Here is a 55821-nt window from a genome sequence, read left to right as displayed (position 1 = left end):
CACCCGGCGGGAGCGGCTGATCGAGACCCTGCGCGTGCACGTCTCCACCCGGGCGCCCGCCGAGCAGGTCGGCGAGCTGCTCGGCGTGCACGCCCAGACCGTCCGCTACCGGCTGCGGAACCTCGACAACCACTTCGGCGACCGGCTCATGGACCCGGACCGGCGCTTCGCCCTGGAGGCGGCGCTGCGCTCGCTCCACCTCCACGGCCGCAAGCACACGGACTGAGCCGGCGCGCCGGGGCCTGTCGTCACGCTCCCGTCCGCCCTCCGGGCGACGACGGGAGTGTGACGACAGACCCTAGAACTCCCTGGGGACGAGCCGGCAGCGAGCCGGCCCGGCCGCCTGGAGGGTGATCGCGGGAGCCACCGGCACCTCCTCGTCCACCGCCTCGAAGCCGTGGCGCTGGAGGATCATCGCGAGCGCGGTCACCGACTCCAGCATGGAGAAGTGCTGGCCGATGCAGGCCCGGGGCCCGCCGCCGAAGGGGAACCAGGCGTAGCGGGGCCGGCCGGCCTCCGCCTCGGGCGTGAAGCGGTCCGGGTCGAAGCGCTCGGCGTCCTCCCAGTAGGCCGGGTGCCGGTGGGTCACCCACGGGGCCACGATGACGTCGGCGCCTGCCGGGACGGCGACCCCGCCGATCGTGGTGGCGGCGACGGCCCGGCGGCCGATGACCGGCGCGGCCGGGAAGAGCCGCATGGCCTCCTTCAGGACCCGCGTCACGTACGGCAGGGCGTCGAGGTCGGAGGCGCCGGGGGCGCGTCCCGCGAGGACCCGGTCGACCTCCTCGTGGGCGCGGCGCTGCGCCTCCGGGTGGCGGGCGAGGAGGTGGAGGGCGAAGCCGATCGAGGTGGCGGTGGTCTCGTGGCCCGCGAGCAGGAAGACGAGGACCTGCTCGCGCAGTTCGGTGGCGGAGAACACGCCGTCCTCGGCGCTCTCGGCCGCCATCAGCAGGCTGAGCAGGTCGTCGTCCGTGCCGGTCCGCCCGGCGGCCTTGCGCGCGGCGATGATCCGGTCGCACTCCTCGTAGAGCGCCCGGTGGAGGGCGGCGGCGCGGCGGTTGCCGGGGGTGGGCCACTCGCGGGGCAGGGTGACCGGGGAGTAGCCGCGGCGGAGCACGTACGAGCCGACGCCGGGGAAGCAGCGCTCGACGACCTCGACGGCGGAGTCCACGTCGGTGCCGAAGAGGATGCGGGCGACGGCGCGCAGGGCGAGCCGGGTCGACTCGTGGAGGACGTCGACGGTGGTGTGGCCGGCCTTCTCCCACTCGGTGGTGAGGGTGGCGACCTCGGCGGCGATGGCGTCGGCGTAGCCGTCGACGCGTCGCTTGGTGAAGAGCGGCTGGACGAGCCGGCGCTGGCGCAGGTAGTCGTCGTCCTGGCTGGTGAGCAGGCCGTTGCCGAAGGAGTCGCGGATCTCCTGGTAGAAGGCGTTGTCCTTGCGGAAGTTGGCGGACTCGCCGGCGAGGACCTGCTGGGCTCCCTCGGCGGAGAAGACGGCGTAGACGTGGGCGCGGACGCCGGGCGGTCCCGCGCTGATGCGGACGACGTCGCCGTGATCGCGGCGGGCCCGCAGGAAGGTGCCGAGCGAGTCGTTCTTCAGGTCGAACATCGAGCCGAGGACGGGCAGTCCGGTGAGGACGGGTGCTTCGGTGACGGCTTCGGTGGCCATGTGGTTTCCCCCTGGATCGCGACGGCACGGCGATTCTCCCGCAGGGAGGCGACCCGTGGGTAGCTTCCGTGTACGGGCCGTCCGGATCCGGCTGGTCCGGCTGGTCCGGCTGGTCCGGGGGATTGTCAGTGGCGTCTGGGAGGCTCGCCCCATGGAAGAGGACGAGAGGGGCGGGCGCCCCCGGATGACGCTCCAGCTGACGATCGACTGCGTGGATCCGGCGCGGCTGGTGCCGTTCTGGGCGGAGGCGCTGCGGTACGTGCCGGAGCCGCCGCCCGGCGGGCACGCGAGCTGGCGCGCGTACTGGGCGTCGACGGGGGTGCCGGAGGAGGAGCTGGGCGACGGGGCGGGGGATCTGCCCGAGTCGCTGGTGGACCCGGAGGGTGTCGGGCCGCGGGTGTGGTTCCAGCAGGTCCCGGAGCCGAAGACGGTGAAGAACCGCGTCCACCTGGACCTGAAGGTCGGGGGTGGACGCGGGGTGCCGCTCGCGGTGCGCCGGGCGCGGGTCGACGGGGAGGTGGCCCGGCTGACCGCGCTCGGCGCGACCGTGCTGCGCGCGATGGACGAGCCGCACGGCATGGACTACTACGCGATGGTGCTCCAGGACCCGGAGGGGAACGAGTTCTGCGTGGTCTGACGAAGGGGCCGGGTCAGTCGGCGTCGCGCGGGTCGAAGGAGCGCGTGTCGACGGTCAGCGGCTCGGGGAAGGCCCCCGCGACGGCGTCCCAGCGGATGAACTTGAAGTTCGTCCCCTCGCGGTCGCCGTCCGCGGGGGTGGCCTCGCCGTCATGGGTGACGAGCAGGCCCCGGGGGAAGGCGCTGCCGAGGGGCACGTTCACCACCGTGGCGCCGTCGGAGTGCTGGACCCCGTCGGTGGCCGGGCCGTCGGCGACGGCGAAGGAGCCGAGGTAGGCGTTGTCGTCCTCGCGGGCGTAGACGGCGAAGGTGTCGTCGCCCTGGCTGGAGGCGAGGACGTAGCCCTCGCCGTCGCCGCCGTGGTAGACGGTGACCCCCTCGGCGTCGGCGCTCAGGTGGTCGCCGCCGAAGCCGGGGTCGTGCGCGGTGTCGAGGACGCACTCCTCCGCGGCCTCGTCGTAGCTCCAGGGGGTGCCGTACTCGCGGACGCGGTCGAGGAGTTCGGGCCGCTCGAAGTCCTCGTCGTCGAGCTCGATCCGCCAGAGGCCGACGGCTTCCTGGGCGGCGTAGAGGACGTGCTCCTCCTGGTCGACGGCCATGCCCTCCACCTGCGGCAGCTCGCCGGGGTCGGCGCAGGGGCGCCAGGCGGTGCCGTCCGGGAGGGTGAAGGAGCGGGGCAGGTCGAGGGTGGACTCGGTGCGGTAGCCGACCCGGCCACCGCGGTCCTCCAGCTCCAGCAGGCGCAGTCGGCTGCGCTCGCGCTGGGAGACGACGACGTAGGCGTCGTCCCCGTCGCGGTAGGCGGCGAGGCCGTAGGAGGTGTTCTGGTCGTCGACCTCGGCCTCGCTCGCGGCGAAGACGGGGGTGACGCCGGCGGCGGTGACGTCCTTGAGCGGGGGCCGGCCGGCGGCGACGGCGGCCGGGTCGATCGCGTAGGCGCGGATCCGGTCGCGGCCCCGGTCGCTGACGACGGCGAGGTCGGTGCGGCGGCCGTTCAGCTCGAAGCCGTGGACGAGGTCGACGTTGTTGAAGCGGCCGGGGGCGGCGTCCTCGCCGGGGGCCTGCGGTGCGGCGATGTGCTGGAGGCGGCGGCCGTCGAGCCCGTGGACGTCGAGCCCGCCCTCCTTGAGCGTGCCGATGACGAGGCTGCGGCCGGGCCGGGTGGGGTCGACCCAGACGGCGGGGTCGTCCGCGTTCGCGTTCCCGCCCGCCTCGTCGTCGTACACGACGGGCGTCTCGACGCGGGCGGTGACGGTGACGGTGACGGGGTGGGGGGTGGCGGGGACCGCGGCCACGACGCCGAACGCGGCGGCCAGGGCGGTCAGGACGGAGGCGGTCACGGTACTCCTCGGTAGCGGTCTCGGACGGGCCGAGACGCTACGGAGGCGGAGTGGAGCGGCGTTTGCGGACCCGTGAACTCCGGGCGGCCGTCCCGCGCACACGGAACGGCCTCCCGGACACGGGGGCGATGCCGAGGGAGCGATCGGCGCGCGCTCCAGCTGCCGTCCACGGTGACGTGGACGGCCGTCCGGGCGTCCGGTCCGGCTGAGCCCTGGCCCCTCGCCGGGGGCTACTTGCCGAGGGCGCGGCCGATGACCATCCGCTGGATCTCGCTCGTCCCCTCGAAGATGGTGTAGATCGCGGCGTCGCGGTGCATCCGCTCGACGGGGTACTCGCGGGTGTAGCCGTTGCCGCCGAGGATCTGGATCGCCTGCCCGGTGACGGTCTTGGCGACCTCGCTCGCGTACAGCTTCGACATGGAGCCCTCGGCCTTGGTGAACGGCTTGCCGGCGGTGGCCATCCAGGAGGCGCGCCAGACCAGCAGCCGGGCGGCGTCGATCTCGGTGGCCATGTCGGCGAGCTGGAAGGCGACGCCCTGGTTCTCGATGATCGGGCGCCCGAACTGGACGCGGGTCTTCGCGTAGTCGAGGGCGACCTCGTAGGCGGCGCGGGCGGTGCCGACGGCCATGGCGCCGACCGCCGGGCGGGACGCCTCGAAGGTGGCCATGGCGGCGTTCTTCACCCGCTCGCCGCCCGCCTTCGCCTTCTCCCGGGCGCGGGCCAGGCGCTCGTCCAGCTTGTCCTTGCCGCCGAGCAGGCAGGAGCCGGGGACGCGCACGTCCTCCAGGACGACCTCGGCGGTGTGCGAGGCGCGGATGCCGTGCTTCTGGAACTTCTGGCCCTGGGAGAGGCCGGGGGTGTTCGGCGGGACGATGAAGGAGGCGTGGCCCTTGGAGCCGAGCCCGGGGTCGACGACGGCGACGACGACGTGGACGTTGGCGATGCCGCCGTTGGTCGCCCAGGTCTTGGTGCCGTTGAGCACCCACTCGTCCTTGGCCTCGTCGTAGACGGCCCGGGTGCGCATGGAGGCGACGTCGGAGCCGGCGTCGGGCTCGGAGGAGCAGAAGGCGGCGACCTTCACGTCGTTGGCGTCGCCGTACATCTGCGGCACCCAGGTGCCGATCTGCTCCTCGGTGCCGTTGGCGAGGACGCCGACGGCGGCGAGGCCGGTGCCGACGATGGAGAGCGCGATGCCGGCGTCGCCCCAGAAGAGCTCCTCCATGGTCATCGGGACGCCGAGGCCGGTCGGGTCGAAGAACTGCTGGGCGTAGAAGTCGAGGGAGTAGATTCCGAGCTTGGCCGCCTCCTGGATGATCGGCCAGGGGGTCTCCTCACGCTCGTCCCACTCGGCGGCGGCCGGCCGCATGACGTCCGCGGCGAAGCCGTGGAGCCAGTCACGGACTTCCTTCTGGTCGTCATTGAGCTCGAACGTGAACTCGGCCATGTTCCCTCCCAGCAGTACGTTACTTGCGGTAACACCAGTCTGTTACCGGCGGGTACGGCTGTCAACCTGCGGATCCTCCCCCGCGCACCGGATCGGGCGGTTCGGCACAGCATGCCGGTCGGGTGTTACGTTGCGACAGCCTCAGGTCATCGCACGGGCGGGGAGACACGCTTATGGACATCACACACCGGACCACCGACCAGCAGAAGCCCGCCGAGCAGCGGCGGCGCGAACTGCTGGAGGCGGCGGACCGGGTGGTGCTCCGCGACGGCCCCAAGGCATCCATGAACGCGATCGCGGCCGAGGCCGGCATCACCAAGCCGATCCTCTACCGCCACTTCGGCGACAAGGGCGGCCTCTACCGCGCCCTCGCCACCCGCCACACCGACGCCCTCCTCGCCTCGCTGCGGGCCGCCCTCGACGCCCCCTCCGACCGGCGCCGCCGGGTCGAGGCCACCCTCGACACCTACCTCGCCTCCATCGAGGCGATGCCGCAGGTCTACCGCTTCCTGATGCACCCGGCCGAGGAGTCCCACCAGGCCGAGCAGGGCTTCGACGTCGGCCGGCACTCCGCCCCGCTGCTCCGCCGCATGGGCGAGGAGCTCGGCCAGGTCATCGCCGAGCGCGTCGACCTCGGCCCGGCCGCCGAGGCGCAGGCCCGGATCTGGGGCCACGGCATCGTCGGCATGATGCACGCCGCCGGCGACTGGTGGCTCGGCGAGCGCCCCTGCTCCCGCGCCGAACTCGTCCGCTCGCTCGCCGACCTCCTCTGGGGCCGACTCGCCGAGGCCGACGACCGCGCCGACGGCCCCGGGTTCTGACCACCCCGGGCCGTCCGGGGATCTCGGCGGGATGCGGGGGCGTAGGGCGGCGGGGCCAGGGGGCGCGGGGGGTGCCGATGCCGGGCGGTCGGGCTCGGAGCCGTACCGGAGAAGGCTGTGTCAGGCGTCCAGGGCGGAGACGCCCCCGCCCCAGGGCTGCTTGCGGATCGCGCGGAGCAGACGTGATCTCCGCCACCCCGTGACGCGCTCGGCGTAGACGCGGCCCTCCAGGTGATCCATCTCGTGGAGGAGGCAGCGGGCGAAGAAGCCGGTGCCCTCGACGCGGACCGGGGTGCCGTCCGCGCGCACGCCCTCCACCACCGCGCGGTCGAAGCGGGCCACCGGTGCCTCCAGGCCCGGCAGCGAGAGGCAGCCCTCCGGGCCGCGGTACTCGTCGCCGTCCGCCTCCACCAGCCGCGGGTTCACCACGTGTCCGAGATGCCGCACGTCCTCGTCGTCCGGGCAGTCGTAGACGAAGACCCGCAGCCCCACGCCCACCTGGTTCGCGGCGAGACCCACGCCGTGCGCCGCGTACATGGTGGCGAACATCGACTCGACCAGACCGTCGAGTTCGGGGCCGAACTCGGTGACGGGGGCGCAGGGCGCGTGCAGCACGGGGTCGCCGAGCAGGGTCATCGTCCGGGCGATGCCGGAGCTGCCGGGGATGGGGCGGTTTCGCATGGCGGCAAGCCTACGGTCCGCCGTGACCTCCTCATTTCATACGGTCGGCCCGGTGCCGTGGTTCGGGCTCCTGGCCGGTTCTCGATAGGCTGAGCCCCGACCGACGCAAGGAGGATCAAGGACGATGTCAGGACACCCCGGTAATCCAGAGCCGCTGTCCCCGCGTGCCAAGCTGGCCGTGACCGCGGGCAAGGCAGCCGCCGCGGTGTCGCGGGCGGCGGGCCGCGGCAGCGGATCGGTGATCGGCGGCCGGGTGGCGCTCAAGCTCGACCCCGACCTGCTGGGACGGCTCGCGCAGCACCTGGACGTCGTCCTCGTGTCCGCCACCAACGGCAAGACCACCACGACCCGGCTGATCGCCGAGGCGCTCCGGGCCAGCGGCCCGGTGGTCTCCAACGCCCTCGGCGCCAACATGCCCGCGGGCATCACCTCCGCCCTCGCCGGCGGCGGCGAGGCCCGGTTCGGCGTGATCGAGGTCGACGAGAAGTACCTCGCCGGTGTCGCCCGCGACACCACCCCCAAGGCGATCGCGCTGCTCAACCTCTCCCGCGACCAGCTCGACCGCGCCGCCGAGACGCGGATGCTCGCGGAGAAGTGGCGCGAGGGACTGAACGGCTCCAAGGCCGTCGTCATCGCCAACGCCGACGACCCGCTGATCGTGTGGGCCGCCTCCTCCTCCCCCAACGTGGTGTGGGTCGCGGTCGGCCAGGAGTGGAAGGACGACGCCTGGTCGTGCCCCTCCTGCGGCGGTGTGCTCCAGCGCCCGGGCGACGACTGGTTCTGCGGCGAGTGCGGCTTCCGCCGTCCCGCCCCGAGCTGGGCGCTGAGCGGCGACCACGTGCTCGACCCGCACGGCTCGGCCTGGCCCATCCGGCTCCAGCTGCCCGGCCGCGCCAACAAGGCCAACGCCGCCACCTCGGCCGCCGTCGCCGCCGTCTTCGGCGTGCCGCCGCAGGTCGCCCTGGAGCGCATGTACCAGGTGCAGGCCGTGGCCGGACGCTACGACGTCGTCTCCTTCCAGAACCGCCAGCTGCGGCTCCTGCTCGCCAAGAACCCGGCGGGCTGGCTGGAGACCTTCTCCCTGATCGACCCGCCGCCGACGCCGGTCATCCTCTCGGTGAACGCGCGCGGCGCCGACGGCACCGACACCTCCTGGCTGTGGGACGTCGACTACGGCCGGCTCGCCGGCCACCCGATCATGGTGATCGGCGACCGGCGGCTCGACCTCGCGGTCCGCCTCGAGGTCGCGGGCGTCGACTTCCGCGTCTGCGAGACGCTCGACGAGGCCGTCGCCATGGCCCCGCCCGGGCAGATCGAACTGATCGCCAACTACACCGCCTTCCAGGATGTCCGCCGTCGTGTCGGCAACTGACCCCGCCCCGACTCGCAGAAGGAGTGGCAACATGAGTGACAGCAATCTGCGCGTGGTCTGGGTCTACCCCGACCTGCTCAGCACTTACGGCGACCAGGGCAACGTGCTGGTCGTCGAGCGCCGCGCCCGTCAGCGCGGCCTGGCCGTCGAACGCGTCGACGTCCGCAGCGACCAGCCCGTCCCCACCTCCGGGGACATCTACCTGATCGGCGGCGGCGAGGACCGGCCCCAGCGGCTCGCGGCGGAGCGACTGCGCCGCGACGGCGGCCTCTCCCGGGCGGCGTCCAACGGCGCGATCATCTTCTCGGTCTGCGCCGGCTACCAGATCCTGGGCCACGAGTTCATCAACGACCTGGGGGCGCGCGAGCCCGGCCTCGGCCTGCTCGACGTGACCACGGTCCGCGGCGAGGGCGCCCGCTGCGTCGGCGACGTGCTCGGCGACATCGACCCGCGCCTGGGCCTCCCCCAGCTGACGGGCTTCGAGAACCACCAGGGCGTCACCCACCTCGGCCCGACGGCCCGCCCGTTCGCGCGGACCGTCTTCGGCAACGGCAACGGCACCGGCGACGGCACCGAGGGCGCGTACAACGACACCGTCTTCGGCACCTACATGCACGGTCCCGTGATGGCCCGCAACCCGCAGATCGCGGACCTGCTGCTGAAGCTGGCCCTCGATGTCAACGCGCTGCCGCCGACCGACGACCGGTGGTACGAGGCGCTGCGCGCCGAGCGCATCGCGTCCGCCACGCAGCCCGCCTGACGGACGGTCGCAGGCCCCGCTCGGGCGCACTTCTGAGCGGGGTAGCGCACATTGGATTCGTAAGCAAATACGGTGTCCAATCTGCGGACATCGGGTTCGGCCCCGCCACCCGGCAACGATAGGGTGGCGGGGATCCAGCCGGACGACGTGGTCCGGGAGTCGGCCCACGTTGCAAAGGTTTTTGGGCTATGCGCATTGGTGTGCTCACCTCCGGCGGAGACTGCCCCGGTCTGAATGCCGTCATCCGTTCCGTCGTGCACCGGGCCGTCGTGGACCACGGGGACGAGGTCATCGGCTTCCACGACGGGTGGAAGGGCCTCCTGGAGTGCGACTACCGGAAGCTCGACCTCGACGCGGTGGGCGGCATCCTCGCCCGCGGCGGCACCATCCTCGGCTCCTCCCGCGTCCAGCCCGCGCACCTCGTCGACGGCGTCGAGCGGGCCCGCGGCCACGTCGCCGACCTGGGCCTCGACGCGATCATCCCGATCGGCGGCGAGGGCACCCTCAAGGCGGCGAACCTCCTCTCCGAGGCCGGCCTCCCCATCGTCGGCGTCCCGAAGACGATCGACAACGACATCGCCTCGACCGACGTCACCTTCGGCTTCGACACCGCCGTCACCGTGGCGACCGAGGCCCTCGACCGGCTGAAGACCACCGCCGAGTCGCACCAGCGCGTCCTCGTCGTCGAGGTCATGGGCCGCCACACCGGCTGGATAGCCCTCCACTCGGGCATGGCCGCCGGCGCCCACGCCGTCGTCGTCCCGGAGCGCCCCTTCGACATCGACGAGCTGACCGCCCGGGTCGGCGCCCGCTTCGAGGACGGCAAGCGCTTCGCCATCGTCGTCGTCGCCGAGGGCGCCAAGCCCCGCGAGGGCTCCTCCATGGACTTCAAGACCGCGGGCACCGACATCTACGGCCACGAGCGGTTCACCGGCGTCGCCAACCAGCTCTCCGTCGAGCTGGAGGGCCGGCTCGGCAAGGAGGCCCGCCCGGTCATCCTCGGCCACGTCCAGCGCGGCGGCACCCCCACCGCGTACGACCGCGTCCTCGCCACCCGCTTCGGCTGGCACGCCGTCGAGGCCGCCCACCGCGGCGAGTTCGGCATGCTGACCTCGCTGCGCGGCACCGACATCGTCATGGTGCCCCTGGCGCAGGCCGTGGAGACGCTGAAGACGGTCCCCGAGGACCGCTACGCCGAGGCCGAGTGCGTGCTCTGAGCACCCCTGCGCAAACCCTCCCGGACGACACCCGCCCCCGGTCGCGAGAGCGATCGGGGGCGGTTCTAGTCTGGTGCGGACAACAAGCGCGAAACGGGCTCGGCGCGCAATGGGCTCCAGGAGTAAAGCGATGGATCACAGCGGGCACGGCATGACCACGGATCTGCCGCCGTTCACGCTGGGGCGGGGCCTGGAGTTCTCTCCCGACCTGTTCTTCCTGATCGGGTGTCTCGCGGCGCTCGGTCTGTACGGGTGGGGGGTCGCCCGGCTGCGCAAGCGCGGAGACGCCTGGCCGGTCGCCCGGACCGTGCTCTTCACCGCCGGCGTGCTGACCATCGCGCTCGTGATGTGCACCAAGCTGAACGACTACGGCATGGTCATGTTCAGCGTGCACATGGTGCAGCACATGGTGATCTCCATGGTCTCGCCGATCCTGCTGCTGCTCGGCGCGCCCGTCACGCTGGCGCTGCGCGCGCTGCCCGTCGCCGGGCGCGGCTCGCTCGGCCCGCGCGAGCTGCTGCTGAAGCTGCTGCACAGCCGGTACATGCGGGTCATCACCCACCCCGTGTTCACCATCAGCATGTTCATCGCGAGCCTCTACGGCCTCTACTTCACCTCGCTCTTCGACACCCTGATGGCGTCGAAGCCGGGGCACATCGGCATGATGGTCCACTTCCTCGCCGTGGGCCTGATCTTCTTCTGGCCGATCATGGGCGTGGACCCGGGCCCGCACCGGCCGGGGTACGTGATGCGGATGCTGGAGCTCTTCGCGGGCATGCCGTTCCACGCCTTCTTCGGCATCGCGATGATGATGGCGAGCCAGCCCCTGGTGAAGGCGTACGAGAACCCGCCCGCCTCGCTCGGCATCGACGCCCTCGCCGACCAGAACGCCGCCGGCGGCATCGCCTGGGCCTTCAGCGAGATCCCCTCGGTGCTGGTGCTGATCGCGCTGGTCTACCAGTGGTACCACTCCGAGCAGCGGCAGGCGGTCCGCAAGGACCGGCAGGCCGACCGGGACGGCGACAAGGAGCTGGAGGAGTACAACGCGTACCTGGCCTCCCTCCAGGCGCGCCGCTGAGCCGCGCACGACGGAACGACGAGGCCCCCGGGACCGCACGGTCCCGGGGGCCTCGCGCTGTCCGGCGCACGCCGGGTGTGTCCGGGGAGTAGCGCGCGCCCCCTGTGGGGCGTCACGATGGCAGGGAGGCATTCCGGCCGCGGTCGGGAGGAGGGCGGGCAGATGTCCGGTTCCACGAAGGCGATGGCTTACGTCACCTGCGCCGTACTGGTGCTGATCACCGCGTACACGGTGGCGCTCGGCAGCAGCGGCTGGCTCTGGTTCGGCTGGATCGTGCTCGGCATCGCGACGATCGGGATGGCCGCGGCGGACAGCGCCGACACGACGGCCGTACCGCGGCGCCCCCGCGCGGGCGGGCGGGGCCCGACACCGCGCTGAGCGGAGGGCGTCAAACGGTCGGTCTCTCGGCGGGGTGCGGTCGGGCCCTCACGGGGGTGCGTCGGCCCTCTAGGGGTGCGTCGGGCCCTCACGGGGGTGCCGTCGACCCCCTGACCCGGGTGCGTCGGCCCCCTAGGGGGTGCGTCGGCCCTCGCTGGGGTGCCAGGGCGATCCGGTCGGTGCCGGCTCAGCGGGGGCGCCAGGGGCTATCCGGTCGGTACCGCCTCAACGGGGTGCCAGGACGATCCAGACCTGTCCGGGGGCGAAGGCGAGCGGGCGTCCGTCGGGGGTGGTGAAGGAGGTGCCGCCGGCCGGGTCGGGGCGGGACCAGCGGGCCTCGTACGCCCGCCCGTCGCGCAGCACCGTGGCCGTGCCGGAGCCGGTGGTCTCGGTGTACGGGGAGACGGCACCGGTGACGTCGCGGAAGCCGGAGGAGCGGATGGTCACGCGCTGGACGACGACGGTGGCGGGGGTCAGCGGGCCGCTGTCGGTGCTGGTGGCGGCGCGGCCGTCGATGGCGACGCGCCAGCCGCGGTCGGCGGCGGACCAGGTGAAGGTGTACCGCGCGGCCGGGAAGCGGGCGGTCTCCGAAGCGGTCGGGGTGCCGCCGGCGGGCGCGGCGCCGAAGCGCAGTCCGATCGGGCGTGCGTCGGAGGCGTCGGGCGCGGCCGCCAGGGCGCGCTCGGGCCGCAGGTAGAGGTTGTACGGGGCGGGGCGGTCCGAGGAGCGCCGGAAGGCCCGGGGCGCGTCCGCCGGGGAGACGAGGTCGAGCGGCGCGGCCTCCAGCAGCGGGTTGAGCTTCGTCTGGGCGCCGGAGTAGGCGAGGGCGGGCCGGCCGAATTGTCGCAACAGGGAGATGTCGGACTCGCGGGCGCTGCGGACGGGGCCGACGCTGTCGGGGATGCGGGAGGAGTAGACGGCGAGGAGGCGGGTGACGCCGCCCTCGACCTGTTCGACGTAGACGAGGTCGGCGGCGCCGAGGCCGGTGTGGGGGCGGGCCGCGGCGGCGTTGTCTATCTTCACGGCGAGCACGGGTCCGGCGCGGGCGGGCAGCCCGGTGAAGGGCGAGACCGCACGGGGGGCGGTCGTGGCGGGCGGAGGCGTGGAGGGCGCGGGGGTGGAGGGCCCGGGCGTGGTGGGCGCGGGCGTCGGTGTCGGTGTAGGTGCGGGCTCCGGCGGGTCCGAGTCGGAGCAGCCGTACAGACCGGCCGCGGTCACCGCGCACAGCAGCGCGGTGAGCACGCGCCCGGGACGCCGGGGTCCGCGCGCGCCTGGCATGTCGCCTCCCGCCGAGTCGGGACACTCCTCCCAGTGGACCACGGGCGCCCGGGGCGTTACAACGGGTCGAGACGGACGACGAACGGGGGTCCCGGTGTTCTACCGGCTGCTGAAGTACGTACTGCTCGGGCCGCTGCTGAAACTGCTGTTCCGGCCGCGGGTGGAGGGGATCGGGCACGTCCCGGAGGAGGGCGCGGCGATCATCGCGGGCAATCACCTCTCCTTCTCCGACCACTTCCTGATGCCGGTGGTGCTCGACCGGCGGATCACCTTTCTGGCCAAACAGGAGTACTTCACCGGGCCGGGGCTCAGGGGGCGGCTCACGGCCGCGTTCTTCCGGGCGGCCGGGCAGATCCCGGTGGACCGCTCGGGCAAGGAGGCCGGGCAGGCGGCGATCCGCGAGGGGCTGGGGGTGCTGGCCAAGGACGAGCTGCTCGGGATCTACCCGGAGGGCACCCGCTCGCACGACGGGCGCCTGTACAAGGGCAAGGTCGGGGTGGCGGTGATGGCGCTGACGGCCGGGGTGAAGGTGGTGCCGTGCGCGATGGTCGGCACCTTCGAGATCCAGCCGCCGGGGCGGGTGGTGCCGCGGATCCGGCGGGTCACCATCCGGTTCGGTGAGCCGCTGGACTTCTCGCGCTTCGCGGGCTCGACGGACGAGCGGGCGGTGGTCCGGGCGGTCACCGACGAGATCATGTACGCGATCATGCGGCTGTCGGGGCAGGAGTACGTGGACGAGTACGCGGCCACGGTGAAGGCGGCCGACTCCTGAGCGAACTCCCCGGGTCCGGGCCGAGGAGCGTGCCGGCGATCGTCGCACGAACGCTCCCCGGCACGGGCCGAGGGGCGGTCGTTGTGCGAACGCCCCGGCACGGGCGGGAAGGCGGTCGTCGCGCGAACGCCCCCGGCACGGGCGGAAGGGCGGTCGTTGTGCGAACGCCCCTCCACCGTCAGCCGGTGGTCACGGCTGCGGAGCGGCGTGCGGGGCGCACGTCTGGTCCGTGGCGTCCAGCGTGCCGGCCAGGAGGTACGCCTCGACCTTGGAGTTGAGGCACGGGTTGACCAGGCCGGTGACGCCGTGCGAGCCGGCGTCCCGCTCGGTGATGAGGCGCGAGCCCTTGAACCGCTTGTGCAGTTCCACAGCGCCCTCGTACGGGGTGGCGGCGTCGCGCTCGGCCTGGGCGATGAGCACGGGCGGCAGGCCCTTGTGGGTCTTCACCTGCACCGGCTGCCGGTGCGGGGCCTTCCAGGTGGCGCAGGGGAGGTTCATCCAGGCGTTCGCCCACGTCATGAACGGGTACTTCTCGTGGAGCCGGGAGTTGTCGCGGTCCCACTTCTTCCAGCTGGTCGGCCACGGGGCATCCGCACATTCGACCGCGGTGTAGACGGCGTTGCCGTTCTCGGCGGCGATGTTGCCGGCGGTGTCGGTGAGGTCGGCCGCGGCGTTGTCGATGAGCGGCTGCGGGTCGCCGGCGGCGTACGCGCTCCACGCCTCGGCGACGGGCGCCCACATGGAGTCGTAGTAGGGCGCGCCCTGGAAGAAGCTGATGAGCTCGGCCGGTCCGACCTTGCCGCCGAGCGGTGCCTTCTTCGCGGCGGCGCGCAGGGTGTCCCACTGCTGCCGGACCTCGGCGAGGGTGTCGCCGAGGTGGTAGACGGCGTCGTTCCGGGCGACCCAGGTCATCCAGTCGGTGAGCCGGCCCTCGAAGGCGATGTCCTGGCCGAGGTTGGCCTCGTACCAGATGGACCGGGTCGACGGGTCGACGACGCTGTCCAGGACCATGCGGCGGACGTGCGTCGGGAAGAGGGTGCCGTAGACGGCGCCGAGGTACGTGCCGTACGAGACACCGACGAAGTTGAGCTTCCGCTCGCCGAGGGCGGCGCGGATGACGTCGAGGTCGCGCGCGGTGTTGGGCGTCGTCATGTGCGGGAGCATGCCGCCGCTCTTCTCGGCGCAGCCCTCGGCGTACTCGGCGGCGAGCTTGCGCTGCGCCCGCTTGTCGGCCTCGCTGTCGGGGACCGGGTCGAGCTTGGGGCCCTTCACGAACTCGGTCGGGTCGACGCAGGAGATGGGCGCGGAGTTGCCGACGCCGCGCGGGTCGAAGCCGACGAAGTCGTAGGCCTTGGCGGTGTTCGCCCAGATCTTGTTGCCGGTGGTGACGCGGCGCGGGAAGCGCAGGCCGGAACCGCCGGGGCCGCCGGGGTTGTAGAGGAGCGCGCCCTGGCGTTCGGCCGGCGTGCCGGTGGCGGCGATCCGGTCGACGGCGAGCTTGATCTTCTTCCCGTAAGGCTTCGCGTAGTCGACCGGCACGGTGACCCAGCCGCACTGGATCGGCTTCTCCAGGCCCCAGTCGGCGGGACAGTCCTTCCAGTCGATACCGGCGCGTGCGGCCTGGGCGGCGGCTACGGCGACGCCGGTCGCCTCGGTCACGCGCCCGTGGCGCGCTCCGCTGTCGGCGCTCGCGGCCGGGGCCGCGAGTGCGCCCGCGACGAGCGTGCCGGCGATGAGTGTGCCGGCGGAGCCGAGCGCTGCGGTGCGTCGTCTCACAGGTCCTCCCCCTGTAGGTGGTCGTCTGTTCGAGTGATCCTTTCGTCAGGGAGGCGACGACGTCAGTGCGAACACACGTTTCTTTGCCGAACCCATAACCGGAGCACGACGTCCGCTGAGCGGTGCACCGGGAGTGCGCTGAGTACCGTCAGCCGGCGGTGAGTTCCTCCAGGGCCTCGTCGAGAATCCGCCGCAGGGCGAGCGCGTCGGGGGCGACCGCGGTGACGAGGGCGGCCGGGCCGGCCAGCGGGGTGAGCGCCGCGAGCTCGCCCAGCGGGCGCGCCGCCACCGGCGTCTTCTCGTACGCCGGGTCGACGACGAGGAGTTGGCCGGTCGCCCGGTGACCCGCGAGGACGGCGCCGCCGTCCCAGCCTCCGGGCGCCCCGGGGCCGTACGCGATCTCCTGGTCGAGCAGCGGCCGTCCCCCGCGGCGGACGACGAGCCGGGAGGACAGGGTGCCGGGCGGCTCGCCGTGCCGACCGAGGATCTGCTCCTCACGCAGGACGAGCCGGGCGGTGGGGGCGAGGTCCACGCCGGTGCGCACGCGGAGGTCTGAGCCGTGGGCGCTGACGAGTTGTTCGGGCAGCCAGTGCAGTACGGCGTCCGAGCCGGCCCGGAGCCGGACTTCGTACACCGCGGGCTCCGCCGTGCGGCCGGGCAGGGCCAGCGTGGCGGCCGCCGAGTCGACGCGCAGCCTGGCCCCGTCGCGTACCTCGGCCTCGATCGCGAGCCGGTCGCCGCCGAGCGGCGCGCTCATCGCGCCCACCACCGTCACCCGCGACCAGCCGGGCACGGCGGCGCGGGTACGGCGGAGGGCGAGCGGCCCGTCGCTCACCAGAACCGGAAGCGTGCCGTCGGCCTCGGCGGCGATCCGTGCGATGGCGCGCAGACTCATGCGGTGGGCGCCTGCACAGCCGTCCAGTCCGCGAGCCGCGCGCGCACCCAGTCGGCGACCGGGGTGACGCCCTCCGCCGAACGGAGCGAGGTGAACGCCACGGGCAGGTCGCCGCGCTGGTCGGCCGCGTCGCGGGCCATCCGGCCGAGGTCGGAGCCGACGTACGGGGCGAGGTCGGTCTTGTTGACGACGAGGAGGTCGGCGGTGCTGACACCGGGGCCGCCCTTGCGCGGGATGTCGTCGCCGCCGGCGACGTCGATGACGAAGATCTGCGCGTCGACGAGGCCCTTGGAGAAGGTGGCGGTGAGGTTGTCGCCGCCGGACTCGACGAGGATGAGGTCGAGCGGACCGACGCTGTCCTCCAGTTCCTCGACTGCTTCGAGGTTGGCGGAGATGTCGTCGCGGATGGCGGTGTGCGGGCAGGCTCCGGTCTCCACGGCCTGGATGCGCTCCGGCGGCAGCACGGCCTCGCGGAGCAGGAACTCGGCGTCCTCGCGGGTGTAGATGTCGTTGGTGACGACGGCGAGCGAGAGCGTGTCCCGCAGGGTGCGGCAGAGCGCGGCGACCGTGGCGGTCTTGCCGGAACCGACCGGGCCGCCGAGTCCGACGCGCAGCGCGCGCCGGGTGCCGTCGGGCCGGTGGGCGTCGGCGGAGACGGCGCCGTGGTGGGTGTGGCCGTGGTCGAGGTGCATGGAAGGACTGCTCCTTGTGTCTGACGGGCGGTGGGCGGGTCGCCGGGGGCCGGATGGGGTGAGGGAGTGCCGGAAGGGGTGCGGGAGTGTCGGAAGGGGTGAGCGGGTGTCGGAGGGGGTGAGGGGGTGAGGGGGTGTCGGGTCTAGGAGGCGAAGAGGCGGACAGGCCAGGCCGCGTGCTGCTCGGCGGTGATGTCGAGGAGCGGCGCGGAAGCGGCGGGCAGCGCGTCGACGCCCTCGCGCGCGGCGGCCGTGGCCCGGTCGGCGACCGCGTCCATCACGGGGGCGAGTCGGGCGAGAACGCCGGTCGCCTGGTACGGGTCGAGGCCCAGCAGGCGTACCACCGCCGTCGCCGGACCACCTACCGTCTCGTACGCGGCGCAGTGCGCGGCGTCCTCGGGGCCGAGGTCCGCGGCCCGCGCCGTGGCGCCGAGGACGACGGGCTGGTGCGCGCCGCGCGGGAACGCGGCGGCGAGCGCGTCGAGCTCAGGACTCGGCCAGGTGGCGCGGGCCGCCCGCATCAGCTGCCGGCCGAGCCGCCGCGCCGCGGCGCGCAGCGCGGGCGAGGCGGTACGGGCGTCGGCGGCCTCGTCGAGCTCGTACGGGTCGAGCCCGAGGGCCGCGGCGGCGGCGAGGCCCGCCGCCGTGAGGCCCACGGTGTGCAGACGCCCAAGACAGAAGGCTTCCAGCCCTGCGGCGTCACGGATGCGCCCGGCCTTGACGGCGGCCTCCGCTCCGCCGGAGTGGGCGTGCCCGCCGGCGGGGAAGCGCCCGTCGGCGAGCACCAGGAGCACGGAACGGGAGCCGCCCATCAGAAGAGGAAGTACCGCTGGGCCATCGGAAGCTCCGCGGCGGGGGCTGGTTCGACCGCTTCGCCGTCGATGGTGACGGTGAAGGTGTCGGCGTCGACCTCGACGCGCGGCAAGGCGTCGTTCTCCCGCATGTCGGCCTTGGTGACGCGGCGGGTGGAGCGGATCGGGACGAACTCCTTGCCCAGACCGAGCCGCTGGGGCAGGTCGTCCTCGATCGCCGCCTGTGCGGTGAAGTTGACGGAACCGGCGGCTGCCGCCCTGCCGAGGGCGCCGAACATGGGGCGCGGCAGCACCGGCTGAGGCGTGGGGATGGAGGCGTTGGCATCGCCCATCTGGGCGTACGCGATCTGGCCGCCCTTGAGGACCACGAGCGGTTTGACGCCGAAGAAGGCCGGCTCCCACAGGACGAGGTCGGCGAGCTTGCCGGGCTCGACGGAGCCGACGAGGTGGTCCATGCCCTGTGCGACGGCCGGGTTGATCGTGTACTTGGCGACGTAGCGGCGCACCCGGTGGTTGTCGGCACGCCCGTCCCCCGGCAGCGTGCCGCGCCGCTTCTTCATGACGTGGGCGGTCTGCCAGGTCCGCAGGATCACCTCACCGATCCGCCCCATGGCCTGGGAGTCGGAGGAGATGATCGAGATGGCCCCGAGGTCGTGGAGGACGTCCTCGGCGGCGATGGTGGAGGGCCGGATCCGTGATTCGGCGAAGGCGAGGTCCTCGGGGACGGCCGGGTTGAGGTGGTGGCAGACCATCAGCATGTCGAGGTGTTCCTCGATGGTGTTGACGGTGTGGGGCCGGGTCGGGTTGGTCGAGCTGGGCAGCACGTACGGCTCGGAGACCACGGTGATGATGTCGGGCGCGTGCCCGCCGCCGGCACCCTCCGTGTGGTACGCGTGGATGGTGCGGCCCGAGATGGCCGCGAGGGTGTCGCCGACGAAGCCGGCCTCGTTGAGGGTGTCGGTGTGGATGGCGAGCTGGGCGCCGGTCTCCTCGCAGACCCCGAGGCAGGCGTCGATGACGGCGGGGGTGGCCCCCCAGTCCTCGTGGATCTTGAAGCCGAGGGCACCGCCGCGCAGTTGGGAGTACATGGCCTCGCGGGACATGGTTGTGCCTTTGCCCAGGAGACCGATGTTGACGGGGAAGGTGTCGAGCGCCTCGAACATCCGGGCCGTGTGCCAGGGCCCCGGGGTGACGGTGGTGGCCTTCGTGCCCTCCGCGGGACCGGTGCCGCCGCCGACCAGGGTGGTGATGCCGGTGGCGAGCGCCTGCTCGACGACGGTCGGCGAGATGAAGTGGACGTGGGTGTCGACGCCTCCGGCGGTGACGATCCGTCCGTTGCCGACGATGATCTCGGTCTCGGGGCCGATGACGAGCGCGGGATGCACGCCGTCCATGGTGTCGGGGTTGCCGGCCTTGCCGAGGGCGGTGATCCGACCGTCGCGGATGCCGATGTCGGCTTTGACGATCCCCCAGTGGTCGATCACGACGGCGCCGGTGATCACCGTGTCGGGGGCGCCTTCGGCGCGGGTGGTGCGGGCCTGGCCCATCGACTCGCGGATGACCTTGCCGCCGCCGAAGACGGCCTCCTCTCCGGCCCGGCCCGGGCCGCCCGAGCGGTCCTCCTCGATCTCGACGAGCAGGTCGGTGTCGGCGAGCCGGACGCGGTCGCCCGTGGTGGGGCCGAAGAGATCGGCGTACACGGCGCGGTGGAGGTCAGGCACGGGGGACTCCGGCGGGGGACTCGGCGGGACCGGCGGGGGTTTCGGTGGGACCGGCGGGGGTTTCGGCGAGACCGGCGGGGGCTTTGGCGGGACCGGCGGGGGTGTCGAGCGGGGTGACGCCTGACAGGGGGGCGAGACGCTGCACGGCGCCGGGCGGGGTGGCGTCCAGCGAGCCGGCGGAGGCTTCGGCGAGGCCGAGGGGATCGGCCGGCTCGTCGACAGGCTCGGCCGGTGCGTCGAGGGGGCCGGACGGTGCGTCGAGGGGGCCGGCGGTCTCGCCGCGCAGGCCGGGGACGATGCGGTGGCCGGCGATCGGCACGAGCTCGACCTCGACGGGGATGCCGGGCTCGAAGCGCACGGCGGTGCCGGCGGCGATGTGCAGCCGCCGGCCCCGAGCCGCCTGCCGGTCGAAGTCGAGACCGGGGTTGACCTCGGCGAAGTGGTAGTGGGAGCCGACCTGCACGGGCCGGTCGGCGGCGTTCAGGACGGTGAGGCGGGTGACGGGGCGGCCCTCGTTGAGGGACACGGGCCCGTCCGCGTACAGGATCTCTCCGGGGATCATCGGCGCCGGCCCCCGTCAGACGATCGGGTCGTGGACGGTGACGAGCTTGGTGCCGTCCGGGAAGGTGGCCTCGACCTGGACGTCGTGGATCATCTCGGGGATGCCGTCCATGACGTCGGCGCGGGTGAGCACCTTGCGCCCGGAGGCCATGAGTTCGGCGACGGTACGCCCGTCCCTCGCGCCCTCCAGGATGTGCGCCGTGATGAGCGCGACCGCCTCGGGGTGGTTGAGCTTCACCCCGCGCGCGCGACGCTTCTCCGCCACGTCGGCGGCGACATGGATGAGCAGGCGTTCCTGCTCGTGCGGGCTCAGTTGCACTCTTCCACCTCACAGTCGTCCACCGGGCCGCACCCGGACAGCTGCGGACCCTACCGACCGTCAACACTCTGTTGAACAGCGGAGATGCGGTGGACGGCCGGACATTGCACGTTAGGGCGGAAGTTTTTCCGGCGCGTTAACTCCTGCTTTGCGATTCCATGATCATTGGACCGGCGGAGCGGCGGTCGATCCGCCCATCGACATGAGCCCGCGCAGCCCCTCCCCCAGGTTGTCGATCTCCACGTCGCCGAAGAGTGCCTGCTGGGCGATGAAGCCCTGGACGGTGGCGATGAGGGTGCGGGCCATGTGCTCGGAGGAGACGTCGGCGGGGACGAGGCCGTTCGCGCGGTAGGCGTCGACCAGCCCGGCCCAGATCTCCCGCATACCGTCGAAGCCCTGGGCCAAGGCTTTCGCCAGGGCCTCGTCGCGCAGGGTCTCGGCCCACACCTGGATGATCAGCCGCGCGAACGCCCGCCGCTCACCGCCCGCGATCCGCCCCTCCAGGACGATCGTCAGCACCCGCGCGATCAGCACGTCCGGCGTCGGCGGCGGGCCGGCCTCGGTGGCCTCCGCGAACGCGCCGCGAATGCGCACGAAGGTCTCCTCGGCGATGGCCGCGATCAACTCGTCCTTGCTGCGGAAGTAGCGATAGACCGCACCGGCGGAGAGCCCCGCCTCGGCGAGCACGTCCTGCATGGAGGTGGCGTGGAAGCCGTTGCGGGCGAAGCAGCGGGCGGCGCCGTCGAGGATCTGGCGGCGGCGGGCGTCGAGGTGTTCCTGGGAGACACGGGCCATACCTCCGAAAGTAAAACGAATATTCATTCTTGACAAGCTCCACACCCCGGCGGACAGTGGGAGTCAAAGTTAAAACGAACGATCCTTCTCTTTACTGTGCCCGCCCTCCGGCCGCACCGCACACCCCCGAGCACCCCCGCACCCCACCGTCCGAAGCACCGCACGACGGCGCCTCCGAGCTCCGACTCTCCGACCCCTGAACCCCCGAACCTCTGATCCTCTGAACCTCCGAATCGAGGCCCGCCATGTCCGTCGCCACCGCCCCTGCCGCGGGGCGCAAGACCCTCGCGGTACTGCTGCTCGTCCCGGCCCTCGCCGCCCTCGCCCTCTTGACCTTCGCCTGGCCCGCCGCCCGCATGGCACCGCGCGACCTACCCATCGGCGTGGCGGGCCCGGCCGCGGCGGTCGACGGGGTCGCCCGCGAGCTCGGCCGACGCGAGGGGGCCTTCGAGATCCACCGGTACGAGGACGCCGCCGCCGCGCGCTCCGCCATAGAGAACCGGGAGGTGTACGGAGCGGTGGTCGTCACCCCGTCCGGCCCGGAACTGCTGACCGCCTCGGCCGGCGGCCCCGTCGTGGCCGGCCTGCTGCGCGAGGCCGTCACCGGACCGGCGGCCGCCGAGGGCCGGACCGTACCGGTGACCGATGTCGTCGCCCTGCCCGCCGGGGACCCGCGCGGCGCCGTCCTGGGCGCGAGTCTGCTCCCGCTCGCCCTCGCGGGCGCCGCCACCGGCGCGGCCACAGTGCTCCTCGGGTTGCGCGGTGCCCGCGCGGCCGCCACCCTCGTCGGCGCCGCCGTACTCGCGGGACTCACCGCCGCGGCGCTCGCGCACGGCTGGCTCGGCGCGCTGGCCGGGAACGTCTGGGCGGAGGCGGGAGTGCTGGCCCTGACGGTACTGGCGATCGGTGCGACCTTCGCGGGACTGGCCACTCTGCTGGGCAAGCCCGGCTTCGGGCTCGCCGCGGTGCTCACCGTCCTCGCGGGGAACGCGTTCTCCGGCATGGCCGGCGCGCCGGAGCTCCTGCCGTCCGGGATCGGCCTGATCGGCCAGTGGCTCCCGCCGGGCGCGGGCGGCACGGCCCTGCGCTCCGTCTCCTCCTTCGACGGAGCCGGGGCCGGCGGTCCGCTGCTCGCCCTCTCCCTCTGGGCGGTCGGGGGCCTGACGGCACTGGCCCTGGTCGGCCGACGGCGGAACGAGCCGACCCCCGCACCGGCCACGACCGGGGACCGGCCCTCTACCCGGACCTCGGCCTCCACCTCGCCCCAGACTCCGGCGGCGACGGGCTGACCCGCCCGAACACCCACAGCCGCGTGCCCCCGACGAGACGGACGGGGGCACGCGGCTTTCTCGTGGAGCCGGGCCGGGGAGCCGGGCCGGAGAGCCGGGCGGCGGGACGAAGACGGGGCCGAAGGCGGGGGTGGACTTCAGACAGTGGGGAGCGGGAGGAGGGTCCGCCGGTCAGCTCGTACCGGGCTCGCGATGGTGGGCGGCGATACCGAAGCGGTGCTGTTCACCCGTGGCGGAACCGAGACCGCCGACGACACCCGTGTCGGACAGCGAACGGAGCACCGACTCGACGGGCGTCTCCTGCGTCTCGGCCTCCAATTTCTCGAGTCGTTCCAGGTCGGCGGCGGACACCAGGCCGACGAGCGGCTTCCCGTGGCGGGTCACGACCACGCGCTCACCGCCGTACACCACGCGGTTGATGAGGTCGGCGAGCTCCGCCCTCGCTTGCGTCACCGGGATCTCGTAGGTCATGCTCCCCATCTTACGGCCTGTACGTCCTGTACATTTTTTACAGAAGGAGGGACTCCCCATGTATGCACGCCACGTCCTGCCGGAGTTCTCGGAGCGGACCCCGTACGGCACCCGCACGCTCGATCCGTACGCGAAGCTCCTGGAGAACCGGGTGATCTTCCTCGGCACACCGGTGGACGACGTCGCCGCGACCGACGTCATCGCCCAGCTCCTGCACCTCGACCACGCCGATCCCGGGCAGGACATCGCGCTGTACCTGAACTCCCCCGGCGGCTCGATGACCGCGATGACCGCGATCCACGACACGATGCGGAGCCTGGCGAGCGACGTGGAGACGACCTGCCTCGGCCAGGCGGGCTCGACGGCGGCGGTACTGCTCGCCGCGGGGGCGCCCGGCAAGCGGATGATCCTGCCGGGCGCCCGCGTCACCCTGCGGCAGCCGGTGCTGGACGAGCCGTTCACCGGTCAGCCCTCCGACCTGGACCTCCAGGCGCGCGAACTGGACCGGCTGCGCCACGTGATGACGCGTCTGCTGTCCGCCTACACCACCCACGACGAGGAGCGGATCACCGCCGACACCGACCGCCCGACCGTCCTCGACGCGCCGGCTGCGCTCGCCTACGGCCTGGTCGACCACATCGTGAGCGACCGCCGGGCCACCTTCGACCCGACCGCCCGGTGAGGTCGCGATGGTCCCGGAGCTTCCACCGCTGCCCGCCCTGACGCGCGCCGAGGGTCAGTTCATCGACGCGTACCTCGAAGTCGTCGACCTCCTGGGAAAGATCAATCCATCCAGAACGTCGCATACGTATGGGGCACTGCGCGCGGCACAAGCGCTGGCCGACCGGGCGGAGGCGCTGCGCGACGCCCTGACACTCATGCATATGCGGGGCGAGAGCGAGATACACGCCGAGACATTGGCCTGCGCGCTGCGGGTGTTGGACGGCGAGCGGCGGGCCGCTCGCGTCACCGTGCCCGGATCGCGGGCGAGTTGACATTCCCCCGTGTCGTGTCGAGCCCCGGACGGCCGACACGGGACGCAGAAACCGTCCCCCGTTCGGCGTAGTCGCAGAACGGGCAGGCGGAGCGGGAAAGTTGCGCAACAGGTGTACGCATTTGGCGGAATGGGGCATTCCGACGCTGGTAAGGGGCTCGTCGGTCAAACCTACGACGATCACGAAACCCTCTTGTCCACCCGTATGGATCAGTCGTGAGGAGCCTCACATATCGCCGTTTCCGCTCGGTTTTCGACCTACCTGTGGGTCAAGATCCTCGACGACGACAAGCCCCCGCCACCCAGGCGGGGCGGTCCGGGCGGACGCCGAGTCCTGCCGCTGTCCCGGACGTCTGGTCGACAGGATTGGATCGGCAGGAGTGGAGGACCCGAGCAGTACGGGTCGACCGCGCTGAATCCCCAGCGCGGACGTCCCTTGGGGTGAAGCCGCAGCCGCGGCCGGGCATCTTCGCCTGCCCGAACCCGACAGGTCATCCTTCACAGGCGGCTGACGAAGGGTTGCGCATGACTGCGCAGATGCATGTCCCGTCCCTGCTGTCCCGGGCGGGAGCCGTCTCGGCTCTCACCCTCGCCGCCGTCGGCGGCACGCTCCTCGCCCCCGGAGCGGCACCCGAGGCCCAGGCAGCGACCTCCCACGCGACGAAGGCACTGGGCGTCGCCGCCGCCAAGAAGGGCGCGCCCTACCGGTACGGCTCGGCGGGACCCACCCGCTTCGACTGCTCCGGACTCACGCTCTACGCGTACAAGAAGGCGGGCAAGTCGCTGCCCCGCACCGCGCAGCAGCAGTACAACAAGACCCGGCACATCTCCGCCTCCAGCAGGCAGAAGGGCGACCTGGTCTTCTTCCACTCGGGCGGCAGGGTCTACCACGTCGGGATCTACGCCGGCAGCGGCAAGATCTGGCACTCGCCCAAGACCGGCTCCTGGGTGAAGCTCGACAAGATCTGGTCCTCGAAGGTCTACTACGGGCGCGTGCGCTGACCCACCGGCGCCCGCGGTCGTCCCCGGGGTGCGGTGGCGCCGCCGCACCCCACACCGCGGGCACCGGAGCACGTCCACGCTCTCCCAGAGCGACCCTGTGCATCGGCACAGGCTCTTGCTCCGATCCTTCGACGACGTCGGATCAGAGTCCCGCCGACAAGGCCGTCACCCGGCCGGCATTGCCGCCGGCCCGCCGACGAAGCCATCGAAGCCGTCGCGCTCCGACCCGCCGGCGGTCGCGTCCTGACGGACGCCGGCGTCCGCGACGACGTCCCCTCCGGTCTCACGCCCTGCCGAGGCCGGAGCGTCCCGCCGTTCATCAGGCCGGAACGGCGGCCGCGGCCCATGGCAGGGTGACCCACACGGTCTTCCCGCCCTCGGCGGTCGGCGTGACCGAGAGACGGCCGCCGGCCTCCGCCGCGAGCACCCGGATGATCACCATCCCGCGTCCGTTGTCCTGCTGGACGGCGGCGGGGAGGCGGCGCGGGAACCGGGGGTGGCTGTCGGTCACGCCGATCCGCAGCACCTCCTCGCGGTCGAGCCGCAGCTCGACGGTGAAGGTGGGCGATTGCCCAAAGGTGTGCTGCACCGCGTTGGTCGCGAGCTCCGAGACCATCAGCCGAATGGAGTCCGCCGCTTCCTCGCGGTCGTCCAGACCCCAGCGGCCGAGCACCTCCGCCACGAATCTCCGCGCCGTGGCGACCGCGGCGGGATCGCTCGGCAGGGTGACGGATGCTTCCTGGTGATCTGCCATGGCGAGTCGTCCCTTCCCGCCGGGGCCGTCGCCCCGGATCGCGCTCCGCGCCAGACTGTCACCGATCCCGGGCCCTGGTGGGGCGTTCTCCCGAGATATGCCCCGTTCTGTCGCCCGAAGCGGTGAACTCTCGGCCACGGGGACGCTTTTGGGCGGTGACCGCGCGACAGGACGTACGGAGGACCGCCCGGGGCGGTGTCAGCGCGCCCCGGCCGGTGCGGTCCGCACGATGGTCCCGACCGCTCGCGCGAGCTGCGCGTCCGTGAGGTCGGCGCGGGCCGTCAGGCGCAGCCGCGAGATCCCGTCCGGCACCGACGGCGGCCGGAAACACCCCACGGCCAGGCCCCGTTCGCGGCAGTCGGCTGCCCATCGCAGCGCCTCCTCCGGCCCCGGCGCGCGGACCGACACGACAGCCGCGTCCGGCCGGGCCGAGGTGAACCCCGCCTCGGTGAGCGTCCGGTGCAGGGTGGTCGCCACCGCACGCGCCCGCTCGGCGAGTCCCGGATCTGCGGCGATCAGCCGGAGACTCGCGAGCGCCGCGCCCGTGGCGGCCGGGGCGAGCCCGGTGTCGAAGATGAAGGTCCGTGCCGCGTTGACCAGGTGCTCGATCACCCGGGCGGGGCCGAGGACCGCGCCGCCCTGGCTGCCCAGCGACTTGGAGAGCGTGAGGGTGGCGACCACGTCCTCGTCGCCCGCGAGCCCGGCGCCGTGCAGCGCGCCCCGTCCGCCCGCGCCGAGCACGCCGAAACCGTGCGCGTCGTCCACGACCAGCCCGGCGCCGTGCTCCCGGCAGGCGGCTGCGAGCTCCTCCAGCGGCGCCCGGTCGCCGTCGACCGAGAAGACGGAGTCGCTGACGGCGAGCGCGCGCCGTCCCGGATGCGCCTCCAGCGTCTTGCGTACGGATTCGGGGTCGGCGTGCGGCACCACGACGGCCTCCGCGCGCGCGAGCCGGCAGCCGTCCACGATCGAGGCGTGGTTGGCTGCGTCGGAGACGATCAGCGCGCCCGGGCCGCCGAGCGCGGTGAGCGCGGCGAGGTTGGCGGTGTAGCCGGAGGAGAAGACGAGGGCGGCCTCGAAGCCGCAGAACGCGGCCAGTTCCTCCTCCAGCCGGGTGTGCAGCAGCGTCGTGCCGGTGACGAGACGCGAACCGGTCGCGCCGGCGCCCCAGCGTCGGGCGGCCTCGGCGGCCGCGCCGGTGACCTCCGGATGCCGGGTGAGACCGAGGTAGTCGTTGCCCGCCAGGTCGAGCAGGTCCGACTCGGCGGGGCGCGGCCGCAGCGTCCGCACCAGCCCGGCCTCGGCCCGGCGGCGGGCCTCCGCCGCGGTCCAGTCGAAGGCGGAGCGGTGCGGAAGACGGGTCGGCTCGGTCGGCTGGGCCTGGGACATACGGGCGTTCCTTCTGTCGGCACCTGTGTCGGCCTGTCGGCATCTGCGTCGGCCTGTCGGCATCTGCGTCGGCATCTACGTCGGCACCCGAGTCGGCGCCGGTCACGGCGCGTCTGTCGGCGTTTCGTGCCGGCACCTTTTGTAGGCAGCGCACAGACCCTAACGGCAGCGGGCCGAGGTCGGGATGTGGTCATACACACACCTCGATCGGAGTCGTTTGTTCAGATCCTCCTTGGCCGGGGGGTGTGCCGTAGGCAAGGATCAGCGCTTATGGACCTGCTGAACACGCTGGTGGAGAAGGGGCTGCGGCGCGAGTCGCCGACCCGTGAAGAAGCGCTCGCCGTCCTGGCGACCTCCGACGACGACCTGCTCGATGTGGTGGCGGCGGCCGGCAAGGTGCGCCGTCAGTGGTTCGGGCGGCGGGTGAAGCTGAACTACCTGGTCAACCTGAAGTCGGGGCTGTGCCCCGAGGACTGCTCGTACTGTTCGCAGCGGCTCGGTTCGAAGGCCGACATCCTCAAGTACACCTGGCTGAAGCCGGACGAGGCGTCCGAGGCGGCCGCGGCCGGTATCGCCGGTGGCGCCAAGCGGGTCTGCCTGGTGGCGAGCGGCCGCGGTCCGACGGACCGGGACGTCGAGCGGGTCGGCAGGACCATCGAGGCGATCAAGGAGCAGAACGAGGGCGTCGAGGTGTGCGCCTGCCTCGGTCTGCTCTCCGACGGCCAGGCCGAGCGGCTGAAGACGGCCGGCGCCGACGCGTACAACCACAACCTCAACACCTCCGAGGGCACCTACGGCGAGATCACCACCACCCACACCTACGCGGACCGGGTGGACACCGTGCAGAAGGCGCACGCGGCGGGCCTCTCGGCCTGCTCGGGCCTGATCGCCGGCATGGGTGAGACCGACGGGGACCTGGTGGACGTGGTCTTCGCGCTGCGCGAGCTGGACTCGGACTCGGTGCCGGTCAACTTCCTCATCCCCTTCGAGGGGACGCCGCTGGCGAAGGAGTGGAACCTCAGCCCCCAGCGCTGCCTGCGGATCCTCGCCATGGTCCGCTTCGTCTGCCCCGACGTGGAGGTGCGGATCGCGGGCGGCCGCGAGGTCCACCTGCGGTCGATGCAGCCGCTGGCGCTGAACATCGCCAACTCGATCTTCCTCGGCGACTACCTCACCAGCGAGGGCCAGGCCGGCCAGGCCGACCTCGACATGATCGCGGACGCCGGCTTCGAGGTGGAGGGCGCGGGGACGACCACGCTGCCCGCCCACCGCGCCGACGCGCTCGCGGCGGCCGGTGCGCCGGCGTCGGCGGGCGGCTGCGGCTCGCACGCGTCGGCCGGCGGCTGCGGTTCCGGGTCCGCGGGCGGCTGCGGTTCGCACGCGGAGGCGGGCGCGGACGCGACGGCCGGTGCGAGTGGCGGTTGCGGTCCGTGCGGCGGTGGCCACGCGGCACCCCCGGCCGAGGCTCCGGTCACGGTGCCCGCCGGTGCCTCGGAGGCCAGGACCGATCTGGTGGCGGTGCGCCGTCGCGGGGCCGGTACGGACCTCGCGCCGAACGCGTAACGGGTGACGATGCGCAACGACGAACTCCTCGCCCTCGACCGGGCGCACGTGTGGCATCCGTACGGCCCCATGCCGGGTCGTACGGATCCCCTGGTGGTGTCATCCGCGTCCGGTGTGCGTCTGCACCTCGCCGAGCCGGCCGAGGGACGGACCGAGCTGATCGACGGCATGTCCTCGTGGTGGTCGGCTGTGCACGGCTACAACCACCCGGTGCTGAACGAGGCCGCGCGCGGTCAGCTCGACAAGATGAGCCACGTGATGTTCGGCGGCCTCACGCACGAGCCGGCGGTACGTCTCGCCGCCCGGCTCGTCGAGATCACGCCGGAGCCGCTGCGTCACGTCTTCCTCAGCGACTCCGGCTCCGTCGCGGTCGAGGTCGCGGTCAAGATGTGCCTCCAGTACTGGCGTTCGCTCGGCCGACCCGCCAAGCGGCGGCTGCTGACCTGGCGCGGCGGCTACCACGGCGACACCTGGCAGCCGATGTCGGTGTGCGATCCCGAGGGCGGCATGCACCAGCTGTGGTCCGGCGTGCTCCAGCAGCAGGTCTTCGTCGACGCGCCGCCGACCGCGTACGAGGAGTCGTACGCCCGACTGCTCCGCGACACGATCGCGCGGCACGCGGACGAGCTGGCCGCGGTGATCGTGGAGCCGGTGGTGCAGGGCGCGGGCGGCATGCGCTTCCACGACCCCGCCTACCTGCGGGTGCTGCGCGAGGCGTGCGACGCGCACGACGTGCTGCTCGTCTTCGACGAGATCGCCACGGGCTTCGGCCGCACGGGCACGCTCTTCGCCGCGGACCAGGCCAGGGTCTCCCCCGATGTGATGTGTCTGGGGAAGGCGTTGACGGGTGGCTATCTGTCGATGGCGGCGACCTTGTGCACCGGCACAGTGGCCGACGGCATCTCCCAGGGCGAGGTGCCGGTGCTCGCGCACGGGCCGACGTTCATGGGCAACCCGCTGGCCTCGGCCGTCGCCTGCGCCTCGATCGACCTGCTGCTCTCCCGGGACTGGGCGCGGGAGGTCAAGCGGATCGAGAGCGGTTTGTGCGACGGCCTCGCCGGCACCGAGGACGTCCCGGGCGTCCGCGACGTGCGGGTGCTCGGCGCGATCGGCGTCGTCCAGCTCGACCACGAGGTCGACATGGCGGCGGCGACCCGGGCGGCCGTCCGGGAGGGTGTCTGGCTGCGCCCGTTCCGGGACCTCATCTACACGATGCCGCCGTACGTGACGGACGACGCCGACCTGGCGCGGATCTGCACGGCGGTGCGCGCCGCGGCGACCGCGGGCTGATTCCGCCCCTGCGGCGGCGTCCGGTCGGTCTCGTCCGGACGCCGCCGCTCGGGCGCAGAGAAAGGAACACCATGAACATCGTCGTCGTCAGCGGGACGGGGACGGAGATCGGCAAGACCGTCGTCACGGCGGCGGTCGCGGCCGCGGCGGTGGCCGCCGGACGGACGGTCGCGATCCTCAAGCCCGCCCAGACCGGGCTGGCGCCCGAGGAGCGCGGCGACGCCGACGAGGTGGTACGGCTCTCGGGCGCGAAGGCCTCCGCCGAGCTCGCCCGCTACCCCGAGCCGCTCGCCCCGGCCACCGCCGCCCGGCGCGCCGGCATGGCCCCGGTCGGGCCCGCTCAGGTCGCGGAGGCGGCTCAGGCTCTCGCCGAGGAGCACGACCTGGTGCTCGTCGAGGGCGCGGGCGGGCTGCTCGTCCGCTTCGACGAGGACGGCGGCACGCTCGCCGACGCCGCCAGGCTGCTCGGCGCGCCCGTCCTCGTGGTCGCGCCGGCCGGACTGGGGACGCTGAACTCGACCGCTCTGACGGCGGAGGCGCTGCGGGCGCGCGGGATCGAACAGCTCGGCGTGGTCGTCGGCAGCTGGCCGGCGGCGCCGGACCTCGCGGCGCTGTGCAATCTGGCCGATCTGCCGGAGTCGACCGGCGCACCCCTGCTCGGGGCCGTGCCTGAGGGCTCCGGCGCGCTGGATCCGGTGGCCTTCCGCGCGGCGGCGGGCGGCTGGCTCGCCCCCGCCCTCGGCGGCACGTGGGACGCGGAAGCGTTCGCGCGCGCAGCCGGAGCCTGAGCCGCCGACCGCCGCAGACCGCTGCCGCCGGCCGTCAGGCACCGGCCGTCAGGCGTCAGGCGTCAGGCGTCAGGCGTCAGGCGTCAGGCCGGAGTGTCACGTTCCGAAGTCCCGAATCCTCCCGCGCATCCCCTCCCTCCGTAGAGTGAGGGGATGCGCGCACAGGTGCAGGAACTCGTCTTCGACTGCGGTGACCCGGCCGCGCTGGTCCGTTTCTGGGCGGGGCTCCTCGGCGGGGAGCCCGTCGACCGGAGCGCCGACTGGTCGTACGTGGACCCGCCGGGGTTCGTCCGCGTCGCGTTCCAGCGCGTTCCTGAGGGCAAGGCGGCGAAGAACCGGCTCCACCTCGACCTGGAGGTTCCCGACCCGGGGGCGGCGGCCGACGTGTGGTCGCCGCGCGGCGCAGTCCGCGTCGGCGGGCTCGTCACCGACGCACAGGGGTCCTTCCAGGTGATGCGGGATCCGGAGGGCAACGAGTTCTGCTTCGTCACCGGGTGACGGCCGTGTCCGTGACTGCCGCGTCCGCGGCGACGTGTCCGTGGCGGCGTGTTCGTGACGGCGTGTTTCGTGACGGCCGCGTCCGTGACGGCGCCTGCCACGGTTGCCCACGGTGCGGAACGTGCTGGCGACGCACGTACACGCGTGATGGGATCGATCCATGATCGAGACACCGATACGGATCCGTACCGCCGCGCCCTCCGACGCGGAGCGCGTGCTCGCCTTCTGGCGGGAGTCCGCCGAGGGCACGTCCATCTCCGACGACGCCGATGGGGTGCGACGGCTCCTCGCCCGCGACCCCGAGGCCCTGATTCTCGCCGTGGACGGCGACCGGATCGTCGGCTCCGTGATCGCCGGCTGGGACGGCTGGCGCGCCTCGCTCTACCGGCTCGCGGTGCTCCCGTCGTACCGCAGGCGCGGGCTTTCCAAGGCCCTGCTGAAGGCCTCGGAGGATCGTTTCGCCGCCCTCGGCGGGCGCCGCGTGGACGCGATGGTCCTGGAAGCGAACGAGCGGGCGCATCATGCTTGGGGCGCGGCGGGGTATGAGCGCCAGGACCAGTGGCGTCGCTGGGTGAAGCCCTTCGCGGGGTGATCAGCGAGCCGTTTTGCCGATCCTTTACCATGGGATCTCCTTCAGACCACCTCTTTTGCCAAGACGACCGAAAGGTGTGAACGTCCGCCCATGGGCGAGCCTCCCAGTAGCACTGGTGCCTCTCTCACCGAAAGCACCGGTTCCGATTCCGGCGACCGACATCGCGCGCTCCGCATCCCACTGACTGATCATGGGACGGAGGTGAACCGATGACCGAAGTGCTTCTGCTCCTGGTGGCCCTCCTGCTCTCGCTCGCGTGCGGCGCGTTCGTGGCGGCGGAGTTCTCGTTGACCACCGTCGAACGGGGCGAGCTCGAAGCGGCCGTCGAGCGCGGAGAGCGCGGCGCGGCCGGCGCCCTCAAGGCGGTCAAGTCGCTCACCTTCCAGCTCTCCGGAGCGCAGCTCGGCATCACCGTCACCAACCTGGTCGTCGGCATGCTCTCCGAGCCCTCCATCTCCAAGCTGATCCAGGGACCGGTCGAGGCACTCGGCCTCTCTCCGACGGTGGCCTCATCGGTCGCTCTCGTCCTGGGCACCGCCGTGTCCACCGTGGTCCTCATGGTGGTCGGCGAGCTGGTCCCCAAGAACTGGGCGATTTCCTCGCCCCTCGCCGTCGCGAAGGTCGTGGCGACGCCCCAGCGCGTGTTCACGGCCGCGTTCAAGCCGCTGATCAGTCACCTCAACAACACCGCCAACCGGATCCTGCGCCGCCTGGGCATGGAGCCCGCGGAGGAGCTGGCGTCCGCGCGTTCGCCTCAGGAGCTGGTGGCGCTCGCACGCCACTCCGCGAAGGAGGGCGCCCTGGAGGCGGACACGGCGGAACTGTTCGTTCGCACACTCAACCTCGCGGAGCTCACCGCCGAGAACGTGATGACGCCGCGCGTCCAGGTGACCGCCCTGGAGGTGCAGGCCACCGCCGAGGACGTCGCGAACGCCACGCGCGCCACCGGCCTCTCGCGCTTCCCCGTCTACCGGGGCAACCTCGACACGGTCGTGGGCATCGCGCACATCAAGGACGTGCTCGCCATACCCGCCGAGGCGCGGCGGCTGCGCCGCGTCGGCGACATCGCGCGCGAGCCGCTGCTCGTGCCCGAGACGCTGACGGTGGACAAGCTGCTCGACCGGCTCTCCGGCAAGCAGACGATGGCCGTCGTCATCGACGAGTACGGCGGCACCGCCGGCGTCGCGACCCTGGAGGACATCGTCGAGGAGGTCGTCGGCGAGGTACGCGACGAGCACGACCCGCACGAGACCCCCGACCTGGCGCACGCGGGCGAGGACGAGGACGGCCGCGTGCTGTGGTCGGCCGACGGAGCCGCTCGTACCGACCAGTTGGAACGCATCGGTCTGAAGGTGCCGGACGGGCCGTACGAGACCCTCGCGGGTGTGCTCGCGACGGATCTCGGCCGGATCCCGGCCGTCGGCGACAGCGTGGAACTGGGCGGCTGGCGCCTCGACGTCGTCGACGCCTCCGGGCGCCGCGCCGCGCGCGTGCTGATGCACGCGCCGCTCCCCCAGGACGAGGACGAGACCGGGGAGGCGCACCGATGATCGCGATCCAGTTGCTGATCGGCCTGCTGACGCTGGTCGTGAACGCCTTCTTCGTAGGCGCGGAGTTCGCGCTGATCTCGGTCCGGCGCAGCCAGATCGAGCCGCTCGCCGAGGCCGGCGACCGGCGGGCCCGCAGCGTCGTGTGGGGCCTGGAGCACGTCTCCGCGCTCCTCGCGGCGGCGCAGCTCGGCATCACGCTGTGCACCCTGGTGCTCGGCATCGTGGCCGAGCCCGCCATCGCGCACCTGCTGGAGCCGGTCTTCGACGCCGTCGGCGTGCCGCACGGCCTGGTCCATCCGATCTCGTTCGTGATCGCGCTGACCGTGGCCACCTATCTGCACATGCTGCTCGGCGAGATGGTCCCGAAGAACATCGCGCTCGCCGAGCCGACGAAGAGCGCGCTGGCCCTCGGCCCGCCGCTGGTGGCCCTGGCCCGCGCGCTGCGGCCGGTCATCTTTACCATCAACGCCTTCGCCAACGCGCTGCTGAAGCTGCTGCGGGTGGAGACGAAGGACGAGGTGTCGGCGACGTTCTCGGACGACGAGCTGGCGCGCATGGTCACCGACGCGAGCGACGCCGGTCTCCTGGACGACCGCGCGACCGAGCGTCTGCACGACGCCCTGGAGCTTGGCCGCCGCCCGGTGCGGGATGTGGTCATGCCGGTGGAGAAGGTGATGTTCGCGCAGGTGGGCACCACTCCGGAGGAGCTGGAGGCGCTGTCCGCGGTGTCGGGCTTCTCCCGCTTCCCCGTGGTGGACTCCGACCGCCGGATCCTGGGCTACCTCCATGTGAAGGACGCCCTGGACGTCACCCCGCGCGACCTTCCGTTCCCGGTGTCGGCGCTGCGGCCGATCGCCCGGGTGCGGGCGGCGACGCCGATGGACGACGTGCTGACGGCGATGCGCCGCAGCCGTACGCATCTGGCCGCCGTGCTCGACGAGGACGGCAAACCGGCCGGCCTGGTGACGATGGAGGACGTCCTCCGCGAGCTGGTGGGGCGCCCGGCGGCGCCGTGACGGCGCGGTGGGCGAACGCACAAGGAAGGGCCCCGGGATCTCGGATCCCGGGGCCCTTCCCGCTGTCGTGGGCGCGGGACGGCGTGGCCGCGTTTCTGCGACGGGTGACGCCGTGCGTCCGGGCGTGGCCGCGTTTCGGCGACGGGTGACGCCGTGCGTCCGGTTGACGCGCGCGGCGCCGCCTCGGCCCGGTGTCGCCTGGCCGTTCCGTGCGCGGTGTCAGAGCGCGCCGGCCGCGAGCCAGTCGTCGAGGAGGTCGCGATCGCCGGTGAGGGTGAAGCGGGGGTCGTCGGCGGCGTACCGGCGGTGCATCAGGAGGAGGAGTTCGCCCGCGTCCGCCGTCACGCTCGCGGTCGGTTCGGCGCCGCCGCTCCCCCGGCTCCAGCCGAAGCCTCCTCCGCCGAGGACGAGCGTCCAGACGGCGCCGCTGTCGCGCGCGGCCAGGCGCAGGACCGCGCCGTCGCGGTCGAGGTGGGCGAGCGGTTCGGCGATCCACGGCACGTAGGGGGCCGTGGTGAGGAAGTGGTCGAGCGCGTCGGCGGCCGTACGGGGGTCGAGCGGCCGGGCCGCACCGGTGAGCGCGATCTCGGCGTCGGCGAGGTGGACGGCCGTCTCGGCGAGGACGTGGCGCGGATAGTGGCGTACGGACGGGTCGGCGCCCGGCGACCACACCGGCGCGTCCGGGTCGGCGGCGCGCGCCGCGGCGGCGAACCCCTCCGCGCGGGCGGTGAACCAGCCGGGGTACGCGGACGGGTCGGCCGGCGGGTCGAGGGCCAGGTCGCCGGCGCGGACGCGGGTGGCGGGGCGCGCGGTCACGAGGTGCGAGGCCCAACCGTGGACGGTACCCAGGTGGCGGGTGAGGTCGGCGAGCGTCCAGCCGGGGCAGGTCGGCACGGGCGTCGTGGGATCGGCGTCCCTGACAGTCTCCGCGTAGCGGCGCGCCCGCTCGGCGACGGCCTCGACGGCGGCGAGGTGGGCGTCCTCGGTGAGCCCGAGGCCGGCGGGGACCTTGAGCAGCTCGTCGCGCCGGGGGCCCGGCGGCTGCCGCAGCGCGGCGGCCCGGAGGAGGCCCTCGAGCCTGCTCCGGTCGGCCGGGCCGAGTCCGCCGAGCGTGCGGGCGGTGCCCTCCAGCCACGTCACGGACGTGCCGGGGGCGAGGGTGTCCTCGTCGCTGGTCTCGACCGCGGTCACCAGCCCGGCCAGCGCCTCGGCCAAGGCGTTCAGGAGCGCGTCGCTCATCGGGTTTCCCCTCCCGGGTTCTCCACGGCACTCACGCATACCGCACGGTATGATCGGCTCCGCCATGGAGATCAATGCCACGTACAACAGTCTCGTCGCCGTCGGGGACAGCTTCACCGAGGGTATGTCGGACCTGAGGCCCGACGGGTCCTACCGCGGTTGGGCGGACGTCCTCGCGGGCCGGTTCGCGGCCCGCGCGCCGGGCTTCCGTTACGCGAACCTCGCCGTCCGGGGGAAGCTCATCGGACAGATCGTCGAGGAGCAAGTGCCCCTGGCCGCCGAGATGAAGGCCGATGTGGTCACCCTCGTCGGCGGCCTCAACGACACACTCCGGCCCAAGGTCGACATGGTCCGCGTGAAGGACCTCCTGACCCAGGCCGTGGAACACCTCACACCTTCCTGCGGGCAGCTCGTCCTGATGCGGAGCCCCGGCCGGAACGGTCCGGTGCTGGATCGTTTCCGCCCCCGGATGGAGGAGCTCTTCGCCCACGTCGACGAGCTCGCCGCCCGGCACGGCGCCCTCGTCGTCGACCTGTACGGCGCACCCGTCCTGGCCGACCCCCGCATCTGGGACGTGGACCGGCTGCACCTCACAGCCGACGGCCACCGACGGGTGGCCGAGGCCGTGTGGCAGACCCTGGGTCTCACCGCCGAGGACGACTGGCGGACTCCGCTCCCCGCCTCGGTACGGCCCGGCTGGGTGGCGCGCCGCACCGAGGACGCCCGGTTCGCCAGGCAGCACCTCGGCCCGTGGATCGGTCGCCGGCTCACCGGGCGCTCGTCCGGCGACGGGCGCCCGCCGAAGCGCCCCGAGCTGCTGCCGTACGAGACCCGGTCCGAGGGCTGAGATCGGCGCCACCGCAGGACGCGTGAGCTGCGTCTCGTAGCAAGCTCCAGCCAGGACCACGGCGCTGGCCTGCAGAAATCACCAGTAAACTCTGGACCCGTGACTGCTGCGACTGTGAAGCCCCGTATCCCCAACGTCCTGGCCGGCCGCTACGCCTCCGCGGAGCTCGCCGTCCTCTGGTCCCCCGAGCAGAAGGTGAAGCTGGAGCGGCAGCTGTGGCTCGCCGTGCTGCGTGCCCAGAAGGACCTCGGGATCGAGGTTCCGGACGCGGCTATCGCCGACTACGAGCGCGTCCTCGACCAGGTCGACCTCGGCTCCATCGCCGAGCGCGAGAAGGTCACCCGGCACGACGTGAAGGCCCGCATCGAGGAGTTCAACGCCCTCGCCGGCCACGAGCACGTGCACAAGGGCATGACCTCGCGCGACCTCACGGAGAACGTCGAGCAGCTCCAGATCCGCCTCTCCCTGGAGCTGGTCCGGGACCGTACGGTCGCCGTCCTGGCGCGCCTCGGCAAGCTGTCCGCCGAGTACGGCGAGCTGGTCATGGCTGGGCGCTCGCACAACGTCGCCGCCCAGGCCACCACCCTCGGCAAGCGCTTCGCGACCACCGCGGACGAGCTGCTCGTGGCGTACACCCGCCTGGAGGAGCTCCTCGGCCGCTACCCGCTGCGCGGCATCAAGGGTCCCGTCGGCACCGCCCAGGACATGCTCGACCTGCTCGGTGGCGACGCCGCCAAGCTCGCGGAGCTGGAGCAGCGGATCGCCGGCCACCTCGGCTTCGCGCACGCCTTCACCTCGGTCGGCCAGGTCTACCCGCGCTCGCTCGACTACGACGTGGTCACCGCGCTGGTGCAGCTCGCCGCCGGCCCGTCCTCGATCGCCAAGACGATCCGCCTGATGGCCGGCCACGAGCTCGTCACCGAGGGCTTCAAGCCCGGTCAGGTCGGCTCCTCCGCGATGCCGCACAAGATGAACACCCGCTCCTGCGAGCGCGTCAACGGCCTCATGGTCATCCTCCGCGGCTACGCGTCGATGACCGGCGAGCTGGCCGGCGACCAGTGGAACGAGGGCGACGTGTCCTGCTCCGTGGTCCGCCGCGTGGCCCTGCCGGACGCGTTCTTCGCGCTCGACGGCCTGCTGGAGACCTTCCTCACCGTGCTCGACGAGTTCGGCGCCTTCCCGGCCGTCGTCGCCCGCGAGCTCGACCGCTACCTCCCCTTCCTCGCGACCACCAAGGTCCTCATGGCCTCGGTCCGCGCCGGCGTGGGCCGCGAGCTCGCCCACGAGGCGATCAAGGAGAACGCGGTCGCCTCCGCCCTCGCCATGCGTGAGCAGGGCGTCGAGCGCAACGAGCTGCTCGACAAGCTCGCCGCCGACGACCGCATCCCGCTCGACCGCGCGCAGCTCGACGAGCTGATGGCGGACAAGCTCTCCTTCACCGGCGCCGCCGCCGATCAGGTCGCCACCGTGGTGTCCCGGATCGAGGAGCTCGTCAAGCAGCACCCGGAGGCCGCCGCCTACGCCCCCGGGGCGATCCTCTGACCCGGACCCGCCGGTTCACCCGTGAGGAACTGGAGGCCGCCCGCGACCGCGTCGTCCCCGACGTGGCCGAGGGCGGCCTCGCCGTTCTGTTCTGCGGCATCAACCCGGGCCTGATGACCGCCGCGACCGGCCACCACTTCGCCCGTCCCGGCAACCGCTTCTGGCCGGTGCTCCACCTCTCCGGCTTCACCCCGCGCCTGCTGCGCCCCGACGAGCAGGACGAGCTGCTCTCGTACGGCCTCGGCATCACGAACGTCGCCGCCCGGCCGACCGCGCGCGCCGACGAGCTGAGCCGCGAGGAGTACGTCGAGGGCGGCCGCATCCTCACCGCGAAGGTCCTGCGCCTGAAGCCTCGCTGGCTCGCGGTCGTCGGCGTGACCGCGTACCGCACGGCCTTCGCCGAACCGAAGGCCGCGATCGGCCCGCAGGAACGGACGATCGGCACGACCCGGATCTGGGCGCTGCCCAACCCGAGCGGGCTCAACGCCCACTGGACCGCGGAGACGATGGCGCAGGAGTACGCCCGCCTGCGGGAGGCCGCCGAACTGCCGTCCGCGCAGCCGCTGCGTGACCCGAAGCCGGGTGAGTGACCCGAGCCGGGTACGTAACCGAGCCGAGGCTCCGGCCGTCGGCCCCAGGCCTCAGGTCTCAGGTACGGCTACGGCTACGGCTACGGCACGGCTACGGCTACGGCGGATCCACGTCCGTGACGACGGCGAGGAGCTGGAACGGCAGCTCCTCGCCCCACTGCGAGACGCCAAGTGCTATCCATCTGGCGTCCACACGCCAGAGCATGAGGTCCTGCACGTGCGCGGACAGGTCGGACCAGGGTTCCGGCAGGCGCTCCCCCGCAGCGCAGCGATCCCGCAGCGACCACAGGCTCATCCGGTCCGGTTCGCCCCAGCGTGCGGCGAGCACGGCGGCCAGCCCGTCCCGCTCGGCTTCGTACTGCTCCCCGACGACCTCCCGGAGGCTCCCGTCCTCCCAGAACTCCTCGCTGGTGGCGAGCGCGGCGACATGGAAACCGGGCCCGCTGTCGACGTGGCCGGAACGCTCCGGCACGGCCGGGAACGCCCTCGACCGTAGTAAGTCGAGGTCCGACAGAAGGCGTGTCGTGGTCATGTGCCCAGTAAACCGTCCGGCACTGACAGTTGGCGCCGCGTCAGTCCGGCTCGACCGGAGCAGGCCTCTCGGCCGGCCACCGGTCCCGGAGTCGGGGAGAGTGACGGGAAGGGCCTCCGCGGGTCTCGGGGCGGACACGGCGCGGACACGTCCCGGGGGCGGCCCTCGCCGCTTCCGGAACCATTGAGTACCATCCGCCTGAGACGGGCACGAGCTGGGAGGACACACGGTGGGGCGGCTGACCGGCGGGGATCCGTCTCTACTGCGGCGGATCAATTCCGCGGTGGTACTCCATGCGCTGCGTGGCTCAGACGCGCGGACGCTCACCGATCTGACCCGGATCACGGGCCTGTCCCGGCCGACCGTCGAGGGCGTCGTCGAAGGACTCATCGAAGGCGGTCTCGTCGTCGAGACCGCACCCGAGGAGGGTGAGGCCCGGCGCCAGGGCCGTCCCGCCCGACGCTTCCGCTTCCGCGCCGAGGCCGGCCATCTGCTCGGGATCGAGATCGGGCCGCACCGCGTCGCGGCCCTCCTCTCCGGCCTCGACGGCCGGATCATCAGCGCCGGCGCGCGCGAGGTGTCGGAGACGGCACCCGAGGACGAGCGCCTCGACAAGGTGCGTACGGTCGTCGCCGACGTCCTGCGGCGGGCCGGCGTGCCCCGGTCGAACCTGCGGGCCGTCGGTGTCGGCACCCCCGGCATCGTGGAGGCCGACGGCACGGTACGACTCGGCACCGCGCTGCCCGGCTGGACGGGCCTGGCGCTCGGCGAGCGGCTGCGCCGCTCCTTCCGCTGCCCGGTGATCGTGGAGAACGACGCGAACGCGGCCGCTGTCGCCGAGCACTGGAAGGGTGCCGCGACCGACTCCGACGACATCGTGTTCGTCCTCGCCGGTCTGAGCCCCGGGGCGGGTTCGCTGATCGGCGGCCGGCTGCACCGCGGTTACGGCGGCGCGGCGGGCGAGATCGGCGCGCTGCATCTGCTGGGGCGCGGAGTGACCCCGGAGCACCTTCTGTCGACGACCGACGAACCGCTGCATCCGCTCGACGAGCAGGCGGTGGCGGAGGTCTTCGCGTTGGCGAGGAAGGGTGACGCGCGGGCAGAGGCGGCGGTGGAGCGGTTCATCCAGCGCCTGGTGCACGACGTCGGCGCGCTCGTCCTGGCGCTCGATCCCGAACTGGTGGTGGTCGGCGGCTGGGCGGCCGGCCTGGACGGGGTGCTGCAGCCGCTCCGCGAGGAGCTGGCGCGGTTCTGCCTCCGCCCCCCGCGCGTGGTGCTCTCGCTTCTCGGCGAGGCCGCCGTCGGCACGGGTGCGCTGCGGCTCGCCCTCGACCACGTCGAGGAGCAGCTGTTCGCGGTCGAGGGCAGCGTGACGGCCCGACGCTAGAGCGCCCCGCGCCGACCCCCGAGGCGCTGGACCTCCCGGCGCCGGTCTCCCAGGCGCTGGACCGCGCGGGGGCGCTGGACCGCCAGGCGCCGGACCGTCCGGGCGCGAGCCGGCGTGCGGCGACCGTCGGTGTCGGAATCGGGTGATGGGTGAAAGGACGAGGACCCGACCTGGGTAGGTCGGGTCCTCGCGTTCGTCGAGCCTCACCGCGACGGGCTCCGAGAGCCGGTCGCGGCGAGTGGGTGGTGCGGTGGCGTCAGGACGCCATGGCCAGGTCGACGGAGTCGCCGAAGGTGAGGCGGCAGGTGTCGGCGCGGTACGTGGCGACGGAGACGGCCGCGGTACGGCCGCCGGAGAGGTAGCGGGTCGTCACGACCAGGACCGGCGAACCCGGCAGGCGGTCCAGTTCCTTGGCGTCCTCCGCGCGCGCGGAGCCCAGTTCCACCGAACGGTCCTGGCCGTCGAGGGCCAGCTGCTGGAGCTCGCGCAGCACGGCACGCGCACGCGTGGGCCCGGCGGGGGCGTCGATCGCGGCGAGTCCGGCGACCGAACCCGCGGGCACGTACAGCAGCTCCGCGGCGACGGCCTGGCCCTGGCTGAGCCGCACTCGGCGGACCAGGTGCACGTCCTCGCCGACCGGGGTGTCCAGCAGGCGCGTGACGGCGGCGGGCGCCGTGCCGAAGAGGGAGTCCTGGGCCTGCCAGGCGTCGTCACCGACACCGGGCCAGGCCTGCTGCGTGGTCGAGACGTCGACGCCGACGCGCGGGGGCGCGACCGTCGTCCCGACGCCGCGCCGGCGCTGGAGGCGTCCTTCCAGCTCCAGCTGCTCCAAGGCCTGGCGGAGCGTGGCCCGCGCGACGCCGAAGCGGGCCGCGAGCTCGCGCTCGTTGGGCAGGATCTCACCGACCGCGAAGTCGGAGTCGAGAGCTTCGCCGATCACCGTCTTGAGGTGCTGGTACTTCGGTTCCTGGACCGATTCCAGCTGCGTGGTCCCCACCCTGTCCTCCGCAATTCGCCGTGTCCCGCGGCGTTTCCGCGCCCTTGTTTATTAAAGGTTCCTGCACTAACTCTGCGACCATAAGGCGAGCCGTCACCTTGGTCAAGACCAATCCTCCGTCGAACGTCCGGAAATGTGACCCTCTGACCTTGATCGTTCACAGGACGTTCGCACCTTCGTGAGAAGCGCGCAGCCCGAAGCCCCGCCCACCGGTCCGGTGGGCGGGGCTTCGGGGGTGGGGGCGGGGCCCCGGCGATGGAGGGGCGAGATGCGGCGAGGGTGGGGTGAGGTCGCGGCCGGGGAGGAGCGCGGTCGCTGCGAGGAAAGGGTGCGGCCCTCGGGGCGGGATCCGGCGGCATCACTTTCCGCAGGACTCTTGAAGTCGCTCCTACTGGCGAGTAATTCTTGCTGACGGAACGTCTAAGAGGATGTACGAGGGAGCCTCCATGCCGGCACGTATCGCGTTCGAGTTCGAGACCCCGCTGGGTCGTCGCGCCACATCCCTGACCTACGAGCGCCGCGGCTCGGGCGCGCCACTGCTCCTCCTCCACGGCATCGGCCACCACTGGCGGGCGTGGGAGCCGGTCCTCGACGTCCTGGCCTCGGAGCGCGACGTGATCGCCGTCGATCTGCCGGGCTTCGGCGCGTCCGACGGGCTCCCGCAGGGCTGCGCCTACGACCTGACGACCGTCACACCCGTGCTGGCCGCGTTCTGCGCGGCCCTCGGCGTCGAGCGGCCGCACGTGGCCGGCAACTCGCTCGGCGGGCTGCTCGCCCTCCAGCTCGGCCGCGAGAAGGCGGTCCGCTCGGTCACGGCCCTCTCCCCCGCAGGATTCTGGACCGAGAGCGAGCGCCGGTACGCCTTCGGGACCCTGCGGGCCATGCGCGGCGCGGCCCTGTCGCTGCCCGTCCCCCTGATCGACCGCCTCGCCCGTACACCGGCCGGACGCACCGCCCTCACCAGCACCATCTACGCCCGCCCCGGCCGCCGCTCACCCGAGGCGGTCGTCGCGGAGACGCTCGCCCTGCGCGAGGCCACCGGCTTCCACCAGACCCTCGCCGCGGGCCGGACCGTCCTCTTCCGCGACGACATCCCGTCCCTGCCCGTCACCGTCGCCTGGGGCACCCGGGACCGGCTGCTGCTGCGCCGCCAGGGCGTCCGCGCCAAGCGGACCATCCCCGGCGCGCGCCTCGTGCGGCTCCCCGGCTGCGGTCACGTCCCCATGAACGACGATCCCGCGCTCGTCGCCCGCGTCATCCTCGACGGCAGCTCCGCCGAGTGAACCGGCCGTCCTCCTCCGTCGGGTGAGCAGCCCGGTGCCGAGCGCGGCCCCCGCCCCGACCAGCACCCCGCCCACGGCCTGCGGGAGACCGAAGGTCGCCTCCCCGACGGCGGCGGCGCTGAGCGCGGCCGCCACGGGGATCGCGCCGGTATAGAGCGTGGCGCGCTCCATACCGATGCGCTGAACCGCCATGTAGAAGAGGACGAAACCGACGACGGTCGCGAGCACCGTCTGCCACAGCAACGCGCCGGCCTCCACCCCGGTCGGCATGCGCACGAACGCGGAACCGTCCACGAGGAGCCCGATCAGCGTCGCCTCCACCGCGCCCACACCACAGACGGCGACGGTGAGCAGCCGGGGGCCGAGGGGCCGCAGCACGGGCACCGCGAGCACGGTGAAGCCGACCTCTCCGGCGAGCGCCGCGACCGACCAGCCGAGCCCGGCGAGGTCGGTGCGCCCCCACCCCTGCACGGTGAAGGCACCGGCGGCGACGAGCAGGGCCCCGTACAGCACGGGCCGCGCGGGCCTGCGCCCTTCGAGCAGGGGGACGAGGACGGCGACGACGATCGGGGCGCAGCCGACGACGACTCCGGGGACGGCGGGTTCGGCGGTGCGCTCGGCGGCGAGGACGGCGAGGTTGAAGCCGACCATGCCGACGCCGGCCAGGACGGCGATGCGCACCCAGGAGCCGACTCCGAGGAGCCGGAGTGGGGCGAGTCCGCCACGGCCGAGGAGCGGGAGCAGGAGCAGACAGGCGGCGCCGTAGCGGAGTGCCTGCCCACCCGCGTACGGGTAGTCGCCGAGCAGGCCGTTGGCGGTGAAGGAGGCGCCGACGAGGGCGTAGGCGAGGGTCACGAGCAGGACACCGCGCAGGGCGTTCGCGTTCATGGTCCTGACGCTAGGGAGCGGGGCGGTCCGGGTTAAGGTCCACTTCCATGACGCCATCGGGGACCACTTCCGGTTCGGCACCTCAGCGGTCGTGCCGGGACAGCGGCGCGCAGCCGGCCTGGGAGCTGTTGCTTCCCGCCGCATCGGAACCGGCCCGCCGACGGGGCCGCGCCTTGCAGGAGGCGATGCGCGAGGCCGTCCGGACGGGGCGGCTCGCGTCCGGCACCCGGCTGCCGTCGAGCCGGGCGCTCGCCGCGGACCTGCGGGTCTCCCGTGGCTTGGTCACGGAGGCGTACGAGCAGCTGACGGCGGAGGGCTACCTCCGCAGCGACCGCGGCTCGGGGACGTGGGTGAGCGACGCGGTCCGCACGGCACCGGCGGCGTCGCCCGGTGCGCGGGCTCCGGAAGCATGGGAGCGGTCCGGCACAGGTGCGACCGTCGACTTCCGGCCCGGCGTTCCCGACCTGTCGCTCTTCCCGCGCGCGGCCTGGGCGGCGGCGCAGCGCGCGGTGCTCGCCGAGCTGCCGCACCAAGCGCTCGGGTATCCGGACCCGCGCGGACTGCCGGTACTGCGCTCCGCGCTCGCGGCGATGCTGAGCCGGCGCAGGGGCGTGGTGGTCGACCCCGACCGGCTGGTGGTGTGCTCGGGCGTGGCGCAGGCGGCGACGCTGATCGGGTTCGTGCTCCGGGAGCGGGGACACGGGACGGTGGGAGTGGAGGATCCCGGCAGTCCCGAGCACGCCCGGCTGTTCGCGTCGACCGGTCTGGAGACGGTGTGGCTGCCGCTCGACGAGGAGGGCCTGCGCCCCGAGCCGCTCGCGGCGGCGGGGGTGCGAGCCGTGGTGGTGACGCCGTCGCATCAGTTCCCGTCCGGGATCGCGTGGTCGGCGGAACGACGCGGCATGCTCCTGGACTGGGCACGGTCGGTGGACGGGTACGTCCTGGAGGACGACTACGACGGCGACTTCCGGTACGACCGGGCGCCGGTGGGCGCGCTCCAGGGACTCGACCCCGAACGGGTCGTGTACACGGGTTCGGTGAGCAAGTCGCTCGCGCCGGGGTTGCGGCTGGGCTGGATGGTCGTACCGGAAGGCCTGGTGGATGAGGTCGTCGAGCGGAAGCGGACGATGGACCTGGGGCATCCGGCACTGGACCAGGCGGCGTTGGCGCACATAGTGACGGGTGGGGGTTACGACCGGCAATTGCGTCGTTGCCAGCGTGTCTACCGGGAGCGGCGGGACGCCTTGCTGGACTCGTTGCGGGAGCACTTTCCCGGGACGTCGGTGACGGGCATCGCCGCCGGGCTGCATGTCATCGCGCGCGTCCCTGCGCGATACGGGCCGACGGAGCACTTCCTGGCGGAGGCGGCGCGCGCCGGTGTGGCCCTGCGCGCGCTGGAGGAGTACGGAACGGCCCGGCCCGCCGACGGTGCCGTACGGCTCGTGATCGGGTACGCGCATCTGACGCCCAAGGCGATCGCGGCGGGGGTGCGCCGGACGGCGGAGGCTCTGGGCAGAAGCCAGGCGGCCGGGGTGCTCTGTTCACGCGGGGTTCGCGCGGTCGCCTCTCCGGGCGCATAGGCAGGGTCCGGCGCGAACTGTTGCGCCGACAGTCAAATTTGGCGTCGCCTGCCTGGCGACGCGTCGGACCCGACTCGCTCCCGGAGGCCACATGTCCGCGCACCAGCCCGGTTCCCGCCCCGTCGTCCCGCCCATGGCGGCTTCGTCCTCCACGCCCGCTCGGCGCAGTGTGCTGCGCGGCTCGCTCGCCGCGTCCGCGGGACTGGCCCTGGGCGGCGCCGGCGTCGCGGCGCCGGCCTTCGCCCTGGCCGGTCGCCCTGAGGCCCGGTGGGGCGTACAGACCGGAGATGTCACAGCACACTCAGGGCTGGTGTGGGCACGGTCCGACCGGCCTGCCCGGATGATCGTGGAGACGTCGGCGACGGAGTCGTTCCGACGGGTCCGCCGCCATCACGGGCCGCTGTTGGGGGCGGGTACGGACTTCACGGGATCGGCGTTCCTGCGGGGGCTGCCGGCCGGCGAGCAGATCCACTACCGGGTCGTGCTCGCGGACGTCGACGATCCGCGTCGTACGAGCGAGCCGGTGCTCGGAACGTTCCGCACGGCGCCGGAGCGGCGTCGCGACGGCGTGCGCTTCCTCTGGTCGGGGGATATCGCGGGCCAGGGCTGGGGCATCAACCCCGAGATCGGCGGATTCCGCGCTTTCGAGGCCATGCGCCGCCTCGACCCCGACTTCTTCCTGTGCAGCGGCGACACCGTCTACGCCGACGGTCCGCTCCAGCCGACGGTGACGCTCCCCGACGGGCGGATCTGGCGCAACCTGATGACCCCGGAGAAGGCGAAGGTCGCCGAGACGCTGGACGAGTACCGCGGGAACTTCCGCTACAACCTGCTCGACCGGAACGTCCGGGCGTTCAACGCGCAGGTGCCGAGCGTGGTGCAGTGGGACGACCACGAGGTGCGCAACAACTGGTACCCGGGGCAGATTCTCGACGACGCACGCTACGCGGAGAAGGACGTGGACGTCCTCGCGGCCCGCGCGTCACGCGCCTTCGCCGAGTACTTCCCCGTCTCGACGCTCAGGGCAGATGCCCAAGCAGGCGCCGAGGGCCGCATGCACCGGGTGGTGCGGTACGGGCCGCTGCTCGACGTCTTCGTGCTGGACATGCGTTCGTATCGCAACGCCAACTCGCCCGGTCGGCAGGAGAACGACTCCACCGGCATCCTCGGGGCCGAGCAACTTGCCTGGCTCAAGCGAGAACTGGTGCGATCGCGGGCGGTGTGGAAGGTGCTGGCCGCGGACATGCCGATCGGGCTGGTCGTCCCGGACGGCTCCGCCGACTTCGAGGCGATCGCACAGGGCGACCCCGGCGCGCCGCTCGGCCGAGAACTGCAGATCGCCGAGCTGCTGCGTTTCGTCAAGCACCGTCGCGTCACCGGCACGGTGTGGCTGACGGCGGACGTCCACTACACCTCGGCGCAGCACTACGCGCCGGAGCGTGCCGCCTTCCGGGACTTCGCGCCCTTCTGGGAGTTCGTGTCGGGCCCGCTGGCCGCGGGAGGGTTCCCGGCCAACCGGCTGGATCCGACCTTCGGACCGGAACGCGTGTTCGTCCGGGCGCCCGAGCGGGCGAACGTCTCGCCCATGGAGAGCCCGCAGTACTTCGGAGAGGTGCACATCGACGGAGGGAGCGGTGACCTGACGGTACGTCTGCGAGGGGATGACGACACCGTGCTGTTCACGAAGGTGCTGCGACCGGGCCTGGTGGGACAGTAGCGCCTCTGGCGGCCGGACGGAGTTATCCACAGGCCGGCCTGTGGATTCGAGCGGGATGTCGGTGGCAGGCCCTACGGTCGTTTGCATGACGCGATCGGTACAGGCGCTCGCTTACGCACGCCCATCTTTCCTTGAGTCCACGGGTTCCGGCCGGCTCCTCGGTCTGGAGACCGCCGGCGGCCTCACCCCTCGCGGGGCCGAGGCACATCCCCGCTTCTTCACGGGTTTTCTGGCCTCGCCTCAGGTCGCCGCGCGCGGTCTGCTGGCGGTGGCCGACGTGGCCGCGGCGCGCTACCACCAGCGGACGAGACCGGGCTCACTGGATCCGGTCGTGACGGGGAACGGGGACCGTCTGCGGTTCGAGTCCTTCTCCGGCTGCGGCGGGGTGTACGCGCGGCTCGATGTCCTCGACGAGGGCCTGGGCGGCACGAAGACGGGGCACGGCACCACCAACGTCGACGTGAACGACCCTCTGCGCGAGGCGCTGTCACGTATGACCGGTGCCGACCCGCTGCATCTGCGGGTGGGGCCCGACGAGATGGCTGTCACCACGCTCGGCGGATCGGTGGTGGAGAAGAAGGTTCCGCTGCCGGACCGCTGGCTTCGCGGCTTCGCGGAGGCGCAGGTCGCCTCGGCGCGGTTCGATCTGCGGGCTGAGCTGACCGGCACGGAAGCCGTTCGGTTCGTCCGCGGGCTGCCCCGTTCGCAGAGCCGTGGTCGGGCTCCGCTGTGGGTGGTCCAGTCCGGAAGGACGCTGCGTCCGACGACACGTCCGGGAGCCGGAGCCATATGCCTGCCGGGACCTGAGCGGCTGATCGCTCTGGAGCGGGTGCTGCGCTTCGCCACGGCGCTTCGCGTGTACGGGCCGGCTCCCGACGGCCTGGCCGCGCCCGGCGCGTGGGAGGTGGCCCTGCCCGGCATGCGGCTGACGCTCACCCTCTCGCCCGATCCTGCCCGTGGCTTCTCCGGAGAGGGCGGGGTGCTGGAGGCTCTCGCCACCGCCGACGCCGCGGCGGACGCGGAGCTGATCTCCGTCCTCCTCACCTGGGAGCCGAGGATCGATCCGGCCGACCTCGCGGACCGGTCCGGCCTCACCGTCGAACGGGTCCGCGCCGCCCTGACCCGCCTGGGCACGGCCGGGCGGGTGGGTTACGACGTCGCGGAGGCCGCGTACTTCCACCGGGAGCTGCCTTACGACGCGGACCGGGTCGAACGCCACAACCCGAGACTCGTCTCCGCGCGACGGCTGGCCGAGGAAGGTGCTGTGAGTCTCGACGGAGAACGCGCGATTGTGCTCTCGGGCGAACGGCGCTACCGCGTGCGGGTCACCGACGGGGTGTTGAGCTGCACGTGGGTGGACGGACAACCGGGGCCGGCGAGGGCCGTGCAAGCACGCGTTGGCGGTGCGGATGGTACGTCGTGGAGCACCGGTGGCGTCGACGGTGTGACGACGGGTGACAAGCCGCGACCGAGGGCGGCGAAGGACGAATCACAGAAGGCATGGGGGCGGGGATGAACACTGGGGTACTCGTCGGGACGAGCGACGGATGGGGCGTCGACGCGCTGATGAAGGCGGTGCGAAACGGGCGCGCGGACGAGGTTCCGCGGCTCCTGGAACCGCTGGACGCCGGCGCGCGGCTGGAGGCGTTGGGACAGCTGAAGGCGCTGCGGTCCGAGGTGCGTGCGTGGGACTGGAACCGGTGGGAGGAGACCACTCGGGTCCGGCGGGCGCTGTACGTGGCGGGGGCAGGCTGCCATACCGGTGCGGCGGCCGCCGCGAGCTGGCTGGGCGGGCGGGACCTGCTGAACTGGCGTACCGAGAACGGCGTCCTGACACTGCGCGTCCTCGCGGATCGAACGTCCGCCTGGCGTGCGGACGTGGCGCACCGACTCGCGGCCAAGCCCACGGTCGCCGAGGAGAGCTACGGCCTGATCCGAGGGCTGGTGGAGGGGGCCGCGGTGCCGGCGACGGACGGCTACGTCCTCGGCTGGACGCGGCAGATCACGGACAGCAGGCTGCTGGAGAACCTGCGGACGGATCCGCAGGCTCCGGTTCTGGTCGCCCACGCCCTCTCGATGCAGGAGACGCCCGATCAGCTGACCTGGTCGGTGCCGAACGGCTCCGCGACACATTGGCCGACAGCACTGGCGGCGCTCGCGCAGGAGGGGGTGCTCGATCGCGCGGAGCTGGTCGATCTGTGCGTGTCGCGTCTGCTGCGCGGCGGGCGCCTGCGTGACCTGCGGCTTCCCCTGGCACTGTTGCAGTTGGTGCCGCCGACCTCGGAGGAGCAGCGGGACAGGATCGCTGACTGGATCGGTATGACCGCGGACGCGACCTCCCCGGTCGCGGGATACGCGCAGAAGACGCTCTCCGGGCTGGCGCTCGAGGGGGCGCTGCCGGGCGGGGCGTTCGCGGAGATGACGGCGGGCGTGCTCTTCCGTACGGAGAAGAAGCTGCTGCGGAGCCAGTTGACTCTGGTGAACAAGGTCCTCACCAGGAGTCCCGGACTCGCGGTCGAGGTGCTGCCGGTGGTGGCCGACGCCTTCGGGCACGACGACACGGAGATTCAGCAGCGGGCACTGCAGGTCGTGACCCGTCATCTCAAGTCCGTCGACGACGAGACGCGGTGCGACCTGGCGGAGGCGGCCTCGCTTCTCGGTCCCGCGCACCGGGCCGCCGCGGAGGAGGTCTTCGGCCGCATCGGGGAGCGCGAGCTCCTGCCGTACGAGGAGATCCTTCCGCCCGTGCCGGAGCTGCAGTTCCTGCCCGGACCGCAGGGGTCCCTGGAGGAGCTGATGGAAGACCTGCTGGTGCAGCAGCGGCGGTCGAGCAGTGCCGTGGAGTTCGAGCTGGCCCTGGACGGACTGGTACGGCACGCCCACCAGGACCGGGACGGTGTGGCGGAGCGGGTCCGGGAGGCCTTCTCCGAGGCGTACTGGCAGAACACGAGCGGTCCCACCGGAGACGCCGACGTCGACTTCTTCCGGCACGGTCCCCGCGGTCTGGACGGCGTCCTCGCCGCACTCGCCGGGAAGGTGAGGCGGGAGCGGATCGAGGCCGGGCGGAACCAGACCGTACCGATGACGACCTGTGTGCACGGGGCTATGGAGGTGACGCAGGACACCCGGATCTGGGAGATCGCCCATCTCATCGGTGGAGGCACTCTGCCTCTGCTTCTGGCCACCCCGACTCGGCACACCGGGGCCATCGATCCGCTGGATCTCGTGCGACGGCTCAGGGAGTACGCCGATGCCGGCCTGGAGCCGGCGCCGGTGGACCTGGGCCATGCGCTGCTGCGGGTACGCCGGCAGGACGCTTCGGCGAGTCGGGCCGCCGAGGAGGCGGACGCCCTGGGCAGCGAGGCGGGAACGCGACTGGCCGCGTGGCTGCGGTCCGGAACCCCGCTGAAGGCGACTGTGCGCTTCCACCCCCGCGCGGAGGCGAAGGGCTCGGGGCGTTGGTGGCTCGTGGACCGGATCCTGGTCGAGATGGCGAAGCGCCAGGACTTCCGGAAGGAGTTCCCGAAGACCTTCCATTGGCTCGGTGGTGGTCTGCTGCCGAACGCCCGCCGTTGCTACCACTGGGAGCACGTCCCCGAGCGCTGGGCCACACTGTTTCCCGCCGACCGTGAGTTGCTCGCGGCCTGTCTGCTCTCCTCGATGGCGAGTGCGGTGGACGGCGACTCGGCGCGTGATGTGGCCGGCCCGCTGACCCTGCTCGCCGAGGGTGAGGGGCAGGTGGGCAGGGCTGTCGCGCTGGTACTGGCCTTCGGCCTCGGCTGCCGGGACGCGGACGACCGGCTGCGGGCGGTGGACGCACTGCTCGTGCTGGCCGCGCGGGGCGATCTCGATGCGCGTCAGGTGGGCAGGGACCTGGCCTGGCTCCTCGCGGAACGCTCCATGAAGCCGAACCGCCTTGCGGACGCGGCCCGGACCGCGGCGGCGACCGGCGCGTACGGGACCGTGTGGACGATCCTGTCGGAGGCGTTGCCGACACTGCTCGAAGCGGAGCAACCCATGCGCGGTCTGGGTGAGCTGCTGGCCATCGCGGCGGACTGTGTGGAACGCTGCGGGGCGACCGGGGAGCTGGCCGGACTCGAACGGCACGCTTCGGCACGGGGGACGTCACAGCTGGTGACCCAGTCCAAGCGACTGAGGAACGCACTACGCCAGGGAACCGATCAGGGCGCGACAGAAACGTCCTGAATCAGTCAGAAATCCTCCAGATCGCCACTTAACCCGCCAGTCACAAAGCGTTCGTGATCACGCAACACCGCTCGGTCACAGTGAAGTCATGACCGATGTGACGTCCTCGAAGAGCACCCGCCGCCCGCACCACTGGCGGCACGACCTGATCGAGCTCGCGGCGCTGTTCACCGCCGTGGTGGTGGCCGACACGATCGCCAAGACCATCGTGAAGGGCCCCGAAGGCCCTTACCTCCTGGTGTTCTCGGCCATCGCCCTGATCGCCACCGCCGGATTCCACACGTGGTGGGCACGAAGGCACAGTCATGCCCCACCTGCCGCCGCGGCCGCGTGGACGTCCACTGCAGTGGACGTCCACGCCGAGCGGGCGCGACAGGCCTCGGGTGCGGCGTCGGAACAGGCACCGGCGATTGTCGAGACGGTGCTGTGGCGGATGAGGGCCACGGTCGACGACACCCCGGGCAGCCTGGCCGCGCTCTGCACGGTGCTCGCCCGTCTCGGCGTCGACATCCTCACGCTCCAGACGCACCCGCTGACTCAGGGGACGGTCGACGAGTTCCTGCTCCGCGCGCCGGCGCATCTCTCTGCCGACCGGCTCGCCCGGGAGATCGAAGCAGCGGGTGGGCGTGACCCCTGGACCGAACGGGCCGATGCCCACGACCTGGTGGACACGCCCACCCGGGTCCTCGGCCTCGCCACTCGTACCGCGCTCGACGCCGCCGAACTGCCGCTCGCGCTCCGTCAGCTCCTCGGCAGGTGCACCCTGCACTCCGTGCCGGCCGTCTCCCTGACCGGACGTCCGACCGGCGAGCAGGCGCCCGTGGAGGGCGTACTCGAAGAGACCGTCATGAAACTGCGCGACCCCAGCGGCGGCACCCTGCTGATCGAGCGCCCCTACCTTCCCTTCACACCGACCGAGTTCGCGCGTGCGCGTGCTCTCGTCGAACTCGATGCCCGGCTCGGACCGCGCGTTCCCCACAGCCAGGACGTGCTCACCCTGCCCGAGGGGAACGAGATCACCGTCCGGCGCGCAGACCAGCGCGATCTCGTCGCCGCGCGAGCGATGCACGACCGCTGCTCGTCTCGCACGCTGAGCCTGCGCTACCACGGGCCGGTCGGCGACGCGGACCGCTACCTCGACCATCTGCTCAGCCCGCGCTTCGGACGCACACTCGCCGTGCAGACCACGTCCGGACGGCTCGTCGCCCTCGGCCACCTGCTGTGGGACGGGGACGAGACCGAGGTCGCCCTGCTGGTCGAGGACGACTGGCAGCGACGCGGGATCGGCTCCGAACTCCTCGGCCGGCTCGTGGCCATGGCCGAGGAGGCCGGATGCGAGAGCGTCTACGCCGTGACGCAGTCGTCCAACACCGGCATGGTCGCCGCCATGCGCGCGCTGAACCTGCCCCTCCACTACCAGATCGAGGAGGGAACGCTGGTGATCACCGCTCGGCTGGACTCGGCACCGCTACGGGGCGAGCGGTCGCAGCAGCAGGCTCGGCGGAGCGAGCGCTGAGCGCCTGCGTCAGGTCCCGCCACAGATCCTCGACATCCTCCAGGCCGACCGACATCCGCAGCAGCCGGTCGCTGACACCCGCGGCACGGCGGTCGCCCTCGTGCACGATGCGGTGACTGATCGAGGCCGGGTGCTGGATGAGGGTGTCGACGCTGCCCAGGCTCACCGCCGGGGTGATCAGCCGGACTCCGGAGATCACCTCGTGCGGGTCGCCGTAGACCTCGAAGGCCACCATCGCCCCGCCGATCGCCGGGTAGTGGACCCGCGCGATCCTGGGGTCGGTGGCCAGGCGGCGTACCAGCTCCGCGGCCGTCGCCGAGGCAGCCCTGACGCGGACCGGGAGGGTCGACAGGCCCCGGAGCAGCAGGTAGCCGGCGAGGGGGTGGAGGACACCTCCCGTGGCGAAGCGGACGCGGCGCAGTTCGCGGGCGAACTCCTCGTCGCAGGCGACGACGCCGCCCATGACGTCACCGTGCCCACCCAGGTACTTGGTCGCGCTGTGCAGGACGATGCGCGCGCCGAGACCGGCCGGGCGCTGGAGGACCGGGGTGGCGAAGGTGTTGTCGACCAGGAGCGGGACGGCGCCGCAGGAGTGGGCGACGGCGCGGATGTCGACTTCGGCCAGGGTCGGGTTGGCCGGGGACTCGACCATCACGAGGCCGGTGTCCGGACGGATCGCGTCGGCGACGCCCGCCGGGTCGGTCCAGGTCACCTCGGTACCGAGCAGCCCGGCGTCCAGGAGGTGGTCGCTGCAGCCGTACAGCGGACGGACCGCGACGACGTGGCGCAGGCCCTGGCTCGCGCGGGCCAGCAGGACCGCGGTCAGCGCGGCCATGCCGCTCGCGAAGGCCACGGCGGCCTCCGTGCCCTCCAGTCGGGCCAGCGCCTCCTCGAAGCGGGCCACGGTCGGGTTGTCGAGACGGGCGTAGACCGGCGGGCCCTCGAGGCGCGCGCCGGTGGCGGCGAACTCGTCGATGCGGGCGGCCTCCGCCCGGGCGTCGTACGAGGGGTAGGTGGTGGACAGGTCGAGCGGCGGGGCGTGCACCCCGAGCGCGGCGAGGTCTTCCCGGCCGGCGTGCACGGCTTCGGTGGCGAGCGCCCTCGGGGTGGCCGAAGGGGCGTGATCCATGGCGTCCATGGCGGCACTGTGGACGCATACCCGGAAGTAGCATCGAATGTCCGTGCTACGTTCGGCGGATGGCCGATTCTGTCGTACTGGACACGGTCGATCTGCACATTCTCCGCCTTCTGCAGAACGACGCCCGGACCACCTACCGCGAGCTCGCCGCCGAGGTCGGCGTCGCGCCCTCCACCTGCCTGGACCGGGTCGCCCGCCTCCGTCGCACAGGGGTCGTCCTCGGGCACCAACTGCGTCTGGATCCGGCCAAACTCGGTCGCGGTCTGGAGGCGCTGCTCCTCGTACAGGTGCGGCCGCACCGGCGGGAACTGATCGGTCCGTTCGTCGACCGGATCCGGGCCCTGCCCGAGTCCCGGGCGCTGTTCCACCTCACCGGCCCTGACGACTACCTCGTGCACGTGGCCGTCGCCGACCCTTCCGACCTGCAACGACTCGTCCTCGACGAGTTCACCTCGCAGCGTGAGGTGGCGCGGGTCGAAACCCGGCTGATCTTCCAGCAGTGGGACTGCGGCCCCCTGATGCCGCCGGGCGCGGGACCGTCCTTGTCAGCCGTGTGACGTCTGTCGAGGGTGACGGGAGGCCGCTGAAGGCATCAGGATGAGACACATGCCAGAGAGTTCCCTCAGCAATCTGCCCCGTCAGGTCGCCGACGCCTTCGTCGACAACCTCATCGCCCTCGACCCGATCACCGGCACCCATCTGGGAGTCCGGGAGAGCGCCGGACGGCTTCCCGACTTCTCCCCAGAAGGCCAGGAGGCCGTGGCCGAGCTCGCCCGCCGGACCCTCGTCCTGCTCGACGAGGCCGAGCGGACCCCGGGTGCGGACAGCGACGCCGAGCGGCGCTGCGCCCGCCTGCTCCGGGAGCGGCTCACCGCCGAACTGGCCGTGCACGAGGCCGACGAGGGCCTGTGCGCGGTCAGCAACATGCGTTCGCCGGTGCACAGCGTCCGGATCGTCTTCACCGTGATGCCCACCGACACCGAGGACGACTGGGCGGCCGTCGCCCAGCGGCTACGCGCCGTGCCGGCGGCGCTGGAGGGGTACCGGGCATCGCTCGCGCTCGGTCTGGAGCGCAAGCTGTTCGGCGGGCCGCGCGCCACCGCGACCTTCGTCGGACAGCTCGCCGACTGGGCCGGGGGCGAGGGCGAACCGGGCTGGTTCGAGCAGTACGCCGCGGCTCGCCCCGACACTCTCCCGGAGGAGCTGCGTACCGAACTCGCCGCGGCAGCGGTCGCGGCGAACGGCGCCGTCGCCTCCCTGCGGGACTGGATGCGCGACGTGTACGCCCCGGCGGTCGCCGACGCGCCCGACACCGTGGGCCGCGAGCGCTACCGCCGCTGGAGCCGTTTCTTCAACGGCACGGACCTGGACCTCGACCAGGCGTACGCCTACGGCTGGTCCGAGTACCACCGGCTGCGCGGCGAGATGGTCACCGAGGCCGACCGGATCCTGCCCGGCTCGGACCCGTGGGAGGCGCTCGCCCACCTCGACGAGCACGGCACCCACATCGAGGGCGTCGACGAGGTCCGCGAGTGGCTCCAGCAGCTGATGGACGAGGCGATCGACGCCCTCGACGGCACCCACTTCGAACTCGCCGATCGGGTACGGAAGGTGGAGTCGCGCATCGCGCCGGCGGGCGGCGCCGCGGCCCCGTACTACACCGGCCCCTCCGAGGACTTCTCGCGTCCCGGCCGCACCTGGCTGCCGGTGGACGGGCAGACCCGGTTCCCCGTCTACGACCTGGTGTCGACCTGGTACCACGAGGGCGTACCCGGGCACCACCTGCAGATCGCGCAGTGGGTGCACGTCGCCGAGAGCCTCTCCCGCTACCAGGCCACCATCGGCATGGTCAGCGCCAACGCCGAGGGCTGGGCGCTGTACGCGGAGCGGTTGATGGACGAGCTCGGCTTCCTGCCGGACGCGGAGCGGCGGCTCGGTTACCTGGACGCGCAGATGATGCGGGCCTGCCGGGTGATCGTCGACATCGGCATGCACCTGGGGCTGGAGATTCCGGCGGACTCGCCGTTCCACCCGGGCGAGCGGTGGACGCCGGAGCTGGCGCAGGAGTTCTTCCAGCGCCACAGCAGCCGGCCGCCGGCCTTCGTGGCGAGCGAGCTGACGCGGTACCTGTCGATGCCGGGCCAGGCG

The 55821-nt window shown here is 72.7% G+C and carries 50 protein-coding genes, 3 pseudogenes and 1 riboswitch (2 of these 54 cut by a window edge); of the genes and pseudogenes, 32 read left to right on the top strand and 21 right to left on the bottom strand.

Features of this window, described 5'->3' with window-relative positions; genetic code table 11:
• Nucleotides 1-226: the 3' end of a helix-turn-helix domain-containing protein gene (locus tag ACF1BN_RS24610; protein WP_392333752.1), read on the top strand. It extends 986 nt beyond the left edge of the window; 226 of the gene's 1212 nt are visible here — the last part of the coding sequence; the start codon falls outside the window, past its left edge; it ends in the stop codon at nucleotides 224-226.
• A gap of 72 nt (nucleotides 227-298) precedes the next feature.
• Here ACF1BN_RS24610 and ACF1BN_RS24605 read toward each other — a convergent pair whose 3' ends face one another.
• Nucleotides 299-1669: a cytochrome P450 gene (locus tag ACF1BN_RS24605; RefSeq protein WP_392333751.1), complete on the bottom strand. Its 1371-nt coding sequence runs from the start codon at nucleotides 1667-1669 to the stop codon at nucleotides 299-301.
• A 184-nt stretch (nucleotides 1670-1853) separates the two neighbouring features.
• On the opposite strand from ACF1BN_RS24605, the gene ACF1BN_RS24600 reads away from it, so the two are divergent.
• A complete protein-coding gene (locus ACF1BN_RS24600) occupies nucleotides 1854-2306 on the top strand; it encodes a VOC family protein (RefSeq protein WP_392333775.1) in 453 nt (150 codons plus the stop codon).
• Nucleotides 2307-2319: 13 nt separating this feature from the next.
• On the opposite strand, the gene ACF1BN_RS24595 is transcribed toward ACF1BN_RS24600, so the two are convergent.
• Complete coding sequence (locus tag ACF1BN_RS24595) at nucleotides 2320-3645, bottom strand: phytase (RefSeq protein ID WP_392333750.1); 1326 nt, start codon at nucleotides 3643-3645, stop codon at nucleotides 2320-2322.
• Nucleotides 3646-3875: 230 nt separating this feature from the next.
• Entirely contained in the window at nucleotides 3876-5090 is a 1215-nt protein-coding gene (locus tag ACF1BN_RS24590) for an acyl-CoA dehydrogenase family protein (RefSeq protein WP_392333749.1), read from the bottom strand.
• Between the two features lie 173 nt (nucleotides 5091-5263).
• On the opposite strand from ACF1BN_RS24590, the gene ACF1BN_RS24585 reads away from it, so the two are divergent.
• The gene (locus tag ACF1BN_RS24585) at nucleotides 5264-5911 is read left to right on the top strand and encodes a TetR family transcriptional regulator (RefSeq protein ID WP_392333748.1); all 648 of its coding nucleotides are present in this window, start codon (nucleotides 5264-5266) and stop codon (nucleotides 5909-5911) included.
• 120 nt (nucleotides 5912-6031) lie between these two features.
• On the opposite strand, the gene def is transcribed toward ACF1BN_RS24585, so the two are convergent.
• Nucleotides 6032-6592 carry a peptide deformylase gene (gene def / locus ACF1BN_RS24580; protein WP_392333747.1) on the bottom strand — a complete coding sequence of 187 codons (561 nt, stop codon included), beginning with the start codon at nucleotides 6590-6592 and terminating at the stop codon, nucleotides 6032-6034.
• A gap of 124 nt (nucleotides 6593-6716) precedes the next feature.
• Here def and ACF1BN_RS24575 point away from each other — a divergent pair, with 124 nt between their 5' ends.
• The 5 genes from ACF1BN_RS24575 to ACF1BN_RS24555 all read left to right on the top strand — a co-directional run bounded on the left by ACF1BN_RS24575 (nucleotide 6717) and on the right by ACF1BN_RS24555 (nucleotide 11397).
• A complete protein-coding gene (locus ACF1BN_RS24575) occupies nucleotides 6717-7964 on the top strand; it encodes a MurT ligase domain-containing protein (protein ID WP_376598231.1) in 1248 nt (415 codons plus the stop codon).
• Nucleotides 7965-7995: 31 nt separating this feature from the next.
• A complete protein-coding gene (locus ACF1BN_RS24570; RefSeq protein ID WP_392333746.1) occupies nucleotides 7996-8724 on the top strand; it encodes a type 1 glutamine amidotransferase in 729 nt (242 codons plus the stop codon).
• A gap of 188 nt (nucleotides 8725-8912) precedes the next feature.
• Nucleotides 8913-9941 (top strand): 6-phosphofructokinase, encoded by a 1029-nt coding sequence (locus ACF1BN_RS24565; protein ID WP_392333745.1) that lies wholly within the window; start codon nucleotides 8913-8915, stop codon nucleotides 9939-9941.
• Between the two features lie 130 nt (nucleotides 9942-10071).
• Entirely contained in the window at nucleotides 10072-11019 is a 948-nt protein-coding gene (locus tag ACF1BN_RS24560; RefSeq protein ID WP_392333744.1) for a cytochrome c oxidase assembly protein, read from the top strand.
• 162 nt (nucleotides 11020-11181) lie between these two features.
• Nucleotides 11182-11397 (top strand): hypothetical protein, encoded by a 216-nt coding sequence (locus ACF1BN_RS24555; RefSeq protein WP_392333776.1) that lies wholly within the window; start codon nucleotides 11182-11184, stop codon nucleotides 11395-11397.
• A gap of 225 nt (nucleotides 11398-11622) precedes the next feature.
• Here ACF1BN_RS24555 and ACF1BN_RS24550 read toward each other — a convergent pair whose 3' ends face one another.
• A complete protein-coding gene (locus ACF1BN_RS24550; protein ID WP_392333743.1) occupies nucleotides 11623-12675 on the bottom strand; it encodes a DUF3048 domain-containing protein in 1053 nt (350 codons plus the stop codon).
• Between the two features lie 94 nt (nucleotides 12676-12769).
• On the opposite strand from ACF1BN_RS24550, the gene ACF1BN_RS24545 reads away from it, so the two are divergent.
• Nucleotides 12770-13447, top strand: coding sequence for a lysophospholipid acyltransferase family protein (locus ACF1BN_RS24545; protein WP_392333742.1), 678 nt, complete (start codon nucleotides 12770-12772; stop codon nucleotides 13445-13447).
• 189 nt (nucleotides 13448-13636) lie between these two features.
• On the opposite strand, the gene ACF1BN_RS24540 is transcribed toward ACF1BN_RS24545, so the two are convergent.
• The 8 genes and pseudogenes from ACF1BN_RS24540 to ACF1BN_RS24505 all read right to left on the bottom strand — a co-directional run bounded on the left by ACF1BN_RS24540 (nucleotide 13637) and on the right by ACF1BN_RS24505 (nucleotide 21018).
• The gene (locus ACF1BN_RS24540) at nucleotides 13637-15223 is read right to left on the bottom strand and encodes an alpha/beta hydrolase (RefSeq protein WP_392333741.1); all 1587 of its coding nucleotides are present in this window, start codon (nucleotides 15221-15223) and stop codon (nucleotides 13637-13639) included.
• 148 nt (nucleotides 15224-15371) lie between these two features.
• Complete coding sequence (locus ACF1BN_RS24535) at nucleotides 15372-16118, bottom strand: urease accessory protein UreD (RefSeq protein ID WP_392333740.1); 747 nt, start codon at nucleotides 16116-16118, stop codon at nucleotides 15372-15374.
• Complete coding sequence (gene ureG / locus ACF1BN_RS24530; RefSeq protein WP_392333739.1) at nucleotides 16115-16810, bottom strand: urease accessory protein UreG; 696 nt, start codon at nucleotides 16808-16810, stop codon at nucleotides 16115-16117. The genes ACF1BN_RS24535 and ureG overlap by 4 nt, the downstream gene beginning before the upstream one ends.
• Nucleotides 16811-16953: 143 nt before the next feature.
• The gene (locus tag ACF1BN_RS24525; RefSeq protein WP_392333738.1) at nucleotides 16954-17622 is read right to left on the bottom strand and encodes an urease accessory protein UreF; all 669 of its coding nucleotides are present in this window, start codon (nucleotides 17620-17622) and stop codon (nucleotides 16954-16956) included.
• Nucleotides 17622-19343, bottom strand: coding sequence for an urease subunit alpha (locus ACF1BN_RS24520; protein ID WP_392333737.1), 1722 nt, complete (start codon nucleotides 19341-19343; stop codon nucleotides 17622-17624). Before ACF1BN_RS24520 ends, ACF1BN_RS24525 begins: the two co-directional genes overlap by 1 nt.
• 253 nt (nucleotides 19344-19596) lie before the next feature.
• Nucleotides 19597-19905, bottom strand: a pseudogene (locus tag ACF1BN_RS24515) (urease subunit beta); the annotation flags it as partial.
• A 15-nt stretch (nucleotides 19906-19920) separates the two neighbouring features.
• Nucleotides 19921-20223: an urease subunit gamma gene (locus ACF1BN_RS24510; RefSeq protein WP_376603278.1), complete on the bottom strand. Its 303-nt coding sequence runs from the start codon at nucleotides 20221-20223 to the stop codon at nucleotides 19921-19923.
• 162 nt (nucleotides 20224-20385) lie between these two features.
• Nucleotides 20386-21018 carry a TetR/AcrR family transcriptional regulator gene (locus tag ACF1BN_RS24505; RefSeq protein WP_392333736.1) on the bottom strand — a complete coding sequence of 211 codons (633 nt, stop codon included), beginning with the start codon at nucleotides 21016-21018 and terminating at the stop codon, nucleotides 20386-20388.
• A gap of 245 nt (nucleotides 21019-21263) precedes the next feature.
• Here ACF1BN_RS24505 and ACF1BN_RS24500 point away from each other — a divergent pair, with 245 nt between their 5' ends.
• Entirely contained in the window at nucleotides 21264-22307 is a 1044-nt protein-coding gene (locus ACF1BN_RS24500) for an ABC transporter permease (protein ID WP_392333735.1), read from the top strand.
• A 171-nt stretch (nucleotides 22308-22478) separates the two neighbouring features.
• Here the strand turns inward: ACF1BN_RS24500 and ACF1BN_RS24495 are convergent, their stop codons facing one another.
• The gene (locus ACF1BN_RS24495) at nucleotides 22479-22778 is read right to left on the bottom strand and encodes a type II toxin-antitoxin system Phd/YefM family antitoxin (protein WP_392333734.1); all 300 of its coding nucleotides are present in this window, start codon (nucleotides 22776-22778) and stop codon (nucleotides 22479-22481) included.
• A 58-nt stretch (nucleotides 22779-22836) separates the two neighbouring features.
• On the opposite strand from ACF1BN_RS24495, the gene ACF1BN_RS24490 reads away from it, so the two are divergent.
• The 3 genes from ACF1BN_RS24490 to ACF1BN_RS24480 all read left to right on the top strand — a co-directional run bounded on the left by ACF1BN_RS24490 (nucleotide 22837) and on the right by ACF1BN_RS24480 (nucleotide 24774).
• Nucleotides 22837-23460, top strand: a complete 624-nt coding sequence (locus tag ACF1BN_RS24490) for an ATP-dependent Clp protease proteolytic subunit (RefSeq protein ID WP_392333733.1) — start codon at nucleotides 22837-22839, stop codon at nucleotides 23458-23460.
• Between the two features lie 7 nt (nucleotides 23461-23467).
• Entirely contained in the window at nucleotides 23468-23773 is a 306-nt protein-coding gene (locus ACF1BN_RS24485) for a hypothetical protein (RefSeq protein WP_392333732.1), read from the top strand.
• A gap of 314 nt (nucleotides 23774-24087) precedes the next feature.
• Nucleotides 24088-24294: riboswitch (cyclic di-AMP (ydaO/yuaA leader) on the top strand.
• A gap of 3 nt (nucleotides 24295-24297) precedes the next feature.
• Nucleotides 24298-24774: a C40 family peptidase gene (locus tag ACF1BN_RS24480; RefSeq protein ID WP_392333731.1), complete on the top strand. Its 477-nt coding sequence runs from the start codon at nucleotides 24298-24300 to the stop codon at nucleotides 24772-24774.
• A 319-nt stretch (nucleotides 24775-25093) separates the two neighbouring features.
• On the opposite strand, the gene ACF1BN_RS24475 is transcribed toward ACF1BN_RS24480, so the two are convergent.
• Together ACF1BN_RS24475 and ACF1BN_RS24470 are read right to left on the bottom strand one after the other, a co-directional pair.
• The gene (locus ACF1BN_RS24475; protein ID WP_392333730.1) at nucleotides 25094-25528 is read right to left on the bottom strand and encodes an ATP-binding protein; all 435 of its coding nucleotides are present in this window, start codon (nucleotides 25526-25528) and stop codon (nucleotides 25094-25096) included.
• A 198-nt stretch (nucleotides 25529-25726) separates the two neighbouring features.
• Entirely contained in the window at nucleotides 25727-26914 is a 1188-nt protein-coding gene (locus ACF1BN_RS24470; protein WP_392333729.1) for an 8-amino-7-oxononanoate synthase, read from the bottom strand.
• 270 nt (nucleotides 26915-27184) lie between these two features.
• Between ACF1BN_RS24470 and bioB the strand changes: the two genes are divergently transcribed.
• From bioB to ACF1BN_RS24435, 7 genes are all read left to right on the top strand, one after another.
• Nucleotides 27185-28477: a biotin synthase BioB gene (gene bioB / locus ACF1BN_RS24465; RefSeq protein ID WP_392333728.1), complete on the top strand. Its 1293-nt coding sequence runs from the start codon at nucleotides 27185-27187 to the stop codon at nucleotides 28475-28477.
• Nucleotides 28478-28486: 9 nt separating this feature from the next.
• Nucleotides 28487-29767, top strand: coding sequence for an adenosylmethionine--8-amino-7-oxononanoate transaminase (locus ACF1BN_RS24460; RefSeq protein WP_392333727.1), 1281 nt, complete (start codon nucleotides 28487-28489; stop codon nucleotides 29765-29767).
• A gap of 71 nt (nucleotides 29768-29838) precedes the next feature.
• The gene (gene bioD, locus ACF1BN_RS24455; protein ID WP_392333726.1) at nucleotides 29839-30555 is read left to right on the top strand and encodes a dethiobiotin synthase; all 717 of its coding nucleotides are present in this window, start codon (nucleotides 29839-29841) and stop codon (nucleotides 30553-30555) included.
• A gap of 153 nt (nucleotides 30556-30708) precedes the next feature.
• Nucleotides 30709-31053, top strand: coding sequence for a VOC family protein (locus ACF1BN_RS24450; protein ID WP_392333725.1), 345 nt, complete (start codon nucleotides 30709-30711; stop codon nucleotides 31051-31053).
• 160 nt (nucleotides 31054-31213) lie between these two features.
• A complete protein-coding gene (locus ACF1BN_RS24445; protein WP_392333724.1) occupies nucleotides 31214-31645 on the top strand; it encodes a GNAT family N-acetyltransferase in 432 nt (143 codons plus the stop codon).
• A gap of 209 nt (nucleotides 31646-31854) precedes the next feature.
• Nucleotides 31855-33195, top strand: coding sequence for a hemolysin family protein (locus ACF1BN_RS24440; protein WP_392333723.1), 1341 nt, complete (start codon nucleotides 31855-31857; stop codon nucleotides 33193-33195).
• On the top strand, nucleotides 33192-34211 hold the full coding sequence (locus ACF1BN_RS24435; protein WP_392333722.1) for a hemolysin family protein: 1020 nt from the start codon (nucleotides 33192-33194) through the stop codon (nucleotides 34209-34211). The genes ACF1BN_RS24440 and ACF1BN_RS24435 overlap by 4 nt, the downstream gene beginning before the upstream one ends.
• Before the next feature lie 219 nt (nucleotides 34212-34430).
• Here the strand turns inward: ACF1BN_RS24435 and ACF1BN_RS24430 are convergent, their stop codons facing one another.
• Complete coding sequence (locus ACF1BN_RS24430; RefSeq protein ID WP_392333721.1) at nucleotides 34431-35450, bottom strand: maleylpyruvate isomerase N-terminal domain-containing protein; 1020 nt, start codon at nucleotides 35448-35450, stop codon at nucleotides 34431-34433.
• A gap of 64 nt (nucleotides 35451-35514) precedes the next feature.
• Here ACF1BN_RS24430 and ACF1BN_RS24425 point away from each other — a divergent pair, with 64 nt between their 5' ends.
• From ACF1BN_RS24425 to mug, 3 genes are all read left to right on the top strand, one after another.
• Entirely contained in the window at nucleotides 35515-36297 is a 783-nt protein-coding gene (locus tag ACF1BN_RS24425; protein ID WP_392333720.1) for an SGNH/GDSL hydrolase family protein, read from the top strand.
• A gap of 99 nt (nucleotides 36298-36396) precedes the next feature.
• Nucleotides 36397-37839, top strand: coding sequence for an adenylosuccinate lyase (gene purB, locus ACF1BN_RS24420; RefSeq protein ID WP_392333719.1), 1443 nt, complete (start codon nucleotides 36397-36399; stop codon nucleotides 37837-37839).
• Nucleotides 37840-37901: 62 nt separating this feature from the next.
• Nucleotides 37902-38429 (top strand): G/U mismatch-specific DNA glycosylase, encoded by a 528-nt coding sequence (mug, locus tag ACF1BN_RS24415; protein ID WP_392333718.1) that lies wholly within the window; start codon nucleotides 37902-37904, stop codon nucleotides 38427-38429.
• 97 nt (nucleotides 38430-38526) lie between these two features.
• Here the strand turns inward: mug and ACF1BN_RS24410 are convergent, their stop codons facing one another.
• Nucleotides 38527-38961: a hypothetical protein gene (locus ACF1BN_RS24410; RefSeq protein ID WP_392333717.1), complete on the bottom strand. Its 435-nt coding sequence runs from the start codon at nucleotides 38959-38961 to the stop codon at nucleotides 38527-38529.
• Nucleotides 38962-39190: 229 nt separating this feature from the next.
• Between ACF1BN_RS24410 and ACF1BN_RS24405 the strand changes: the two genes are divergently transcribed.
• Entirely contained in the window at nucleotides 39191-40348 is a 1158-nt protein-coding gene (locus ACF1BN_RS24405) for an ROK family transcriptional regulator (protein WP_392333716.1), read from the top strand.
• Between the two features lie 256 nt (nucleotides 40349-40604).
• Here ACF1BN_RS24405 and ACF1BN_RS24400 read toward each other — a convergent pair whose 3' ends face one another.
• Nucleotides 40605-41345 carry a GntR family transcriptional regulator gene (locus tag ACF1BN_RS24400; protein WP_392333715.1) on the bottom strand — a complete coding sequence of 247 codons (741 nt, stop codon included), beginning with the start codon at nucleotides 41343-41345 and terminating at the stop codon, nucleotides 40605-40607.
• Between the two features lie 446 nt (nucleotides 41346-41791).
• On the opposite strand from ACF1BN_RS24400, the gene ACF1BN_RS24395 reads away from it, so the two are divergent.
• Nucleotides 41792-42628, top strand: a complete 837-nt coding sequence (locus ACF1BN_RS24395) for an alpha/beta fold hydrolase (RefSeq protein ID WP_392333714.1) — start codon at nucleotides 41792-41794, stop codon at nucleotides 42626-42628.
• Nucleotides 42629-42679: 51 nt separating this feature from the next.
• Here ACF1BN_RS24395 and ACF1BN_RS24390 read toward each other — a convergent pair.
• Nucleotides 42680-43516, bottom strand: a pseudogene (locus ACF1BN_RS24390) (DMT family transporter); the annotation flags it as partial.
• A 47-nt stretch (nucleotides 43517-43563) separates the two neighbouring features.
• Between ACF1BN_RS24390 and ACF1BN_RS24385 the strand changes: the two are divergent.
• The 5 genes and pseudogenes from ACF1BN_RS24385 to ACF1BN_RS24365 all read left to right on the top strand — a co-directional run bounded on the left by ACF1BN_RS24385 (nucleotide 43564) and on the right by ACF1BN_RS24365 (nucleotide 52535).
• Nucleotides 43564-45096 (top strand): PLP-dependent aminotransferase family protein, encoded by a 1533-nt coding sequence (locus ACF1BN_RS24385; RefSeq protein ID WP_392333713.1) that lies wholly within the window; start codon nucleotides 43564-43566, stop codon nucleotides 45094-45096.
• Nucleotides 45097-45229: 133 nt separating this feature from the next.
• Nucleotides 45230-46813 (top strand): alkaline phosphatase D family protein, encoded by a 1584-nt coding sequence (locus tag ACF1BN_RS24380; RefSeq protein WP_392333774.1) that lies wholly within the window; start codon nucleotides 45230-45232, stop codon nucleotides 46811-46813.
• A gap of 85 nt (nucleotides 46814-46898) precedes the next feature.
• Nucleotides 46899-48261, top strand: a pseudogene (locus ACF1BN_RS24375) (SWIM zinc finger family protein).
• 64 nt (nucleotides 48262-48325) lie between these two features.
• On the top strand, nucleotides 48326-51019 hold the full coding sequence (locus ACF1BN_RS24370) for a DUF6493 family protein (RefSeq protein ID WP_392333712.1): 2694 nt from the start codon (nucleotides 48326-48328) through the stop codon (nucleotides 51017-51019).
• A gap of 88 nt (nucleotides 51020-51107) precedes the next feature.
• Complete coding sequence (locus tag ACF1BN_RS24365; protein WP_392333711.1) at nucleotides 51108-52535, top strand: GNAT family N-acetyltransferase; 1428 nt, start codon at nucleotides 51108-51110, stop codon at nucleotides 52533-52535.
• Here the strand turns inward: ACF1BN_RS24365 and ACF1BN_RS24360 are convergent.
• Complete coding sequence (locus tag ACF1BN_RS24360; RefSeq protein WP_392333710.1) at nucleotides 52462-53673, bottom strand: trans-sulfuration enzyme family protein; 1212 nt, start codon at nucleotides 53671-53673, stop codon at nucleotides 52462-52464. The two genes, ACF1BN_RS24365 and ACF1BN_RS24360, sit on opposite strands and share 74 nt — an antisense overlap.
• Before the next feature lie 59 nt (nucleotides 53674-53732).
• Between ACF1BN_RS24360 and ACF1BN_RS24355 the strand changes: the two genes are divergently transcribed.
• Nucleotides 53733-54230 (top strand): Lrp/AsnC family transcriptional regulator, encoded by a 498-nt coding sequence (locus tag ACF1BN_RS24355; protein ID WP_392333709.1) that lies wholly within the window; start codon nucleotides 53733-53735, stop codon nucleotides 54228-54230.
• Nucleotides 54231-54279: 49 nt separating this feature from the next.
• A protein-coding gene (locus tag ACF1BN_RS24350) for a DUF885 domain-containing protein (RefSeq protein WP_392333708.1) crosses the window boundary here: on the top strand, nucleotides 54280-55821 show its 5' portion. It continues 159 nt past the right edge of the window; 1542 of the gene's 1701 nt are visible here — the first part of the coding sequence; its start codon is at nucleotides 54280-54282; the stop codon falls past the right edge of the window.

Origin of the sequence: Streptomyces sp. NPDC014861, from assembly GCF_043081625.1 — a bacterium.
Lineage (GTDB): Bacteria > Actinomycetota > Actinomycetes > Streptomycetales > Streptomycetaceae > Streptomyces.
This window is presented reverse-complemented; position numbering and strand designations above follow the sequence as displayed.

Bases quoted from the DNA above. Each gene is read 5' to 3' on its own strand.
- ACF1BN_RS24480 (WP_392333731.1), top strand. From the start codon at position 24,298: ATGACTGCGCAGATGCATGTCCCGTCCCTGCTGTCCCGGGCGGGAGCC.
- ACF1BN_RS24430 (WP_392333721.1), bottom strand. From the start codon at position 35,450: ATGAGCGACGCGCTCCTGAACGCCTTGGCCGAGGCGCTGGCCGGGCTG.
- ACF1BN_RS24460 (WP_392333727.1), top strand. From the start codon at position 28,487: ATGCGCAACGACGAACTCCTCGCCCTCGACCGGGCGCACGTGTGGCAT.
- ACF1BN_RS24565 (WP_392333745.1), top strand. From the start codon at position 8,913: ATGCGCATTGGTGTGCTCACCTCCGGCGGAGACTGCCCCGGTCTGAAT.
- def (WP_392333747.1), bottom strand. From the start codon at position 6,592: ATGCGAAACCGCCCCATCCCCGGCAGCTCCGGCATCGCCCGGACGATG.
- bioB (WP_392333728.1), top strand. From the start codon at position 27,185: ATGGACCTGCTGAACACGCTGGTGGAGAAGGGGCTGCGGCGCGAGTCG.
- ACF1BN_RS24555 (WP_392333776.1), top strand. From the start codon at position 11,182: ATGTCCGGTTCCACGAAGGCGATGGCTTACGTCACCTGCGCCGTACTG.
- ACF1BN_RS24435 (WP_392333722.1), top strand. From the start codon at position 33,192: ATGATCGCGATCCAGTTGCTGATCGGCCTGCTGACGCTGGTCGTGAAC.
- ACF1BN_RS24505 (WP_392333736.1), bottom strand. From the start codon at position 21,018: ATGGCCCGTGTCTCCCAGGAACACCTCGACGCCCGCCGCCGCCAGATC.
- bioD (WP_392333726.1), top strand. From the start codon at position 29,839: ATGAACATCGTCGTCGTCAGCGGGACGGGGACGGAGATCGGCAAGACC.
- ACF1BN_RS24475 (WP_392333730.1), bottom strand. From the start codon at position 25,528: ATGGCAGATCACCAGGAAGCATCCGTCACCCTGCCGAGCGATCCCGCC.
- ACF1BN_RS24590 (WP_392333749.1), bottom strand. From the start codon at position 5,090: ATGGCCGAGTTCACGTTCGAGCTCAATGACGACCAGAAGGAAGTCCGT.
- ACF1BN_RS24355 (WP_392333709.1), top strand. From the start codon at position 53,733: ATGGCCGATTCTGTCGTACTGGACACGGTCGATCTGCACATTCTCCGC.
- ACF1BN_RS24560 (WP_392333744.1), top strand. From the start codon at position 10,072: ATGGATCACAGCGGGCACGGCATGACCACGGATCTGCCGCCGTTCACG.
- ACF1BN_RS24485 (WP_392333732.1), top strand. From the start codon at position 23,468: ATGGTCCCGGAGCTTCCACCGCTGCCCGCCCTGACGCGCGCCGAGGGT.
- ACF1BN_RS24500 (WP_392333735.1), top strand. From the start codon at position 21,264: ATGTCCGTCGCCACCGCCCCTGCCGCGGGGCGCAAGACCCTCGCGGTA.
- ACF1BN_RS24570 (WP_392333746.1), top strand. From the start codon at position 7,996: ATGAGTGACAGCAATCTGCGCGTGGTCTGGGTCTACCCCGACCTGCTC.
- ACF1BN_RS24600 (WP_392333775.1), top strand. From the start codon at position 1,854: ATGACGCTCCAGCTGACGATCGACTGCGTGGATCCGGCGCGGCTGGTG.
- ACF1BN_RS24380 (WP_392333774.1), top strand. From the start codon at position 45,230: ATGGCGGCTTCGTCCTCCACGCCCGCTCGGCGCAGTGTGCTGCGCGGC.
- ACF1BN_RS24495 (WP_392333734.1), bottom strand. From the start codon at position 22,778: ATGACCTACGAGATCCCGGTGACGCAAGCGAGGGCGGAGCTCGCCGAC.
- ACF1BN_RS24385 (WP_392333713.1), top strand. From the start codon at position 43,564: ATGACGCCATCGGGGACCACTTCCGGTTCGGCACCTCAGCGGTCGTGC.
- ACF1BN_RS24525 (WP_392333738.1), bottom strand. From the start codon at position 17,622: ATGGGCGGCTCCCGTTCCGTGCTCCTGGTGCTCGCCGACGGGCGCTTC.
- ACF1BN_RS24605 (WP_392333751.1), bottom strand. From the start codon at position 1,669: ATGGCCACCGAAGCCGTCACCGAAGCACCCGTCCTCACCGGACTGCCC.
- ACF1BN_RS24365 (WP_392333711.1), top strand. From the start codon at position 51,108: ATGACCGATGTGACGTCCTCGAAGAGCACCCGCCGCCCGCACCACTGG.
- ACF1BN_RS24535 (WP_392333740.1), bottom strand. From the start codon at position 16,118: ATGAGTCTGCGCGCCATCGCACGGATCGCCGCCGAGGCCGACGGCACG.
- ACF1BN_RS24425 (WP_392333720.1), top strand. From the start codon at position 35,515: ATGGAGATCAATGCCACGTACAACAGTCTCGTCGCCGTCGGGGACAGC.
- ACF1BN_RS24445 (WP_392333724.1), top strand. From the start codon at position 31,214: ATGATCGAGACACCGATACGGATCCGTACCGCCGCGCCCTCCGACGCG.
- ACF1BN_RS24410 (WP_392333717.1), bottom strand. From the start codon at position 38,961: ATGACCACGACACGCCTTCTGTCGGACCTCGACTTACTACGGTCGAGG.
- ACF1BN_RS24470 (WP_392333729.1), bottom strand. From the start codon at position 26,914: ATGTCCCAGGCCCAGCCGACCGAGCCGACCCGTCTTCCGCACCGCTCC.
- ACF1BN_RS24585 (WP_392333748.1), top strand. From the start codon at position 5,264: ATGGACATCACACACCGGACCACCGACCAGCAGAAGCCCGCCGAGCAG.
- ACF1BN_RS24450 (WP_392333725.1), top strand. From the start codon at position 30,709: ATGCGCGCACAGGTGCAGGAACTCGTCTTCGACTGCGGTGACCCGGCC.
- ureG (WP_392333739.1), bottom strand. From the start codon at position 16,810: ATGCACCTCGACCACGGCCACACCCACCACGGCGCCGTCTCCGCCGAC.
- ACF1BN_RS24395 (WP_392333714.1), top strand. From the start codon at position 41,792: ATGCCGGCACGTATCGCGTTCGAGTTCGAGACCCCGCTGGGTCGTCGC.
- ACF1BN_RS24550 (WP_392333743.1), bottom strand. From the start codon at position 12,675: ATGCCAGGCGCGCGCGGACCCCGGCGTCCCGGGCGCGTGCTCACCGCG.
- ACF1BN_RS24490 (WP_392333733.1), top strand. From the start codon at position 22,837: ATGTATGCACGCCACGTCCTGCCGGAGTTCTCGGAGCGGACCCCGTAC.
- ACF1BN_RS24360 (WP_392333710.1), bottom strand. From the start codon at position 53,673: ATGGACGCCATGGATCACGCCCCTTCGGCCACCCCGAGGGCGCTCGCC.
- ACF1BN_RS24575 (WP_376598231.1), top strand. From the start codon at position 6,717: ATGTCAGGACACCCCGGTAATCCAGAGCCGCTGTCCCCGCGTGCCAAG.
- ACF1BN_RS24370 (WP_392333712.1), top strand. From the start codon at position 48,326: ATGAACACTGGGGTACTCGTCGGGACGAGCGACGGATGGGGCGTCGAC.
- ACF1BN_RS24440 (WP_392333723.1), top strand. From the start codon at position 31,855: ATGACCGAAGTGCTTCTGCTCCTGGTGGCCCTCCTGCTCTCGCTCGCG.